The organism is Rathayibacter sp. YIM 133350, from assembly GCF_037404875.1.
Classification (GTDB): domain Bacteria; phylum Actinomycetota; class Actinomycetes; order Actinomycetales; family Microbacteriaceae; genus Orlajensenia.
Genome location: NZ_JBBELO010000024.1, coordinates 1 through 57,006 on the forward strand (window position 1 = coordinate 1; position 57,006 = coordinate 57,006).

Here is a 57,006-nt window from a genome sequence, read left to right on the forward strand (position 1 = left end):
TCAGACCGACCCGCCAGCTCTTACACAGAGAATCTGACACCCTCGAGCCGGCACCCCCTACCAGGTGCGCACCGAAGTGTTCGTCACCGTCCCCGTCCTCCGACTCATCGGCACCGACGAAGGTGCTGGTGAGGCCGGGGCGGAGGCTGCCCGGCAGATCGCCGCCGCGGACGCGGCCACGCTGGAGGGGTACGGCATCATCGATGATGACACCGCCCGGGCCCTGTTCGCCCAGGCCCCCAGTTTCCGGCGGATCGCCACCGACCCCTTCACCGGCATCAAGCTGGCGTTGGGTCGCACCCGGTACCGGCCGACACGTGAGATGCGGGACTGGCTGCGACTGAAATACCGCACCTGCGCGGAACCCGGCTGCAACCGGCCCGCCAAGGAATGCGACATCGACCACTCCCACGACTGGCAATACGGCGGCACCACCGACGAGACCAACCTCGCCAACCTCTGCGAACCCGGCCACACCGTCAAACACGAAACCCGGTTCCAATACGAACGAAACCGAGCCGGCACCCTCACCATCACCACCCCCACCGGGTACAGCAAAGACACCGACGAACCACCCTTCTGACCTGGCCACCGGTGCTCGGCCTCCGCCTAGATGCCGGCGGCGGCATACACCGGGTATACCGTTGAAGGATGGTCGACGAGAGCCCGGCGCCGAGCGCTGCCGTTCCCCGGCCCGGCTTTCTCTACGCGTTCTGCAAGGCATTGCTGTGGCCTCTCGTGATGCTCTACTTCCGGCCGCGCATCCTGGGTCGACGCAACGTTCCCCGCAGCGGACCGGTCATCTTCGCGAGCAACCACCTCTCGTTCATCGACAGCATCGCCATTCCGATCGGAGCTCCCCGACGACTCCAGTTCATGGCCAAGTCCGTGTACTTCGAGGGGACCGGGGTCAAGGGGTCCGTCATCCGCTGGTTCTTCCGCTCCATCGGGGTCGTACCCGTCGAGCGAGGTGCCGGCGCGGCCGGCCAGGAGTCGCTCGAGATCGGCACCCGCATCCTCGCCTCCGGAGGCGCGTTCGCCCTCTATCCCGAGGGAACCCGGTCGCTGGACGGCCGGCTGTACAAGGGTCGTACCGGGGTGGCCTTCCTCGCGCTGTCGACTGGGGCCACAGTCGTGCCCGTCGGCCTGCGCGGAACCGAGCGCATCCAGCCCGTCGGCACCAACGTGCCGCGGCCGCGCCGCTTCACCGTCGCCTTCGGCGAGCCGCTCGACCTGAGCGTGCACGGGCCGGCGACGTCGGGTCGGGCCCGTCGGCATGCGACCGACGACATCATGGCGGCCATCCACGCCCTCAGCGGCCAGGAGCTCGCCGACGCGTACAACGAGGTTCCGCCCTCGGGCGTTGCCCGCCTCGTGGATCGGGTGCTGCCCCGCGAGCGACGCTGAGTCCCGCGTTGCTCCCAGCCGCCGCCGGTAGGGTGTGCGCCGTGGGGAACAGCAGGCTGCCGCGGATGCGCGGCATCATCGCAGTGATCGCGACGGCGCTCACGCTCGCCGTTCTCACGGTGGCGGCTCCCGCCCCCTCCGCGGTGGCGCAGGGCAGCCACACGGACGCCGGAATCCGGCAGCATCCGCTCGTCGCCGTCGACGGGGGCAGGCTGCCACGCGACGCCGACGACTTCGACCCCGGCTTCATCGTCAGCGACTACAACTTCTTCAATGCGGACGCGATGACCTCGCGACAGGTACAGGAGTTCCTCGAGAGCATCGCCTGCCGTCCCAAGGACGACTCCCCCTGCCTGGCCGATTACACCGAGACCACGACGAGCAAGCCGGCACAGGAGCCGGGACACTGCAGCGCCTACCGGGGAGCCGCCGACGAGTCGGCCGCGCGCATCATCACCCGGGTGGCGAAGGCGTGCGGCATCAGTCCGCGCACGCTGCTCGTGCTGCTGCAGAAGGAGCAGTCGCTGCTCACCCGCCCCGACGCACGCGGCTACCTGCGCGCGACCGGGTACGCGTGCCCCGACACCGCCGACTGCGACGCCGACTACTTCGGCTTCTTCAACCAGGTCTACAGCGCCGCCTGGCAGTTCCGTCAGTACACCCAGCATCCCGCGAGGGCTTACCACGTCGGCTCGGTTCCGGTGAGCTTCGACCCGGATGCCGCCTGCGGCGCCGCAGAGGTGGGCATCCGCAACCAGGCGACCGCCAACCTGTACAACTACACGCCGTACCAGCCCAACGATGCCGCCCTCGCTGACCTCGGCGGGGAGGGAGACGCCTGTTCGTCGCACGGCAACCTGAACTTCTGGATGCTCTACACGAAGTGGTTCGGAGACCCGACCGCCCAGCCCTACCCCACGATCTTCGGACCGTGCGCGAACATCGTCGGCGGGCAGCCGTGCAGACCGCCGCGCTGGATCGGGGACGGCGCCTGACTCCCCGGCAGACGAACCCGCGCGCGGCTTCGCCCTACGGCCGTCGCTCCCGGTAGCTGCGCGCCTTCGCACGATTGCCGCAGAGCCCCATGTCGCACCACGCGCGCGATCCGTTGCGGGAGCGGTCGTAGAACGCGTAAGCGCAGTCCTCGGCACGGCAGAGCCTGATGCGTCCCAGGCGGCCCTCAATGCTCAGCGTGAAGGCGCTCGCGAGCACCGCCTCGCAGACGGTGCTCGCCTGGGCCTGCACCGTACCGCCGGTGAGTCGGATCGGAACGCTCGCCGCGGGGGACTCGACCGGCTCGCCGCTCGCCAGGGAGCGCAGCGCCCCCCGCAGCTCTCGGACCTGGCCGAGGTCACCACCCGTGAGGCCCCGCGCCCGCGCCCAAGCCTCGAGCTCGGTCGGCGTGGTGATCTCGTCGGTGCCCTCCTCGATATCCACCGAGTTCAGGAACGCGATCATGAGCTCCTGCGCGCGCTCCGACGGGCCGTTCGCGCCACGCTCCGGCACGTTTCCGCCATCCGTCATGAAACCACTGTACAGCCGTTGATGGTTACGTTAGCCTGTAACCGGTGAATAGATATAGCCGGTGACGGGTATCGCCGCCGGCGCGAGGCGACGGAGCACGACATGAACCCGCTCATCTTCTGGGCCATCCGTGACACCCGGGTGCTCGACCACAGCAGCGATGACGAGCATCTGGCCCACCAGCGGCTCGAGCACGGAGACGAACTCGCCGCCCTCGACCGCGACGGGCGCTGGGTGGCGGCCATCCGGCGTTGGTCCCAGCAGGATGCCGAGGCTGCGACGCTCGATGGCCGCGACCAGGCGCACGAGAGCATCCGTGCCGCACACGGCCGCCCGATCGCACCGCACACCCCGCCCGCTGTCCCCGGCTACTGATCCGCTGGCTGGGGGCGCATCCGGGCGCCGATCCGACCTCGCTCGTACGCCCGAGCGGAGCGGCGAACGGTAGGCTTGGGGCACCATGACTGAGCCCACCGCCACCCTCGAAACCCCGGTCTACAGCGTTCCCCAGGAGCGTCGCATCATCACAGAGGTTCCGGGGCCGCGGTCCCGCGCCATCCACGAGCGCCGTTCGGCCGTCGTCTCCAGCGGCGTCTCCTCCACCCTTCCCGTCTACATCGAGAAGGCGAACGGCGCGGTGCTCGTCGACGTCGACGGCAACCAGTTCGTCGACTTCGGAGCCGGCATCGGCGTGACGACCGTCGGCCACACCGAGGCCGGGGTGGTCCAGGCCGCCGCGTCGCAGTTGCAGGACGTCATCCACACCCTGTTCACCATCACTCCGTACGAGGAGTACGTGCGCGTCGCCGAGCTGCTCGCCGAGCACACCCCTGGCGACTGGGCGAAGAAGAGCGTGCTGGTCAACTCGGGTGCCGAGGCCGTCGAGAACGGTGTGAAGATCGCACGCAAGTACACCGGCCGCCGAGCCGTCGCCGTGCTCGATCACGCGTACCACGGCCGCACCAACCTGACGATGGCGATGAACTACAAGGCGATGCCGTACGCGACCGGCTTCGGTCCCCTCGCCGGTGACGTCTACCACGCCCCCAGCTCCTACCCCTACCGCGACGGACTCTCGGGCGCGGATGCCGCGGCCCGCACGATCGGGTGGCTCGAGAAGGTCATCGGCGCATCCGACCTGGCCTGCCTCGTCGTCGAACCCATCCAGGGTGAGGGCGGCTTCATGGTTCCGGCCGACGGCTACCTGCCCGCCCTGCAGGAGTGGTGCACCGCGAACGGCGTCGTCTTCATCGCCGACGAGATCCAGAGCGGCATGGCCCGCACCGGCCGCTACTACGCGAGCGAGCACTTCGGGCTCGAGCCCGATCTCGTGCTCACCGCGAAGGGCATCGCCGGCGGACTCCCGCTCGCCGCGGTCACGGGCCGCGCCCAGATCATGGATGCCGCACAGCCCGGCGGACTCGGGGGCACGTTCGGCGGCAACCCGGTCGCGTGCGCCGCGGCCGTCGCCGTCTTCGAGGCCATCGAGGCGGGCGACCTGCTCGCCCAGGCCGAGCGCATCGAGCGCACCTTGACGGCCGGCCTGCAAGAGCTCGCCGAACGGTACGACATCATCGGCGAGATCCGCGGTCGCGGAGCCATGGTCGCCATCGAACTCGTGCAGCCCGGAACGGCGAAGACCACGAAGGCCCCCTACCCCGAGGCCGTGAGCCGCATCACCACGTTCGCGGCGCAGCAGGGCGTGCTGTTCCTCAGCGCGGGCACCTACGGGAACGTGCTGCGGTTCCTCCCGAGCCTCGCGGTCACCGACGAGCTCATCACCGATGCGCTCGGCGTGCTCGCCGACGCCCTGGCCGACCTCGCCTGACGTGTCGGAGACCTTCGCCGTCGAAGCCGCCGTCGAACTCGCCGTCGTGGAACGCAGCGGTTTCATCGAGTCGCGTCACGCCGGCTCCGCCATCGTGCTCTCGCCGACGGGCGAGGTGATCCGCACCCTCGGCGACGTCTCGGCGCCCGTGTTCTCGCGATCGTGCCTCAAGCCCTTCCAGGCGGTCGCCGTGATGTCGAGCGGAGTCAACCTGCGCGGTGAGGATGCCGCCATCGCCACCGCGAGCCACTCGGGAACCGCTCGGCACGTCGATCTCGTACGCGGCGTGCTCGCGCGGGCAGGCGTTCCGGAGTCGGCGCTCGGCTGCCCGCCCGCGCTCCCCCAGGACTCCGCAGCGCGTGACGCGATCGTGCGCAGCGGCGGCGCCCCCGCGCCCGTCTACATGAACTGCTCGGGCAAGCACGCGGCCATGCTCGCGGCGTGCGTGCGCAGCGGGTGGGACCTCGCGGGCTACCTCGAGCCCGAGCACCCGCTGCAGAAGCGCATCCTCGACATCCTCGAACGTCTCACGGGGGAACGCCCGTCGGCGAGCGGCGTCGACGGCTGCGGTGCACCGGTGCACGCGATCTCGCTCGCGGCGCTCGCCCACGGCATCCAGCGCATCGCCACCTCGACGCCGTCCTCTCCGTTCGCGCTCTACCGCGAGGCGGGCGCGCTCACGGAGGCGGTGCGCGAGCACCCCTGGGTGATCGCCGGCCCCGGACTCGGCGACTCGATCATCATCGAGCGTCTCGGCGTGTTCTCGAAGTACGGCGCAGAGGGATCCGTCATGGTGGTCGCCCCCGACGGCACGACGGTCGCGCTCAAGGTGCTCGACGGCAACACGCGTGCCGTGCACGCGGTGGCGCTGCGCCTGCTCGTGCAGGCCGGCGCTCTCGACGCAGCGGCGGTCGAGCCCGTGCTGCAGGAGCTGGATCTCTGGGTGCTCGGCGGCACGCGTCGGGTGGGCAGCATCCGCGCCACCGTCTGAGCCGCGCGACGCGGAGGGGTCAGCCCCGCGCGAGCCGCCGCCGGCGCAGCGCCTGCGACACCTGCGCCACGAGCACGAGCACGATCGCGAACAGGAACACCGCCGAGGCGATCACGTTGGCCTCGGCCGGGATGCCGCGTGAGGCCGAGATGTAGATGTACTTCGGGAAGGTCATCACCGACCCCGAGTTGAAGTTCGTGATGATGAAGTCGTCGAAGCTCAGCGCGAACGACAGCAGGGCCGCCGCGATGATGCCGGGCAGCAGCAGGGGGAACGTGATGCGCCAGAACACCTGGGTGGGTGATCCGTAGAGGTCGCGGCCGGCCTCCTCGAGCGCCGGGTCCAGGCTCGCCACGCGCGCCTTGACGGTGACGACGACGAAGCTGATGCAGAACATGATGTGGGCGATGATGATCGTCAGCATGCCCTTCTGCACGCCGAGCGTGAGGAACTGCGCCGCCAGGCCGGCACCGAGCACGACCTCGGGGGTGGCCATCGGCAGGAAGAGCAGCAGGCTGATCGCCGAGCGGGCCCGGAAGCGGTAGCGCACCAGGGCGATCGCGATGGCCGTGCCGAGGATGGTCGCGACCACGGTGGAGACGACGCCGATGACGACGCTGTTGCCGAACGACTCGCAGACGGCTCCGTTCTGCACGGCGCAGACGTTGAGCCACTTGTCGAGGGTGAACCCGCGCCAGGAGATGTTCGACTTGAGAGAGTCGTTGAACGAGAAGACGAACGTGTAGGCGATCGGGATGAGCAGGAAGATGAACGCGAGCACGGCGTAGAGCGGCAGCAGCCACGAGCCGACCCCGAAGCGCGTGCCCCTCGGGCGCGCGGGCGACGTGCGACCGGGAGCCGCCTCGAGCTCCTCCGTGCCGACCATTCCGGCGACGACCGTTCCGGCCTGCATCTCCCCGCTCACAGCAGCTCCTCCGTTCCACTGCGACGCACGTAGACGCCGACGAAGACCAGGATGACCGCCATGAGGATGATCGAGAGCGCCGCGGCCGCCGGATAGTTCAGCAGGACGAGGAAGTTCGCCTCGATCACGTTGCCCATCATCTGCGTGTCCGAGCCGCCGAGGAAGTCCCGGCTCGCGTTCACGTAGTCCCCCGCCGCGGGAATGAACGTCAGCAGGGTTCCCGCCACGACGCCGGGCATCGAGAGCGGCAACGTGACCGTGCGGAAGATGTGGAAGGGGCTCGCGTAGAGGTCGCTTCCCGCCTCGAGGTAGCGGGTGTCGAGGCGCTCGAGCGTGGTGAACAGTGGCAGCGTCATGAACGGGATGAAGTTGTACGTCAGGCCGAAGATCACCGCTGCCGGCGTGCCGGTGAAGTGGGCATCCGGCGCCATGAGGGAGAGCGCCTTGAGTGAGGTGATCACGATGGACTCGTCGGAGAGCAGCTGCTTCCAGGCGAGGGTGCGCAACAGGAAGCTGATGAAGAACGGGGCGATCACGAGCACGAGCATGAGGCTCTGCAGCAACGGCCACCGACGGGCCTTGACTCCGATGAAGTACGCCAGCGGGTAGCTGAACAGCAGGGCGAGCACGGTCGCAGCCAGGGCGTAGCCGAACGAGCGCACGATGTGCGGCCAGTAGGTGCCGACGACGTCGACGTAGTTCTGCCAGTTGAAGGCGAAGTCGTACTCGCCGATGTCGCCGAATTCCCGCGGAGCCTGCAGCGAGGTGAGCAGCAGCGAGACGAGCGGTGCCAGGAAGAACAGCACGAGGTAGAGGATGCCCGGTAGCAGCAGCACGAGGGCGATGCGGCCGGTGCGGCGCGGCGCGGGTTCCGCGCTCGCCGTCGGCGTCGAGAATGCGGCGAAGGCCATCGCGGGGCTACTCGTCCAGTTCGGCGAGCAGGGCCTCGCGACGTTGCGCGGCGATGCTCGTCGTGTCGGTGTCTGCCACGAATCGCGGGGCCTCGGGAGCCTCGTCGGCGAGCCCGAACGAGTGCGCGACGTTCCAGCTGATCCAGACCTCCTCGCCCACATGGCTCAGCGGTCCGAAGTCGCGGTTCTGCGCGAACACGATCACGGTGCCCGCACCGGGAAGCGCGACCAGGTACTGCGTGCTCACGCCGGAGAACGAGACGTCGATGACCCGGCCGGGCCCGAGTACGTTGCGGCCCGCCTCCGCATCGACGGGGCCGGAGTGCAGCGTGAGCTTCTCGGGGCGCACGCCCACCGTCACGGTTCCGGCGTGGCGCACCGCACGGCTCGTGGGCACGGCGACCCGTCCGCCCGCCGCCGCGACGGCGATGTGATCGCCGGTGGCTTCGACGACGCTCCCCGTGAAGAGGTTGGACTGGCCGAGGAAATTGGCCACGAAGGCCGTGCGCGGCAGCTCGTAGAGCGCCTCTGGCGCGCCGAGTTGCTCGATGCGGCCCTTGTTCATGACGGCGACCGTGTCGGCCATGGTCATGGCCTCCTCCTGGTCGTGCGTCACATGCAGGAAGGTCAGCCCGACCTCCTCCTGGATGCTCTTCAGTTCCAGTTGCATCTGGCGCCGGAGCTTGAGGTCGAGGGCGCCGAGCGGCTCGTCGAGCAGCAGGAGCGCGGGACGATTCACGATGGCCCGGGCGAGCGCCACGCGCTGCTGCTGGCCGCCCGAGAGCTGCTGCGGCCGGCGATCGGCGAGGTGGTCGAGTTCGACCAGGCGCAGGGCCTCATGGGCGCGCGTGCCGGCATCCGCCACCCGGCGACGACGCAGGCCGAAGGCGACGTTCTCGAGCACGCTCATGTGCGGGAACAGCGCATAGCTCTGAAAGACGGTGTTGACGGGGCGATGATGCGGCTTGGTCGCGGTGACATCGGTTCCCCCGATGAGGATGCGACCCTGCGTCGGCTCCTCCAGCCCGGCCACGAGGCGCAGGGTGGTGGTCTTGCCGCAGCCGGATGGTCCGAGCAGGGCGAAGAACGAGCCGGCCGGGATCTCGAGGTTCAGGTCCTCGATGGCCGTGAAGCCGGGGAAGCGCTTCTGGATGCCATCGAGGCTCAGGTCGGCGCCGCGATCGGCGAATTCGGTCGCTGCCACTCTCACGCTCCCAACAGGACGCTCTGGAACTCGGCCTGGTACTTCTGCTCCTCGGCCCCGCTCAGGGTGCGGAACACCTGCGTCTGGGCGAGCGTCTCGGCGGAGGGGAAGATGAGCTGGTTCTCGGCGAGCTCGGGGTCGATGGCCTGCGCCGCCTCCTTGGCTCCCACGACGGGCGTGATGAAGTTGACCCAGGCGGCGACCTGGGCGGCGACCTCGGGCTGGTAGTAGTAGTCGATGAGCTTCTCGGCGTTGGCCTTGCGGCTGGAGCCGATCGGCACGAGGAAGTTGTCGTTCCACAGCGTGCCCCCGTCGCTCGGGATCGCGAACTGCCACTTGCCACCGGCCTCGTTGTTGAGCACGGTGATGTCTCCCGACCAGCAGATGGCGGCCAGGGTGTCTTCGCTCTTCAGGTCTTCGAGGTAGGAATTGCCCTTGATGTTGCGCACCTGGCCGTCGGAGACCTGCTTCTTCAGTTCGTCGTTGGCCGCGCTGAACTCGTCGTCGCCCCAGTCTGCGCCGATGTCGACGCCCTGGCTCTGCATGATCAGTCCCACCGTGTCGCGCATCTCGCTGAGCACGCCGACACGGCCCTTCAGGGAGGAGTCCCAGAGGTCCTTCACCGACGCGATCCCGCCCGGCACCTTCTCGGTGTTCCAGCAGACGCCGGCGAATCCGCCCTGCCACGGCACGCTCATCGTGCGGCCCTTGTCGAAGTCCACGTTCTGCAGGGTGGGGGTGAGGTTGGCCAGGTTCGGCATCTTCGAGTGGTCGAGCTTCTGCGTGTAGCCGAAGCGGATCCAGCGGGCGACCATCCAGTCGGTGAGGCAGACGGCGTCGGCGCCGATGTCCTGGCCGAGCGCGAGCTGGTCCTTCACCTTGCCGTAGTAGGTGTTGTTATCGTCGACGGCCACGTCGTAGTTGACCTTGATGCCGGTCTGCTTCGTGAACGCCTCGAGAGTCGGGTAGTTGCCCGCCTCGTCCTCGTCGATGTACGCCGCCCAGTTCGCCCAGTTCAGCTTCTTGTCCGACGCCGATCTGTCGGCCGCGGGGGTCGGCTTGGCACTGCCTCCGGTCGAGCATGCGGCCAGCGCCAGTGCCGTGATGCCCGCCCCGGCTCCGGAGAGCAGTGCGCGCCGTCCGAGCTGCGCCCGACGGGCCTGCGCGATGAGTGAGCGGATCATGGGGTCTTCGGGCATCTGGGGCGTCATCACGCGGTGGAACTCCTTCGGCGGTGGCACGAATCCGGGCAACCCGGGGTGCGACGATATTCGCACACCGCGCCGCCATACGCACCGATTAGTGACAGATTCGTTGCATTCCGCGATGCTTGTGTGCGGAATCAGCAGCATTCACGCCTGATGAGGAACGATCTCGAATGAGACGGCACGGCGTGAAGCTAGGCTGGCGGTGGCGACGCCGCCGTCGCTCGAGGCACGAGGAGCCACATGAGGATCGCAGTTCCGACCGAGATCAAGAACAACGAGTTCCGGGTCGCCATCACACCGGCCGGCGTGCACGACCTCGTCGCGAACGGGCACGATGTCATCGTGCAGTCGGGCGCGGGGCGCGGGTCCTCCATTCCCGATGCCGCCTACGAGCGCGCGGGAGCGGAGATCGCCCCCGACGCCGAGTCGGTGTGGGGCCGGGCCGACGTTCTGCTGAAGGTGAAGGAGCCGATCGCCTCGGAGTACCGCTTCTTCCGCGATGACCTGGTGCTGTTCGCCTACCTGCACCTGGCCGCCGAGCCGGAACTGACCCGGGCGCTGCTCACCTCGGGCATCACGGCGATCGCCTACGAGACCGTGCAGCTGCCCAGTCGTGCCCTCCCCCTGCTCGCGCCGATGAGCGAGGTCGCCGGTCGGTTGGCTCCTCTCGTCGGCGCCAACGCCATGCTGAAGCCCAACGGCGGCCCGGGGCTGCTCGTTCCCGGCGTCCCCGGCACCTCATCGGCCAGGGTCACCATCCTCGGCGGCGGCGTGGCCGGAACGAACGCCCTGCAGATCGCCGTTGGCCTCGGCGCAGAGGTGACGGTGATCGACACGAACCTCTTCCGGCTGCGCGAACTGGACGCCCTCTTCGGCGGCCGCATCCGCACGATCGCCTCGAACCGCTTCGAGGTCGACAAGGCAGTCGTCGAGAGCGACCTCGTCATCGGCTCGGTGCTCGTACCGGGAGCGAAGGCGCCCAAGCTCGTGACCAACGAGATGGTGGCCAGGATGCGACCCGGCAGCGTTCTCGTCGACATCGCGGTCGACCAGGGCGGCTGCTTCGAGGACTCCCGGCCGACCACGCACGATGACCCCACCTTCGTCGTGCACGAGTCGCTGTTCTACTGCGTGGCCAACATGCCGGGCGCCGTGCCCCACACCTCGACGTTCGCGCTCACGAACGCGACGCTGCCCTACGTGCGGGCGATCGCCGGTTCCGGCTGGCGCGACGCCCTGCGCGCCGACCCCGCGCTGGCCCTCGGGCTCAATGTTCACGGGGGTGCCGTCTACAACGCCGGCGTCGCCGCCGCCAACGGCGTCGACGCCCTCGAGCCGGCCGCCGCCCTGGCCTAGCCGTACGTCCCGCCCGGAAGCCGGGTGCGCACGGTGACGCCCTCGACGTCGCGCAGCCACGCGAGGCCGCTGTCGCCGGTGAGCAGCGGAGGCAGTTCCCGCGTCCGCGCCAGGAGACGGTAATCCGCCAGGGAGCAGCCGTGGAAGAGCACGGCGCACTCGCGGCGCAGTGCCGTGAACGCCGAGAACTCGGCCTGCCACGCATCCGGATCGCCGACGATGGCCGTTCCTGCACCGGATGCGGCGACGTCCAGTCCGCGGCCTCCGCTCAGTAGCATGACGGCGCGGCCTGCTGCCCGCAGGGCGGCGGCGGTCACCGCCGGCCGGGAGGAGACGACGACGAGGGTACGATCGGCGGGCGGAAGCGGCGAGCTCGTCGATGGGGAGCTCGGCGTCGGGAGACCGGAGGGCGCGCGCAGCGCCTGGAACGCGAGCCCCTTCCAGGTGCCGGAGCCCACGGCTGAGCGCGGATCCCAGAGCACCCCCGGGGCGCCGAGAGCCACGTGGTCGGTGCGCTCGGTCAGCCGCAGTACCAGTCGCTGGTCGAACAGCCCGACGAGGCCGCCCAGCTGGGCGGGTCGACGGGTGGCGACCGCGACCGGGCGCCCCGACCGGATCTGCGCCGCGAGCGCGGGAAGCGCCGCCTGTCGATATTCCAGGTCCATCCGCTCCAGCAGCACGTCGAAGTCGTCGATCAGGAGCGGTGCTGCGGCGGCGCCGCCGGGCGGTCCCGCGAGCGCATCCCACAGCGCAGCCTCATCACGCACGAGCGGATGTCCTCCACCGCCGGCGATCAGCTCCAGCACGTTCGAGCACCCCGCCTTGGCACTGCCGACCACGAGGAGCGCACCGGCATGCATCGACCAGGAGGCCGTTCGACGGCGCTGGGACGCCGGATCGTCGCAGAGGCCGAGCAGCACGGCTCCGGATGGCACCGGATCCCACCGGACGGTCTCCTCGACGATGGGCGCGTCGCTGCGGATCTCCGCGGGAAGCGGCGCCAGCCACGCCCGTCGTGGCCTCGGTCCTGCGTGGCTGCGGGAGGCGACGGAGGCGAGACTCACCGGGGCGACGACGGCGAGCTGGCACTCGATCGGCCCTGCGGGGCTCCCCAAAAATGCCCGACCCGGCATCGAGCGCTCGATCCCGGCCGCCTGCGGGGTTCCGATCATGGCGGTGCTGTCGGTGGGCACCGTCACTCGCAGGCAGATCCGCAACCCGCAGTTGGCGAGCAGCGACTCCCGGGCGACGCCGGCCGGCCGCTGCCCGCAGAGGATCAGGTGTACGCCGAGGGAGCGCCCGCGGGCCGCGATGTCGGCGAGCAGCTCGTGGGCGGCCGGCGCCGCCGACAGGAGCGCCGCGAGCTCGTCGACGACCACCACCAGGCGCGGCAGTGTTCCCCCGCGCAGCCGCGCGATGTCGGGAACGCCGTTGTTGGCGAGGATGCGTTCGCGTTCCCGGAGCTCCGCGGCGAGGCTGAGGAGCATCCGCTCGGCCAGCGCACCGTCGAGATCGGTGACGACGCCGATGCAGTGCGGGAGGGCCTGCACCGCGCTCGCCGTGGCACCGCCCTTGAAGTCCACGAGCAGGAAGGCGAACTCATCCGGGGAACGGCCGACGGCCATGCCGACGATCCAGGTGATGAGCAGTTCGCTCTTGCCGCTGCCGGTGGTGCCGCCGACGAGCGCGTGCGGACCCTCACACACGAGGTCGATCACGAGCGGCCCGTCAGGGCTCACGCCGAGCGTCGCTGCGAGTCCCTCTCGGGGCGCCGCTGGAAGGCTCTCCCACGCCGCCTCGGCGGGCAGATCCGGCTGGGCGAGCCGGGCGGCGGATGCTCGAAGCGATCTCGCGTGCGCATCGGCCTGCTGTTCGCTGACGAGTTCGGGTACGAAGCTCCGTCCGGCTCCGTCCCCGGTGAGCACCTCCGCCTCGGCCGGACCGCGCACCGCGACGACCGTACGGCAGCCCTCGGGCAGCGCGGCGAGGGAGGACCCGAGCGCGATGGTGAGGGCGTCGGCGGGCGCGGCACCCCGTTCCGAACGCAGCAGCACGGTGACGGCTCCGGATGCCGGCGCGGCGCCGACCCGGTGCGGCAGCGACCGGAGCCAGGGCTCCTCCAGATCGCAGCGCACCCCGAGCCGCGCCGGTGAGAGCTCCGTGCAGAGCTGCAGTACGATTCCGCGCGCCAGTGCGCGGCCGAGCCGCTGCACCCCGATGATCCCGATGCCGCCGGCGACCGAGACGACGAGGGGCATGCCGGCCGCGACAGCCGCACGATCGAGGACAGCCACCCGGGGATCGCCGGCATCGCGGGGATCACCGGGCTCGTGAGGCTCGCCGTCGTGCTCGACGCGGATGCCGCTGGGCAGCTCTGCCGTGCCGAGGACCACGGACGTGGGCTCGCTCGCCTTCCACCGCCGCACGTCGCTCTCACCCCTCAGCAGGCTCGTCGCCGCGCTCGGGTGCGCCTCCCACGCGGCGCGTCGCTCGCGTTCGTGCGCGTCGTCGATACGCCGGCAGAGCTCATCGAGCGCCTCGCTCTCGGCCCGGCCGGCCCGCCGGGCGGCGAGGCGGCGGGTGCGTGCGGCATCCAGCAGCGCGGCGACCGCGGCGACCGGTCCGAAGACGGCGAACAGCAGCGCGAACGGCGAACGGGTGATGGCGAACAGCGCACCGGCCACCAGCATGGGCGCGATGCTCGCGAGCAGCGGGAAGGCGGGTCGTGGCGGCGGCGTCTCGCGCGGCGGCAGCCGGAGCACCCGCTCTGATGGCAGGCCCGTGCTCACGACTCCAGCCGAGCACGGCCGACCCTCCCCTGTCGTCGGAGGTTCTCGGGCCGTGAGGATCGACGCGCATCGGCGCCGGTGTGCAGGATCAGCGCACCGTGAAGAACAACTCCGCGATGTCGACCCTGCTCCCACGGGGAACGAGGTAGCGCCGGCCCGCCTCGCACCGCAGCACCGTCCCATCGGGCCGGCGGATGAGCGTGCCGTTGCCTGAGTAGCGATCGCTCACCCACAGCTCCCCGTCGTGGGTGCCGAACTCGAGATGGGTCTTGGAGACGGACCGTTCGGCATCCTCGACCGGCACCAGCTGGTCGAACGCCTCACCCGGCTGCGGGAGGGGTCGACGGCCGATGAGCCCGGTTCCGCTCACGATGGCGACGGCACCCGTGCTGAAGGCCAGCGTGAAGGACGGGGCCGTGCGCCGTGGCGGCGCCAGCTCCTGCGTCCACACCGCCTCGGCGGCGGGCTCGGCGGGCGGCGCCTCCACGTGCGGCGCCTCCACGTGCGGCGACTCGGCGTGCGGATCGCCGCCGGACAGGTGCGGCGGCAACGGTTCGATGCGGCTGGTGTCCTGCGGGCGCGGATCCGGCCGTGAGCGGGTGAGCGGCGTCGCGGTCGTCGAGCTGCCGCATTCGCCGCAGAACATCGCACCCTCTGGCAGGGCGGCCCCGCAGATCCGGCAGTTCACGAGCCCTCCTTCCCGGTTCCAATGTAACGGCGGAAGGAGCGCAGGGAGACGGCCGCACGTATCCGCTGCCATCGGGTCAGCCGCTCGTCCAGGTCGGCACGCAGAACGTCCACGTCCCGCCAGACGGCCTCGACGTCATCCGTCGTGGGCGGCTCCGGTGCGAACACGGCCCGGTCGACGCTGGCCGCGAGCACGAGCGGGCGGATGCCGCCGACGACGGCGGCCGCTTCGGAGCGCGTGGCCGACGCGCTCAGGCCGAAACCACGGTCCAGGGCGGAGTCGGTGAACTCCCGCCACCCTCCCTCGATCCGGGCCGTCGGGGTCGGGCCAGAGCGGCGCAGGCGGCGCCGGCGCAGCTTGGCGGCGACGATGGCGACGAACGGGCTGAGCAGGATCGCCCCCACGAGCACGACCCATCCGAGAACCTGCGCGACCACGAGGAGCACAGCCAGGAACGGGTCGAGAGCGGCGTCCTCCTCCCCCGGATTGCGCTGGGGGTCGGCGTTGGCCGGACTCTGCGGAGGTTCCGCAGGCGGCGGCGGAACCACGACCTGGGGCCGGGAGACGACATTCGGCTGGTCGGGTTCCGGGGCGGGGATCGGGCGAGGCTCGGGGTTCGGGTCGATGCCGACCCACGAGCCCTGCTCGTCCTGCACCTCGATCCAGGCCGAGACGTCGCTGCCCTTGATCGCCACGGACCCCGAATCGGCGGCCACCGTCGGCGCGAAGCCCATGACCACGCGTGCGGGGAAGCCGATCATCCTGGCCATGAGGGCGGCCAGCACCGAATACTGCTCGCCGTCGCCCACCATCGGCCGCTCCTGAACGAGCTGGGCGATGCGGTCGGCGGCATGACCGGAGCGACTGACGGGCTCATCGTCGCGCAGGCCGTGGCTGACGTAGCCCTCGCGCTTGATGCCGGCGACCATCGCCGCCAGCTGGTTGCCGGGCGTCTCATCGGGATCCACCCAGGATGCGAGCTTCTCGGCGACGCCGTCGGGCTCGGCAGGCAGTGGCGGCAGCACGGCCGTACCGGGGCGAAGGGCGGCCAGTTGGTCGGCCGCTGCGGGTACGACAGCCGAACTCTGGTAGCTGTCGCCTCGCGAGAGTCCGCCGATCACCGCGCCGGTGCCGGCGTTGTCGTTGTAGAAGAAGGCGTCCGCGCGTTCGGGGTCGTCGAAATGGATCGACTCCAGCCGCCCGGCGCCGGGTACCCAGACGCCCTCGTACGATCCGATGCTCACTCCGATGCTCACCGGCCGGCCGCGGACGGCGCTCTGGTCGAGCCGGTACGGGAGCCTCGTGAACGAGCCGGATGCGCTGGCCGTCTGCGCACTTCCGACCGAGTAGACGACCCCGTCGTAGGTGTCGAGCGCGGCCAGGCGCACCCGGCCGCCGGCCGGCAGGCCCGACACGGTCATCATGGTCGCATCAGCCCGGTCGGCCTGCAGGTAGCTGCGGAACGCCGAGAGCGGGCTCGGGTAGTCGCGGGGGTCGAAGGGTGCGACGGTGTGTCGGCGCAGCACCTCCCGAGCGTCGTTCACCGGGTACGCCGCCGACCCGGCTGCACCACCGGCGACGGCGATCGCGACGACGACGAGCGCGCCGGCGAGCGTGCGCGTGGCCTGGATGCTGCGCCGGGCCGTGCTCTCGCGCACGGCGGTGCCGCGACGCGCCATGAGCGCGATCGCCCGTGCCCGGCGACGGCGGTGGATCCACATAGACCACAGCACGAGCACCACGCCGAGCCCGAGGGCTCCGAGCACGGGGGCCTGGGCGCTCGTGGGACCGAAGGCGATGGCCGCGACGTAGAGGACGAGCGGGCAGAGCGCGGCCAGCTCGGGCCTGCGGGCGCGCAGCGCGACACTCATGCCCACGGATGCCGTCACGAGCACGAGGATCACCACGGGCACCAGCAGCGCCTGGTAGGAGCCGACCGGTGTCACGATGGTCAGCAACTGCTTCCAGCTCTCTGCCGTCGCCACGAGCAGAGACGTGATCCCCTGCGGCGTGGGCAGGATGCCGAATGTCGCGAGCGACGGGATGCCGAGGGGAACCCCGATGAGCAGGTAGCAGCCGATGACCGCGAACAGCACGATCAGCGCCGACCAGCGGTAGCGGGCGCCGAGGACCGCGATCGCCATTCCGGCCAGGGCGCTGCCGAGAACGGCCCAGACGAAGGCGGGCGACTCGTACACCGGCCAGAGCGTCAGCACGGCCAGCCCGATGGCAGCGGTGAGCGCCACGGCGTTGCCGAGAACGGTCGTGCCGGAGAGCCGGACCCGGGTCACCATCAGAGTGCCGCCGTCCGGGCGAGCGACTTCTGCAAGTCGTCGAGGAAGCCGATGCTGACCACGGTCAGCTCCGCGATGCGCTTGAGCGCGGGCACCACGCCGGGCTCGCACAGCACGGCGATCACCTCGACACCGGGCGGAAGGGCTGCCGCAGCCTGTCGCAGCGCCGCGATCGGCGTCATGGACCCGCACAGCAGGAAGGCCACGGAAGCGCCCGAGGTGCGCCGGCCGATCGAACGGGCCACATCGACCAGTCGCGCCGCTGCTGCGTCGCGGGACACGACGGTCAGGTCGTCGAGCAGCCGCGTGCGGCTGTCGGTGCGCAGCTCGCGCAGCCGGGGCATCCGAGTACGCGTGCGCTCACCGACCACCACCGAGACCGTGCGTCCGTCCCGGATGGCGTAGACGCCGAGGGAGCCGGCCGCGCTGACGGCAAGTTCGAACTCCTCCTCGCTCGCGTAGTCGGCGGCCTGCGTGCTCAGGGCGACGAGGATATGGCTGCGCCGGGTCTGCTCGAACTGGCGCACCATGTAGGTGCCCGTCTTGGCGGAGCTGCGCCAGTGGATGAAACGCCGGTCGTCTCCGGGCATGTACTCGCGCAGGGCATGGAAGGAGACGTCGCTGTCGGTGATGTCGCGGGTCGGCGCGCCCTCCAGGTCGCGCAGGATTCCCGTTGACAGGCTCGGGATCGCGGCGGTACGCGGGTGCACGAACAGCTCGACGCGATCGCTCCAGGTCAGTTCCCGCCGCAGCAGGCCGACCGGGTCGCCGCGGATGGTGCGCACCGGTCCCACCGAGATCACTCCCCGCCGTTCGGTCGGCACGAGGAAGACCTCGCTCTCGGACTGGCCGCTCGCCACCCCGGCGACATGGAATTCCGCCAGGCCCTCTCCGACCGGAACCTCGACCCAGAGCGATCCGAGCCTGCGCCGGCGGGGGTTCTCGAGGATGACCTCACCGGGCGCGCGCTCACCCGCGACGACCCGGTCGAGGGGCAGCGACAGCCGGATGCGATAGGTGTCACGTCCGACGAGGTAGAGGGCGCTGATGCACAGCAGCACGAGCGCGCCCCATCCGATGGCGACGAACTCACTCCAGCCGAGCCAGTAGCCGACGGCGAAGCCGACGACGACGCTCGCCACGATGCACCAGCCGAAGGCGGTGACGGTGCCCCCGACGAATCGGCCGGCCGCTCTGAGGGACCGGCCCACGGCGCCCGACGCGCGCACGAGCTGTTCGATCGCCACGGCGAGTGCGCCCTCCCGCGGCACGTCGAGGCGATCGAGCGCAGTCGCCTCTGCGGAGGTCTGCGTCACACGGTGAGCCTGTCGCTCGGCGGCGGCGTCTCGATGAGCAGCTGCGAGATCACGCTGCTCGGGCTGACGCCGTCGAACTCCGCCTCGGCGTCGAGGATGAGCCGGTGGGCCAGCACCGGCTCGGCCATCGTCTTGACGTCGTCGGGGATGACGTAGTGGCGCCCATTGGCCGCAGCCAGCGTCTTGGCAGTTCGGACGAGGGCGAGTGCGCCCCGCACGCTCACGCCGAGGCGCACCTCCTGGGCATGCCGGGTGGCCTGCACGAGACGGGAGACGTAGTCGTTGATGCTCGCATCCACGTGCACCGTGCGGGCGACGGCGGCCATCTGCACGACCGTGGCAGCGGGCACGATCGCCGGAACGACGACCTCGTGGGCGCGCCGGTCCGCGCCCTCGAGGATGCGCAGGGTCGAGGCATGGTCGGGGTATCCGATGGAGGCGCGCATGATGAACCGGTCGAGCTGGGCCTCGGGCAGCCGGTACGTGCCCGCCTGCTCGACGGGGTTCTGGGTCGCGATGACCATGAAGGGCAGGTCGAGGCGGTGCGTCACGCCGTCGATGGTGATCTGCCCCTCCTCCATGACCTCGAGCAGCGCGGACTGCGTCTTCGGACTGGCGCGGTTGATCTCATCCGCGAGCACGATGTTGGCGAAGACCGGACCGCGGTGGAACTCGAATCGGGTGGAGCGCTGGTCGTAGATGGAGACGCCGGTGATGTCGCCGGGAAGCAGGTCGGGCGTGAACTGCACGCGATTGCTCGTGCCGCCCACGCTCTCGGCCACCGCCCGGGCGAGCGAGGTCTTGCCCGTTCCCGGCACGTCCTCGAGCAGCAGGTGACCTTCGCTGAGCAGCGCCGTGAAGGCGAGGCGGATGACGTGCGTCTTGCCGAGCAGAACGTGCTCGACTCCCGCGACGAGCTTGTCGAACACGCCGGCGAACCAGGCGGCCTCGTCGGGGGTCATGATGTTCGCCGGAACTCCGGTCATCGTCACTGTTCGTACCGCCTCGTCAGGGAATTGATCGTGATCTCCAACCATACGTGCGCGTCCGGCGTCGCACCGGCAACCGCGCAGCTGTTCGCGCTCTGCGCGTCGCTGCCGTCGCTGCCCTCCAGGCCGCACCGGAAGCTCGCCGGAAAGGCGGTGCCGTTGCCGGGCGCGTTCGTCCACGACCAGACGCCGGTCGCCGGGTCGTAGGACTGGCCCTCGGCGTGCCAGGTCAGCGACGGCTCCGGGTTGGCCGGCGCGGTGTCCGACCAGTCGCCGCAGGTTCCCCACGACGTGCACCCACGCAGTTGGACGCGCAGGGTCTCACCCCAGGGACGGGAGAACAGCGTCCTGGGCGTGGCCGGAAGGCTGACGTCCTCGACCACGGCGCCCCCCACTGGGTTGCCTCCCGCGTCGACCAGTCGCAGGTCGAAGCGCTTCGCGTTTCCGGTCGAACGTGCCGAGCGCACGAGAAGGTCCTGGCTCTCCTGGCCGTCGACGACGGAGGCATCGACGGTCGTGGTTCCCGGCGCCTCGCGTACGACGGCGCCCGTCACCTCAGTGGGCGTGCAGCCCGAACGGTTGTACCCCCACACCACGAAGTTGTAGCTCTTGTCGTCGTCCGTCAGCCCGTCGAACCGCGCGGAGCCGGCACCCGCATCCACCGCCTGCACGATGCCGCTCGGTCCAGAGACGGTACCGGGGGCGGGTGAGGAGACCGAGCAGGCCCCCGGCGGCGCCGGCGGAAGCGGATCGCCGGGAGCGCTCGAGGCCAGGCGCTGCACGAAGTAACCGAGCACGGGGTCGCCGTTGCCGTTGAATGCATCCCAGCTCACGATGACCGCCCCGGCGCCGGCGTCGACGTCGGCCCGGATGCCGCCGGCCTGGGGCGGCCCGAACGGAACGCCTGTGGCCGACGAGGAGTTCCACGAGGCCAGGGCCGGGTAGGCGCCGTTGCGGGCGCTCACGCTGAAGGGCACCGTGCTGCCATTGGCGAGCCCGCCCGCATCGAGCGAGCAGCGCCCCGCCGCGCAGATCTCCCCTGCACCGCGCTCGCCGAGCACCACGCCGCCGACCGTGACGACATAGGAGCCGACGGGGGTGGCGCCGGCCGGAGACGAGACGGCATCCCAGCTCAGGCGAAGGCCGCCGTCGAGGGGAGCCGCAGAGAGTGCGCCCGGGGCGCCGGGCACGACATCGGACCAGGCGGGAGCGGCGGAGGTCGCCGCATCCGAATCGCCGATGCCGTTGGTGGCCACCACCCGCACGAGCACGGCATTGCCCTCGCCGTTGCCCGGCGTCGGAACCGTGCACGTGGTCGCCGCGCAGAGGGTGCTACCGAGCACCTGGCCCGTCGCTGCGCTGATGAGGGAGACGGTGTAGCCGGTGATCGGAGAGTTGTTGAAGCCGGCGGCGTCGAAGGCCACGGTCAGGCTGCGATCGCCGAACCCGGTGACCCGCACGCCCGTCACGGGGTCGGGCCGGTCCTGCACCGAGATGCGCACCGACCCCCAGGCGAAGCGATCCGGATCCCCCGTTGCGTCGGCGACCTGATACTGCAGGTTGGTGTCGATCGGCTCCGCGGATCGGGCCACCGTCACGCGCAGGGTGCTGCGGTCCTCGCTCGGCGTGATGCTCACTCCTGCGGGGAGGGTGCCGCTGTCCACTCCGCGCACGTCGATGACCCGCAGCGGCGTGGAGGGGAACGGATTGGTCGCGGAGTCGTTGCCGAGGACGTCGATGCTCGTGGTCCCCCCACGGGCCACGACCGCGTAGTCGGGGGCCGGAACGGCGATGGGGCGCGTGGAGGGCACCACGCGCAGCAGGATGCGCCCCGAGGCTCCGACGTTCGCGTCGTCACGCACGCCGATCAGCACCGTGCCCTGGGTGCCCTTCGGCGCGCTGCTGTCCGCCTTCACCGTCAGCGTGCTGGCGTTGAGTGTCGCCGTGAACCCCTGCGGCTTGGGATCCAGGATCGAGTAGGCCAGCTCGTCGAGGTCGTCGGGGTAGGGGTAGGTGGTGAGCTTCCGCAGGTCGATGCTCTTCTGCTGCTCCGGCTCGAAGTCGATCACGGCGCCCGCGAACGCCGGCGGCTGGTTCTCGCGCGCGGTCACCATGATCGGAAGCACGATCGTGGCGACGTGCCCGTCCGGGTCGTCCGCCGAGGTGCCGTCGGTCACCTCGAACGAGATCGAGGCCGGACCGAAGTACTTCTCGGCACTGCGGAAGCGAAGGGTCTGGGCATCGGCGACGAGGTCAGCGCCGTCGGCGTGGGTCGCGCGCACCGTTCCCGAGTCCGTCAGACGGACCTTGCGCCCTCCGACGGCCACGACGTACTTGTTGATGTCGATGCTGAGCGCACCCTCGCTCACCACCGTCAGCGCCGGAGCCGATCGCCGCACCTGGGGAAGGGCGTCGTTGTAGCCCGGCACCCAGATGAAGGCATTCGCCACGATCGAGGGGTCCTTGGGATGCGCCACCTGGAACGGGATGATCTGGCTCTCATCGCGCACGCGCACGCGCACCGTTCCCGAGGCAGTGACCGTCGCGCTCGACGAGTACGCCGGCAGCACCGTCAGCTTCAGGGAGGAGACCGGTCCGTCGGCGAAGAAGACGTTGGCGAGCACGGCGACGTCGACGGTGTCGCGGTCGAGCACGTCGGAGAGGGTGAGCACCGTGTCGCGGGCGTCGGGGCGCGAGAGCGGGGCATCGGTGCGCGCCTGCACGGTCAGGAAGTTCGAGCTGGAGCCTCCGCGTCCGTTCTCGATCGTGTAGATGAACCCGTAGTCGCCCTCGGTCGCCGGCACGGTCACCTTGACGAGCTCGCCGTCGACCTTCGCCGTCGGACCGGCGGTCGTCGGCTGGATCGAGCTGATGCTCAACCGCGCGCCGTCGGGGTCGGAGTCGTTGTCGAGCACTCGCACGAGCACGGTGGCGCCGGGACGCGTGAGCACGAGGTCCGGCACGGCGACCGGATTGCGGGCACCGTCGGCACGCGGGCCCACTCCGATGCGCACGGTTCCGCTGGCTCGCTGCCCGAGCGCGTCGATGACCGCGTAGTCGAAGCTGTCCGTGCCCGTGGAGTACTCCCCCGCCTGGTAGTCGAACCAGTCGCTGCCGCTGTCGAGCACCGATCCCTTCTGCGGATTCGTCTCCTGGCCGATCAGCTGCACCGAGTCGCCGTCGGGGTCGATCCCCGTCAGGGGAACGGTGATGCGCACGGTCTCGCCGGCGAGCACCCGCGCCGTGATGGCCCGCGGCACCGGTGGATTGTTCGATGCCGCGTCGGCCTCGCGCACGGAGATGTTCACCTGGGCGGAGGCGAACAGTCCGCCGGGCGAGTCGACGCGGTAGACGGCGGTGTAGTTGCCCGGCCGCTCCGGGGCGAGGTAGCGCAGCACGTTCCCCGAGACGAACAGCAGCCCGCTGCCCTCGGGGCGATCCGGGAGCACCGGGTCGAGGGTGAGCGGCTCGCCGTCGGGCTGCTCGTCGTTGTCGAGCACCGGGATGTCGACGACGTCGCCCACTCGGACGGATGCGGTGTCGTCGTTGGCGATCGGCGCCTGGCGCACCGCGGGCGGCGGCACCTCGATGACGGTGACGGTGCCCTGCGCCTCGGCGAGTCCGTTGCTCACCGTGTAATGGAAGCTCGTGGAACCCTCCTCGAGCGGCCTCGTCAGTGTGACCCGAAGGCGGCTCTGCTCGAGGTTCTCCACGCGCAGGCCGGTCTGGGCCGCCACATCGTCGACAGCGGTGATGAGCAGCACGCCGCCGGTCGGATCGATGTCGGTGGCGAGCACGTCGACGGTCGTCGCCCGCTCGGTGCGCACGAAGGCGGTGTGCGGAACGGTGATGGGCGTCGTGGGGCCGTCGGAGGGCGGGATGACATCGACCCGCACGGTGCCCGTCGCGTTGCTCACTCCGTCGGTGACACCGTATTCGACGTAGTGGGTGCCGACGACGGTGCTCGAGAAACGGAAGGTGCCTCCGTCGAAGTCGGGTGTCAGCTCCACGTCGGGCTTCGCCGGCACGCTCGAGAGGCGGTAGCGCCCGTTGCCGCCGCGCACGTGGGTGAGAGGGGCGATCGTGATCTCCTCACCGGCCGTCGCGAGGGCGGGGAACGGCTCGGTCGTGATCTCGAGGTCGCCGGCCGTTCCGACCTTCACGCTGAGGCTGCCGACGCCCTCGTCGCGCCCATCGGAGACCGTCAGGCTCACCGACACCGGCGGCCCGCTGCCGGTGCCGTCGGTGAACACCACGGTGCCGTCGGGCTTGAAGGCCACCGTGTCGGTGGGGGGTCCGGCAGCGCCGGCCAGGAACATCGCATCGCCGTCGGGGTCGACCCAGTCGCCGAGCACCTGCGTGCTGACGCGACCGCCCTCCTCGAGCTCCGCGTGCGTCTCGCGCACCTGGCGCGGCGGCGAGTTCTCGGAATCGGTCCGGATGCCCACGCTGACGGATGCGGAGGCCGTCATGCCGCGGCCGTCGCTGATCGTGTAGCCGAACTGCACCGACCCCGTCGCCGTCGTCGGCAGGGTCAGCTGCAACTGCTGGTTGTTGCTGACACGGTCGATGCGGCCCTGCTGCGGCTGCGTGAGGTCGGTGATCACGAGCACGTCGCCGTTGGGGTCGAAGTCGTTGATGAGCACGGGCAGGATCGTCGAGCGGCCGGGACGCGCCCCGAGGTCGTCGTCGACGGCGACAGGCGGCTGCTCGGCCTTCTCGAGTTCCGGATCATCCTCCGTGTTGTTCTGCTCGATGACGTTGTCGGTGTGCTTCTGCTGGATCAGCTCGTCCCAGTTGTCGATGAGCCGGTTCTCCGACTGCACCGCCCAGGTCGCACCCGTGGTCGCGTCGTTCAGCACGACCGTCTCGCCGTTGGTGCGGAACGCCAGCTGCAGCCGACCGGTCGCCCGATCCAGCGGTGAACTCGTGCCGTCGCCCGACCCGCAGCGTTTCCAGCTGATGCCGTCGCCCCACGCCGCGTACACGCATGCACCCGCCGCGAGGGGCGCCGCGGGAAGGCCCGACCGGCCGCCCACGACCGTTCTGGCCTCGCCTCCTCCGAGCGGCACGGACACCAGTCCGGTGCGGTGCGCGATGAGCACGGTGTCCCCATCGCCGCCCGGTCGCTGGAGCCGGATGTCTGCGGGGTCGGGCACGAGGTCGGCGATCGGGGTGGCCCCGGCCGACGTGTGGAGCGTGAGGGTCGTGGCATCCAGGAGCGCCCAGTGGCCGGCGACGCTGGTGAGCTGGAAGTCGTCCGTCTGCTCCAACCCCGTGACCTCGGTGGTCGCGAGGACGTCGCCGCCATCGACGTCCACGCTCGTCACCGTGCCGGTAGCAGGGGTGAACGCGAACATGACGCCGTCCGCAGCGATACTCGTGAGGGAACCCGGTCCGAGGCGCAGTTCCGGTGCGGAGGAGGAGTCGAACTCCGCCAGGTCGGCAACGGGAGTGCTCCACAGGTCGCCGCCGGCCGTGATGATGGCTTCGTCACCGACGATGCTCACCGTCGGATCCTTCGGCGGAAGCGGCACGGACTTGTCGATCTCGCTCGTGGCGGCGTTCACGATGTCGAGCGCGCTCTTCGTACGGTCGGTGACCAGTACGTTCGAGCCCGACTGGGCGATCTCGGAACCGGCGGCCCCGGAGTCCACGATGGTGTTCAGCTCGAAGACCTGGGTGTTGGCCCGGCCGATCAGCTGCTTGGACTCGTTGAGCACCCACACCGACCCGTCCCCCAGGTCCAGGTGCTGGGCGGTGTAGCCGCCGCTGAGAATGCCGATCGTCGTGACGACGGCCACGATGACACTGCCGCTGAGTGCGGCGGCCAGGCCCGAGCGGTGCGCCGCCAGCCAGGCGCGCATCATGGCGATGCGCCCCCGGCCGCCTCGACGCACTTCTCGCTGCTCGGCGAGCCCGTGCGTCCGTCGCGGCTCACCGAGACCGTGATGCAGATCTGGTCGGCGTCACCGACCTGGAGCTGGAAGCTCGTCGCGCGCTGCACGCTCGAGGATCCGTCGCGCACAGCGACGACGTAGGTGTCGCCGGCGGCGAGGCCAGGGTCATCCCACGAGAATCGCACCGTTGAGCCGTCGAGCTGGCCGGCGACATTGGAGACCGTCGGGATGTCGCCGGAGCTCTGTCGCACGATCGCGACCGTGGCCACGACGGCGAGGCCGAGAACGAGAACCGAGACGGCGAGCATGGCCCACACCAGGCGGCGGCTGCGCCGTTCCGCATCGCTGAGCCCCCCGGATGCCGTCGTGGAATTCGAGCGGCCCATCCCCGTCGGCCCGGCCGAGACGGCCGACCGTGCTCCGGGTGCGCGCCGCGGCCGCCGGGTGGGCTGCACGACGTTGACCCCGCTGATGCGGGTGCGCTCATCGGGGTCGACGGCTGTGGCGATGGCCCAGTCGTCCATGGCGACCTCGAGCGGGGTCTGGACGAGGTCGAGCTCCGCCTCGACCGCCTGCAGTTCACGGATGAGTTCCAGGGCGCCGCGCTGGCGCGCCTCCGGACGGCGGGAGAGGGAGCGTTGCAGCACCGCCTCCAGGGACGCGGGCACATCGGCACGGCCGATGGGCTGGTAGCGGGCCTTCGCGATGCGCGCCATCAGTTCGGCGGAGGTGTTCTCCCGTCCGGGCACCTCGAAGGGGGAATGGCCGGCGAGCAGCGAGTACAGCGTGGCGCCGAGCGAGAACACCTCGCTCGCGACCGTGCCGGAGACCTCGTCGTGCAGTACCTCGGGGGCCGACCACGGAATCGACAGACCGACGGCGTCGGGCGTCTCCGACTCGCCGAGCGTCGCAGCGATCCCGAAGTCCGAGAGCACGGGATGGCCGTACGCGGTCATGAGGATGTTCGACGGCTTGATGTCGCGGTGCAGCACTCCGGCCCGATGGGCGGTCTCGACGGCGCTCGCGATCTTGATGCCGATGCGCAGCACCTCGGCGACGGGCAGTGGCTCCGACCGGTAGCGGGCGGTGAGCGTGGACGAGCAGTACTCCATGACCAGGTAGGGACGGCCGTCGCTCGACACGCTCGCCTGGTACACGGTGAGGATCGAGGGGTGCGAGCTCAGCTGCGCCATGAGGTTGGCCTCGGCCTGGAACATCTGTCGCACGCGGTCGTTGACGACCTCCGAGAGCAGCACCTTGACGGCCACCTGCCGGCGTGGCATGTTCTGCTCGTAGAGGAACACGTCGGCGAAGCCGCCGGAGCCGAGCACGTGCACGTACGAGAAGCCCGGCAGGTTCGGAGGGTTCGAGGGAAGACGACGCGTCATGCCTGTCCCCTCGTCATTTCATGGGCCGACTCGTCAGCGGAGACGGCTCCGCTGCACCCCTTCGAGCCTGGTGCCCTCAATTGTAGGCAAGCGGCAGCGAGCGAAGACCCCCCGTGAGGGGGCCTCATTCGCGGCACCACGTCAGTGCTGATGGGGCTCGGGAGCAGCCCCCGTGACACCCAGGACGTCGACGACGATCGCGGTGACGTTGTCACGACCGCCGTTGCCGAGGGCGGCGTCGACGAGTTGACGCGTCGCATCCTCTGCCGTCTCCGTCGACATGAGGAAGTGCCGGATGCCGTAGGGCGTCAGTTCCTTCGTGAGCCCGTCGGAGCAGATGAGCAGCCGCGTGCCCTCCTCGACCGCGATGAGGCGGTAGTCGGGAATCGGCACCTCGTGGAAGCCGACGGCGCGCGTGATGACGTTGGAGTGAGGATGCGTCTCGGCCTCCTCGCGTGAGATGTGACCGGCGTCGACGAGTTCCTGCACGATCGAGTGGTCGGTCGTGAGCTGCTCCAGCACGCCGTGGGAGAGCAGGTACACCCGCGAGTCGCCGATGTTGAACACGAGCCAGGCAACGCCCTCCCGCGTGCGCGTGAGCGCGACGCCGGTGACGGTGGTGCCGGTCCCGGCATCCGTCACACCTCCGCCGCGGCCCATGTCGTCGACGGCGAGCCGCAACGACTGCTCGAGTCCAGCCGGGTCGACCCACTCGCGCGTGCCGTGCTCTGCCAGCCTCGTGACGACGGCCGCGCTCGCGAAGTCCCCGGCCGAGTGTCCGCCCATGCCGTCTGCGACGGCGAAGATGGGCGACTGCGCCATGTACGAGTCTTCGTTCGCCTCACGCCGATGGCCCGTGTCGGTCAATGCCGACCAGGCCAGCGTGACGCTCGCCTCGCTCTCGCCGGTCAGCACGGTGGTGTGCTGGGCATTGCCTTGACCGATCTGGGTCACGTCGTCGGCCTTCTCGTCACGGGGAAATGATCCGGCGGCTCGCCGGCCGCCGATATGGTCACGATTGTATCCTCCCCGATGAGCACCTTCGTTCCCGGCATGACCACCAGGGACTCGCCGGGTCGCAGGCGCCGACGGCGCCCGGTGGGCGGCTGCACGAGCGTGCCGTTCGTGGAATGCAGATCGGTGACCACCACCGTGCGGCCCTCCGCCCGCAATTCGAGGTGGGTTCCCGAGACCTCGGAGGTGGGCGAGGCGACCTTCACGAGCCGGGCACCGGCATCCGTCAGCCGGCGCGGACTCGGCGAGCGCCCGATGAGGTGCACGCCGTCGAGGGCGAGTTCCTGCCCGTCGCCCACACGGAAGGTGTAGCGCGGCACCGGTGCGCCCGCATCGGCTCCTGGGAGCGTCGTCGCAGGATCGGCCGGGCGTGCGGAGCGCCCGAGCGGACGCACGACGGTGTCATCGGGAGCCGAGGTGCGAATGACGGTGTCATCGGAGCCGGGCAGGCGGATGATCGTCTGCTCCGCCGGCGTTCCCACGACCGTGTCGTCGAGCACGGCTGCCGAGATCACCGTGTCCTCCGTCGAGGGCCGCAGTACCGTGTCATCGAGATCGTCGATGCTCGGCGCTTCCCGGGGCACGGCGGCCGGCGCGTACGTGAGCGGCGCGAGATCGCCCTCGGCGGCCAGGAGCCAGTCCAGCCGGTCTGCGGCGACGATCGACGTGCGTACCGCAGAGCCGAGGCCGACGCCCGCGGCCGAGGCCACCTCTGCGCCGACCGCGTGTGCGATGACCGCCGTGACGTCGCGGAAGTCGGCCAGCAGCCACGGTCGCGCGCCGCCGTCGCTGAACCGGCGGGAACCGCCGATGGAATAGACATCGAGCGCGAGCCCGCCCCTGATCACGGCGGTGACGGAGGCGCCCTCAGCACGCGCATCGCTGAGCATCACGGCGGCGAACGAGTCCACGGCATCCGCCCCCCTGAGCGGGATGAGTGCGACGAGGGACTCGATCGAGGTGCGCGTGAGCACCGCGAGCCGTTCAGCGATGCCCGGGTCCGAGTCCGCGGGCAACGCGACGAGGAATCCGTCACCGACGACGAACCGGAACGCGGTGCCGGGACCGCTCGCGGTGATCCTCGCACCCGCGCCCGCCGCGCCTGCGGGCCGTGGGGTGTCCGCGTGCGCCATGGCCACATGATATCCGGGACGCGGGCTCCGGCACCGCCGACGCGATTCCCGCGTCGATGCCATGGATTCCGTGGCGAAAATGTGCTGAAACAACGGAATCACTTGCCGGATGCGGTTCTCGCTGTCAGAATCCATTCATGAGCAGCCAGAGTCGTGCGCCCTCGCGGAATGCCCACCAGCTCGACGCCGTCTCGAAGGCCATCATCGAGCAACTGCAGGATGACGGCCGGCGCTCGTACGCCGACATCGGCAAGGCGGTGGGCCTCAGCGAGGCAGCCGTGCGCCAGCGGGTGCAGAAGCTCACGGAATCCGGGGTCATGCAGATCGTCGCCGTGACCGACCCGCTGCAGCTGGGCTTCTTCCGCCAGGCCATGGTGGGCATCCGGGCGACGGGAGACACCCGCGCGATCGCCGACGAACTGGCGGCGCTCCCGGAGGTCGACTACGTCGTACTCACGGCCGGGAGCTTCGACATCCTCGTCGAGGTCGTCTGCGAGAGCGATGACGAGTTGCTCAGCCTGCTCAACACGCGGATCCGCTCCTTCGACGGGGTACTCAGCACAGAGACCTTCGTCTACCTGAAATTGCACAAGCAGCTCTACAACTGGGGAACACGATGACCATGATGACCTCGGGCGGACTCTCCGCCACCGATCACTCCGACCTTCAGCAGAAGGCGAAGGATCACCTCTGGATGCACTTCGCCCGCCAGTCGACCATGGAGAGTGACGGCGTGCCCATCATCACCCGGGGCGAGGGTCACCACATCTGGGACTCGAGCGGCAAGCGCTACATCGACGCTCTCTCGGGCCTCTTCGTCGTCAATGCCGGCCACGGCCGCAAGCGCCTCGCGGAGGTCGCCGCCCGGCAGGCGGAGGAACTCGCCTTCTTCCCACTGTGGTCGTACGCGCATCCGTCGGCGATCGAGCTGGCCGATCGGCTCGCCGATTACGCGCCGGGCGATCTGAACCGGGTGTTCTTCTCCACCGGCGGCGGCGAGGCGGTCGAGACCGCCTTCAAGCTCGCCAAGTACTACTGGAAGCTGCAGGGCAAGCCGACCAAGCACAAGGTGATCTCGCGGGCCGTGGCCTATCACGGCACGCCACAGGGCGCCTTGGCGATCACCGGCATTCCCGCCATGAAGGCGATGTTCGAGCCCGTGACGCCGGGTGGCTTCCGGGTGCCGAACACGAACTTCTACCGTGCCGCAGAAGTGGGCGCGCCGGCCGATGACCTCGAGGCCTTCGGAGTGTGGGCGGCGAACCGCATCGAGGAGATGATCCAGTTCGAGGGGCCGGACACGGTCGCCGCGGTGTTCCTGGAGCCCGTGCAGAACTCGGGCGGCTGCTTCCCGCCTCCCCCCGGCTACTTCCAGCGGGTGCGCGAGATCTGCGACAGGTACGACGTGCTGCTCGTCAGCGACGAGGTGATCTGCGCGTTCGGGCGCATCGGCCACATGTTCGCGTGCGACGAGTACGGCTACGTTCCCGACATGATCACGTGCGCGAAGGGAATGACGAGCGGCTACTCCCCCATCGGCGCGACGATCGTGAGCGACCGCATCTACGAGCCCTTCCGGCACGGCGACACGTCGTTCTACCACGGCTACACGTTCGGCGGACATCCCGTCTCGGCCGCCGTCGCCCTGGAGAACCTCGACATCTTCGAGGAGGAGAAGCTCAACGAACGGGTGCGCGAGAACTCGCCGCTCTTCCGCGCGCAACTCGAGACGCTGCTCGACCTGCCGATCGTCGGCGACGTGCGGGGCGAGGGGTACTTCTTCGGCATCGAGCTCGTGAAGGACAAGGCCACCAAGGAGACCTTCGACGACGACGAGGCCGAGCGGCTGCTGCGCGGGTTCCTCTCCAAGGCGCTCTTCGACGCGGGACTGTACTGCCGGGCCGACGATCGCGGCGACCCCGTCGTGCAGCTCGCCCCACCGCTGACCACGGGGCCGGCGGAGTTCGCCGAGATCACCGAGATCCTTCGCGGCGTGCTGAGCGAAGCCTGGACGCGACTCTGAGCGGCGACTACCGCGCGCTCAGTTTCTGGCTCGAGTCGCTCGCCGATGAACAGGGCGAGAACCTCACGCCCCGGCCGGGCCTGAAGCGCGACCGACGCGTCGATGTCTGCATCGTCGGCGGCGGGCTCACCGGACTCTGGACGGCCTACTACCTCGCCAAGGCCGACCCGAGCCTGTCGATTCTCGTGCTCGAGAAGGAGATCGCGGGCTTCGGCGCCTCCGGTCGCAACGGCGGCTGGTGCTCGGCCCTGTTCCCCCGCTCGGCGGGAGCACTCGAGCGCGCGTACGGCGCCGACGCTGCCGCCGCCGTGCGGCGCGCGATGGTGGCGACGGTCGACGAGGTGGGTCGCGTGGTGCGCGAGGAGGACATCGCGTGCGATTTCGCGAAGGGCGGAACGCTCAGCTTCGCCCGCGACGCGGTACAGCTGGAGGCGGCACGGGCGGAGGTCGCCGCTGCCGAGCGACTGGGCGTCGACCGCCTGCAGCTGATCGAGGATGCGACCGCCCTCGCCCGCTACGGGGTCGGCGGTGGTGCCGTCGCCGCCGTGCTCGATCCGGCCTGCGCCCGGGTGCAACCGGCGACGCTCGTGCGCGGCCTGGCGCGCGTGGTGGAGAGTCTCGGGGTCCAGATCTACGAGGGCACACAGGTGACGGCGTGGGGAGCGCACCGGGCCCGCTTCGTCTCCGGACGCGATGGCGAGAGCGTCGAGGGCGTCGTCGCCGCGGCGAACGTCGTGATCGCGGTCGAGGGCTTCGGAGCCGACCTTCCCGGGGTCGGCCGCCACATCATGCCGCTGTACTCCCTCATGATCGCGACCGAACCGCTGCCCAGCGAGACATGGGAGCGCATCGGCATTCGCCAGGGACAGACCTTCGGCGACTACCGTCACCTGCTCGTCTACGGCCAGCGCACTGCCGATGACCGCATCGCCTTCGGTGGGCGCGGCGCCCGCTATCACTGGGGCTCGCGCATCCGGCCGGAGTACGACACGTCGGAACGGGTGCTCGAGCACCTGCGGCGCGCGCTCGTCGACCTGTTCCCCGCCGTGGAGGGTGCCGAGGTGACCCACCATTGGGGCGGACCGCTCGGGGTCCCCCGCGACTGGCACCCGTCGGCGAGCTACAATCCGCGCACCGGTGTCGCCTTCGCCGGTGGTTACGTCGGCGATGGCCTCTCGACCACCAATCTCGCGGGCCGCACGCTTCGCGACCTGCTGCTCGGCATCCGGAGCGAGCTCACCGCCCTGCCGTGGGTGAACCACCGCAGCCCCAAGTGGGAGCCGGAACCGTTGCGCTTCCTCGGCGCGAACCTGGGGCTCGCGGGCATGGGCATCGCCGACGTCGAGGAGCGCATGCTGGCGCGACCCTCGCTGGCCGCCCGCCTGATCGCGCCGCTGACGGGGCACTGAGAAGGCGGAGCGGTTCTGCCGGTCGGGCGGTCGGGCACGTGTCCGGGCTCCGGGCGGGCAGGGGCGGCCAGGGTCCCGCCCAAAGATGCCCACCGACCCCCGGACCCTGGCCGCCCCTGCCCGCCCTCGCGGGTGAGTCCTGCATCCGCTCCTCGGCTTCATCGTGTCGGTGCGATCGCGGGTACGTCACGTCGCTTCGACAGGCTCAGCGAGCGGGGCGTGAGACGTCCGCGGAAGCCCGGTCCCTGAGCCTGTCGAAGGGCCGGCGCTCACCTCGACGGCACGTCGGCGTAGCGCACCTGCGCCTCGTCGATCTCGGGCGGCTCGAACGCCCACTCCGGCAGCCGGCCGCCGGCGACCATCGCTCCCACGAGCTGCGCCAGGCCGTACTCCGGATCGATGGCCAGCGCGTTCTCGACGAACACCGCCGCTCGCGAGCTCTGTCCCAGCGCCCAGCTGAGCCAGGCCAGCATCGCGAACACGGGCGGTCGCGCCGAGACCGGCGCGTGCGCCCCGAGGGTACGCAGCAGCACGATGGCGGCATCGATCCGCTCGGCATCCGGCCTCGGACCGATGCCGGCGAGCAGCAGTCCGTCCGGCGTCTCGACGAGTTCGTGCGTCGACGCGTACTCGACGGCCTCGCGCTCCACACGTCGGCCGGTCTCCAGTCCGAACGCCCAACCGAGCAGTGCGATATCGCGCAGCGGCGGCGCCTGCACGAGTCGCAGGGCGAATGCCGCCAGGTCGACCGAGAGGGCCTCGACGTCGGCGCGAAGCACCCCCTCGAACAGCGCAGCCATGTCGTCGCCCTCCGCTTCGTCGCAGAGCTCGTCGGCGGAGCGAACCAGGTCGGGGCCGAGTTCCTGCATCCGCCGTGCGACCCGCTCGGTCTTCACGAGGCCGACGTGCGGCAGATCGGTGCCGGCGGTCACGTCGTCGGCCACCTCGCGATCGCCCAGTTCCGCCACGGATGCCACCGGCGACTCGGCGATCAGCCGCAAGGGGCGTCCGCCGGGCGGAACGGCCTCATCGAAGAGCGAACCCCACCCGTCCGCTGCCACGCAGAGCGCATCCCGCACATGGAGTCCGGCCAACTCGGCGCGGTGGACGAGCGCGTCGAGGAAGCTCCCCTGCAGGCCGTCACCGCTTTCGAAGCGGGCATCCGTGTAGACGAGCGGAACGAGGGCATCCACGTCGCGGATCTTGCACAGCATGCCGATCATCGACGTCGCGTGCCGTTTCAGCACCTTCAGCGCACCGGGCGCAGGAAGGTCGAAGCGCAGTGCTCCGCAGGTGCGATTGCCGCGGAACGCGATGAGCACGGCACTGCGACGGGGTCGGTAGCCGAGAAGGTGCGGGACGAGGGCCAGGAAGTCCTGACCGGACTGGGCCTTGATGACGGTGGGCATGGTGCCACCCTCGGCCACGTCAGCCGGCCGCCGGCGGCGACAGCGCCCGCTGTGCAGAACGCGGACGGCTGACCTCACGGTTCAGGACTGGAACGGCCCGACCTGCCGCGCACCGAGCGCGGCAGGTCGGACAGCTCTCAGTCGGTCGTGTCGCGCAGCCCGTCGAGGTAGGCCATGTCCTCGGGCGAGAGCTCGAAGTCCAGCTGCGCGTTCTCGCGGATGCGCGAGGGCGTCGTGGACTTCGGCAGCGGCAGGACATCCTTCTGCAGCACGTACCGGATGCTGACCTGCGCGACCGAGGTGCCGTACTTCTCGGCGATGCGGCGCACGTCGGCGTTCTCGAGGATGCCGCCGGTCGCAAGCGGCGAGTAGCCCTCGACGAGAATGCCGTTCTGCCGGCAGTACTCGGCGGTCTCCACCTGGGTGTGGCCGATGAAGAACCGGATCTGGTTCGCGTGCGGCCGGACGCGTGAGGTGCGTGCGAGCTTCTCCAGGTCGGACACGACGAAGTTCGAGACGCCGATCGACCGCGACCGCCCCGACTCGTAGATCTCCTCCATCGCCCGCCAGGCCTCGGCGTTGCCTGCGGCGTAGTCCGCCCCCTGCTCGCTCCAGGGCCACGGCGCGTGGATGAGGTAGAGGTCCACGTGGTCCATGCCGAGGGCGTCGATGCTCTTCTCGAAGCTCGCCTTGGCTCCTTCGTAGTCCTTCACTTCGGCCGGCAGCTTCGTGGTCAGGAAGATCTCATCGCGGGCGATGCCGCTGTCGGCGATCGCCTTGCCGACCGACGCCTCGTTGCCGTAGGCGCGCGCGGTGTCGATGTGCCGGTATCCCGCTTCCAGGGCCGTCCTCACCGAGTCGTAGGCGGGTTCCCCTTTCGGTATCTGCCAGGTGCCGAATCCGATCGCCGGAATCTCGACTCCGTTCTCAAGGGTGAACTTCTGCGTGAGCACGTTCATGTCTCTCCTTCTCTTGCGGCGGCCGGCAGCGTCGCAGCCGGTCGTGGGTCGGCTCAGTACTCGAGGGCATCCGGGCTGAACAGTCGCGAGATCTCTTCCGCCTCCTCGGCCGACGGATGCCAGTGGCTCGCCGCTTCGGCGTTCTGCACGATCTGCTCGGGCCGGGTCGCGCCGGCGATGACGCTCGTGAGGGCGGGCTGGGCGAGCAGCCATCCGAAGGTCGCCTGCAGCATCGTGATGTCGCGGGCGTCGCAGAAGGCCTGATAGCGCTCCATCGTTCCCCATGGGGCGTCGTCGGCGAGGTGCTTGCGCGCGTTCATGATGCGGCTGTCGTCTGGGCCGCCCGACCGCGAGAACTTGCCGGTCAGCAGGCCGTTGTACAGCGGGAACCACGGGAGGAATCCCAGGCCGAAGTGCTGTACTGCGGGGAGGACCTCCGCCTCGGCCTCGCGCTGCAGCAGGCTGTACTCGTTCTGGCTGGAGATGAAATGAGTGCGGCCGCGCAGCTCGGCCACGAGTTCGGCTTCCGCGATCTGCCAGCCGGCGAGGTTCGATGAACCGATGTAGCGCACCTTGCCCTCCTGCACGAGTTCGTCGAGAGCGGCCAGGGTCTCCTCGATGGGCGTGCGGGGGTCCGGACGGTGCAGTTGGTAGAGGTCGATCCACTCGGTCTGCAGGCGGCGCAGGCTCGACTCGACGGCGAGGCGGATGTATCGCCGCGAGCCGCGCGCATCCCAGTCCGGTCCGTTGAGGCCGCCCATGTCCATGCCGAACTTGGTGGCGAGCACCACGCGGTCGCGTCGACCCGCGAGGGCGACGCCCATCAGGCTCTCGCTGAGCCCGCGCTCGGCACCGTAGATGTCGGCCGTGTCGAAGAACGTCACACCGGCTTCGATGGCCGCGTCGATGACGGCGGTCGTTCCCTCCTGGCTCTGCGTCGCCGTTGCGGTGCGACCGAAGTTGTTGCACCCGAGCCCCACGGTCGAGACGACCAGCCCGGAGCGTCCCAGCGTGCGGTATTCGATGTTCGCCATGCGACCAGCCTAAGGAGGCCACTCCGATCGGTCGCCGGGGTTGACGGGAGGCCTCGACCACGGGGCGTCATCCGGAGAGCTGGGAGTACCCCCGTACGACCGCGGCCTCGACGATCTCGAGCGGCAATGCCGTGCGCTGCGAGGCGCGCTCAGCGACGTACTCGAGCGGCTCATGATGCTCGAAGCCGTCGCGGATGGTGTCGGCGACGATGCCGAGGGTCCCGGCCTGCGACCGGATGAAGGCAGCGTCCACGACGGCGCCGTGCCCCGGAACGACGACTGCCGCGTCGGCCAGGCGGAGTGCGAGGGAGTCGAGCACGGCGGGCCAGCTGAGCGGATAGGCGCCCGAGCCGTACATCGGCGGACCCGACTCCTCGACCACGTCTCCGACGAACCAGACGCCGGCGTCGGGCACGTGCACGGCCAGGTCGGTGTCGGTGTGGCCCGGCGGCAGCGGGACGAGTTCGATGCTCCGACCGCCGAGGTCGATGCCCTGCTCCGCGTCCACCAGCTCCGTCGGCGCCGTGAGCACGACGTCGGTCCAGTCGTACTGTGGCGCACCCGACGGGTTCGCCGTCCATGCCTGCAACCGCGGGCGCTCGAACTGGTCGAAGTGGGCGGGGATGTTGGCGTGACCGTGGATTCTCGCCGTGGACGCGAACACCTGGTTGCCGAATGCGTGGTCGTAGTGAGCGTGCGTGTTGACGACATCCGTGACCGTCACCGAGAAGACGTCGGCGATCTCGGCCGCCAGTTCCCTTGCCTCACGCGGATTGCACCGGGTGTCGACGAGCAGCGCCCGACCCTCACCGCCCAGCACCAGGCCGATGGAGATGTCCAAGGGCTGGTAGCGCGCGACGAACACGCCTTCCGCGAGCTGCGTCCACTGTGCCATGGCTTCGATCCTAGGCTCACCCCTCCTCCCCCGATGGTGCGGATGGGCACCGTGCACCCATGTCCGTTTTCCGCGAGCCATCGTCGCCGGCCGGGGTTAGATTCGACCTATGAGAACCCCCGCCACCCTGACGACGGTGCCCCTGCACCTGCAACGCATGGAGAGCCCGATCGGGCGCATCGAGCTCACGAGCAACGGCGAGCACATCACGTCGTTGAGCATGGAACGCGCCGGCGTGCTCCCGCACGACGGCGAGCCGGTGCAGTCCGACGCCGTGCTCGAGAAGGCGATCACACAGCTCTCCGAGTACTTCGCCGGGGAACGCACCGAGTTCGACCTTCCCGTGCTGCTCGAGGGCACCGCGTTCCAGCGCGCCGTGTGGGAGCAGATCGCCGCGCTCTCCTGGGGTCAGTACACCTCGTACGGCGAGCTCGGCCTCGCCGTCGGCCGGCCGCACGCCGGACGCGCGATCGGCCGTGCCGTCGGAGCCAACCCGGTTCCCCTCATCGTGGGTTGTCATCGGGTGCTCTCCTCCAGTGGCCACATCACCGGCTACAGCGGTGGCGAGGGCATCCCGACGAAGGTCTGGCTGCTCGAGCACGAGTCGATCGCCCACAAGGGCGCCGCTCCGGCTCTGTTCGACCTCGACGCGGTGGCACTGCCGTGAGCTTCGGCGCCTCTCCCGTGCCTGTCGTGCCGCCTGCGCTCGTGACGGGAGACGACGGCCGTGCCCGCTGCGCGTGGAGCGCCGGTGACGCCGAGTACCGCCGCTACCACGACGAGGAGTGGGGAACACCCCTTCACGACGAGCGCCGCCTGTTCGAGAAGCTCTGCCTCGAAGGCTTCCAGGCCGGCCTGTCGTGGATCACCATCCTCCGCAAGCGGCCGGCCTTCCGGCAGGCCTTTCACGACTTCGATCCCGTCTCCGTCGCGGCGATGACGGATGCCGATGTCGAACGGCTGCTCGAGAACGCGGCGATCATCCGCCACCGTGGCAAGATCACCGCGACCATCTCGAATGCCCGGGCGATGCTCGACCTCGACGTCTCGCTCGATGCACTGCTGTGGGGCTTCGCGCCGAGCGCTGTGGAGCATCCGCGACCGCGGGAGTGGGCCGACATCCCGGCCGTCACGCCGGAGTCCACGGCGATGAGCAAGGAACTGCGGCGACGGGGGTTCCGGTTCGTCGGACCGACGACGCTCTACGCTCTCATGCAGTCAACGGGAATGGTCGATGATCACCTCGCCGGCTGCTTCCGCGCCCAGCCCGACGACGCCGCCCGCGCCTGAGGCCCAGACGGCCTGAGACTCAGACGGCCTGAGACTCAGACGATGAGGGCCAGCTCCTCCGGCACCCCGGCGATCCTTTCCAGCCGCCAGCCCGAGAGCGCGGCCCAGTCGAGCAGTTCGTCGACGGATGCGACGTCGTGCTGCTCACGCACCAGGGCGCGGGTGAAGCGCCCCTTCGCCGCCTTGTTGAAGTGATTCAGGGCACGACGGCGGCCATCCTCCCCCTCCGTCAGCACGCGCAGCCAGACCGAGTGCTCGCGCACCGGCGCCGGGCCGAGGTCGCGGTAGCCCTCGGAACGCAGGTCGAGGACGAGTCCCTCTTCCCGGTTCAGTTCGCGCGAGATCGCCGGAGACCAGTGCTTCTTGAGCGAGATGCCGGGGAGCCGGGAATCGTGGGAGAGCCGGTAGGCCGGGATGGGATCCAGTGCGGCCACGGGTCCGAACAGGGCGGAGTGCACGAGGAGGTGCTGGTGGGCGAATGCGCGTTCCGGCTCGGTGAGGCTCGCGGAGTCGAGGCCGTCGAAGAGCACGCCGGTGAACCGCTCGATCGCCGGCATCGTCGGCGAGAGGGTGAGCCGGCGATTCGCCTCGATCTCGCCGCGCTGGGTTGCGCCGAGCTTCAGCGCTACGGCGCTCGCCTCGGCATCGCGGGCGAGCCCGCGCAGTTCCCGAACGAGGGCGCGTCGCTGCGGCGCCAGCGCGGGAAACGCGAGCGCCTTCACATCGAGGCGGTCACCTTCGCCCCCGGCCCGCTTGGTCTCGGAGGGCGGAAGAAGAATCCTCACCCGGCGATGAAGGCGATCGCGGCATCGACGTTGACGCCGAGCGATTCCACGGAGTCCACGGTCACGCGCGGCATCGCGGCGCTGTGGCCGATCCAGGGCTCGTAGCCCTCGAGGCTCTGCTCGACCGCACGCCAAGTGACCTCGTCGACGTGCGGAAGGTTGCGCACCCGCTTGGCGAGCCGCAGCTTGTGCACCTCTTCGTCGCTGCAGACCACTTCGACGACCCGCAGCACGGCGCCCGCGCGGCCCGAGAGCTCGCGCCACTGCATCCGCGCCGGCTCGACGGCGTTCACGGCGTCGATGACGACCGACCGACCGGCGGCGAGAACGCTCTCGGCCATCTTCTCGGCCACGAGGTAGGCGGCGAGCCCCGTCGGCTGGTCGGCGTCGATGCCCGCAGAGAGGATCGCCGACTCGATCGGATCGACCGAGACGACGGTGGCTCCGATGCGGGCGGCGATGATCTCGGCGATGGTGGACTTGCCGGCTCCGGGAAGTCCGGCCATGACGACGAGGTAGGCGACGCTCAGGTCGCCGAACTGACGGTCCGACACCGTTCCCCCTGGTACGCGTTCGGGCCGCCTGAGCCGGGCTCAGGCGGCCGGACTGGAATCAGGCCAGCGCGGCCTGGCGTGCGACGACCTGCACGGTGTTGTTCTCGACCGAGAGGAAGCCCTCGGCCGCGTCCGCGGTGATCTTCTCGCCGCCGGGCAGGGTGATGCGCACCTCGCCGCTGGCCAGGATCGCCAGGAGCGGCTCGTGCCCGGGCAGGATGCCGATCTCGCCTTCGACGGTGCGGGCGACGACCATGCTGGCCTCGCCCGACCACACCTGCTCGTCGGCCGAGACGACACTCACGGTGAGAGAGGCCATGTTCAGCCGTTCTCCTTCTGGATCTGGGCCCACTTCTCTTCGACGTCGGTGATGGGACCGACGTTGAAGAAGGCCTGCTCGGCCACGTGGTCGAACTCGCCCTTTGCGATCGCGTCGAAGGACTCGATGGTGTCCTTCAGCGGAACGGTGGAACCCTCGACGCCCGTGAACTTCTTGGCCATGTAGGTGTTCTGCGAGAGGAACTGCTGGATGCGGCGCGCACGCGACACCGTGATCTTGTCCTCCTCGGAGAGCTCGTCGACACCGAGGATCGCGATGATCTCCTGCAGTTCCTTGTTCTTCTGCAGGATCTGCTTGACCGTCGTGGCCACGCGGTAGTGGTCCTCGCCCAAGTAGCGGGGGTCCAGGATGCGCGAGGTAGAGGTCAGCGGGTCGACGGCCGGGTAGAGGCCCTTTGACGCGATCTCGCGGGAGAGCTCCGTCGTGGCGTCGAGGTGCGCGAACGTCGTCGCCGGCGCCGGGTCGGTGTAGTCGTCGGCGGGGACGTAGATCGCCTGGAGCGAGGTGATCGAGTGACCGCGCGTCGAGGTGATGCGCTCCTGCAGAACGCCCATCTCGTCGGCGAGGTTGGGCTGGTAGCCCACAGCGGACGGCATGCGGCCGAGCAGCGTCGAGACCTCGGAGCCGGCCTGCGTGAAGCGGAAGATGTTGTCGATGAAGAGCAGCACGTCCTGCTTCTGCACATCGCGGAAGTACTCCGCCATGGTCAGGGCCGACAGGGCGACGCGCAGGCGCGTTCCCGGCGGCTCGTCCATCTGGCCGAAGACGAGGGCGGTCTTGTCGAAGACGCCCGCCTCCTCCATCTCGTGGATGAGGTCGTTGCCCTCACGGGTGCGCTCGCCCACACCGGCGAACACCGACACACCACCGTGGTCCTGCGCGACGCGCTGGATCATCTCCTGGATGAGCACGGTCTTGCCCACGCCGGCACCGCCGAACAGGCCGATCTTTCCACCCTGCACGTACGGGGTGAGCAGGTCGATCACCTTGATGCCGGTCTCGAAGAGCTGGGTCTTCGACTCCAGCTGGTCGAAGCGCGGGGGCTTGCGGTGGATTGGCCACCGCTCGGTGATCTCGATGGTCTCGCCCGGCTCGCCGTTCAGGACCTCGCCGATGACGTTGAAGACCTTGCCCTTGGTCACGTCGCCGACGGGCACCGAGATGGGGGCGCCCGTGTCGGTGACCTCCTGGCCGCGAACCAGGCCGTCGGTCGGCTTCAGCGCGATGGCGCGCACGAGGTCGTCACCGAGGTGCTGGGCGACCTCGAGCGTGATCTCGGCGGCCTCGTCGCCGATCGTGATCGTCGTCTTGAGGGCGTTGTAGATCTCGGGGATGGAGTCGTGCGGGAACTCGATGTCGACGACGGGACCGGTGACGCGTGCAACGCGCCCGACGCCCGTGGGCGCCTCGTTCTGGACTGGCGCGATGGCGGTGTCAGTCATGTGTCTCTTCCTTCTGGGTACGAATCTGTGACTAGGAGGCGGAGGCGAGCGCGTCGGCTCCACCCACGATCTCGGAGATCTGCTGCGTGATCTCGGACTGGCGGGCCTCGTTGGCCAACCGCGTGTAATCCGTGATGAGTTTGTCGGCGTTGTCGGTGGCCGCCTTCATCGCCTTCTGCGTCGCCGCGTGCTTGGCGGCAGCGGACTGCAGCATCGCGTTGAAGATGCGGCTCTCGATGTAGACGGGCAGGAGGGCGTCGAGCACGGTCGCGACGTCGGGCTCGAACTCGTAGAGCGGCAGCACGACGTTGCCCTCGGGCTCTTCCACGCCTTCGACGACCTCGAGGGGAAGCAGTCGCACGACCTGGGGCACCTGGCTGATCATCGAGACGAAGCGGTTGTAGATTACGTGGATCTCATCGACCCCGCCGTCCTCCGCGTCGCGAAGGAAGGCCTCGAGCAGGGCGTCGCCGATCTCCTTCGCCGTGTCGATGTCGGGATTGTCGGTCCCGCCGATCCACTGGCGCTCCGACGCGCGGCGCCGGAACGAGAAGTAGCCGACGGCCTTGCGCCCGACGAGGAAGTAGACGACCTCCTTGCCCTGGCTGCGCAGCAGCTCGGCGAGCTGCTCGGCCTCGCGCAGCACCTGGGAGTTGAACGCGCCCGCGAGTCCGCGGTCGGAGGTGAAGATGAGAACGGCTGCCCGCTCGATCTTCTCGGGCTCGGTGGTCAGCACGTGCTCGACGTTCGAGTACGTGGCCACCGCCGAGACGGCGCGGGTGATCGCCCGTGAATACGGCGTCGACGCGGCGACGCGTGCCTGCGCCTTCTGGATGCGTGATGCGCTGATCAGCTCCATGGCACGGGTGATCTTCTTGGTCGTCTGGGCAGAGCGGATCTTCTGCCGGTAGACCCGAAGCTGGGCTCCCATGTCTCTCCTGTGTTCTCGAGGCCGTCGATGTCGAGGCGCGCCTAGCGGCGCGTCTTGACGATCTGCTCCTGGTTGACGTCGTCTTCGGCGATGGCCTCGAACTTCTCGCTGCCCACGGATGCGAGCGGCTTGCCCTCGCCCGTCTGGAACTCGAGCTTGAAGGCATCCACCGAGCGCTCGAGCTCGGCGACGACCTCATCGCTGAGCACGTTGGTGTCACGGAGCGTCGTGAGCACCTCGGTGTTGCGGCCGAGGTAGTCCAGCAGCTCGCGCTCGAAGCGCAGGATGTCCTCCACAGGAACCTCGTCGAGCTTGCCGTTGGTGCCTGCCCAGATCGAGACGACCTGCTCCTCGACCGGGAACGGCGAGTACTGCGGCTGCTTGAGCAGCTCGGTGAGGCGGGCGCCGCGAGCGAGCTGACGACGGCTGGCCGCGTCGAGGTCGGAGGCGAACATGGCGAACGCCTCGAGCGAGCGGTACTGGGCGAGCTCGAGCTTGAGCGTTCCCGAGACCTTCTTGATCGACTTGACCTGGGCGTCGCCACCCACGCGCGAGACCGAGATTCCCACGTCGACGGCGGGGCGCTGGTTGGCGTTGAACAGGTCGGACTGCAGGAAGATCTGGCCGTCGGTGATCGAGATCACGTTGGTCGGGATGTAGGCCGACACGTCGTTGGCCTTGGTCTCGATGATGGGCAGGCCCGTCATCGAACCGGCACCGAGCTCGTCGGAGAGCTTGGCGCAACGCTCGAGCAGACGCGAGTGCAGGTAGAACACGTCGCCGGGGTATGCCTCGCGGCCCGGCGGGCGGCGCAGCAGCAGCGAAACGGCTCGGTAGGCCTCTGCCTGCTTGGAGAGGTCGTCGAAGATGATCAGGACGTGCTTGCCGCTGTACATCCAGTGCTGTCCGATGGCCGAGCCGGTGTACGGGGCGAGGTACTTGAAGCCGGCGGGGTCGGATGCCGGCGCCGCGACGATGGTGGTGTACTCCATCGCCCCGGCGTCCTCGAGCGCACCCTTGACGGAGGCGATCGTCGAGCCCTTCTGGCCGATCGCCACGTAGATGCAGCGCACCTGCTTGTTGACGTCGCCGGAGTCCCAGTTCGCCTTCTGGTTGATGATCGTGTCGATCGCGATGGCGGTCTTGCCCGTCTGGCGGTCGCCGATGATCAGCTGACGCTGGCCGCGGCCGATCGGGATCATGGCGTCGATGGCCTTGATGCCGGTCTGGAGCGGCTCGTGCACGCTCTTGCGCTGCATCACGCCGGGCGCCTGCAGTTCGAGGGCACGACGCGCCTCGCTCGCGACGTCGCCGAGTCCGTCGATCGGGTTGCCGAGCGGGTCGACCACGCGGCCGAGGTAGCCGTCGCCGACGGGCACCGAGAGCACCTCGCCCGTGCGGGTGACCTCCATGCCCTCCTCGATGCCGGCGAACTCGCCGAGCACGACGACACCGATCTGGTCCTCCTCGAGGTTCAGCGCGAGGCCCAGGGTTCCGTCCGCGAAGCGGATGAGCTCGTTCGCCATGACGGAGGGCAGGCCCTCGACGTGCGCGATGCCGTCGCCGGCGTTGGTCACGTGGCCCACTTCCGTCGCCGTGGCGGCGCCGGGCTCGTAGTCCCTGACGAAGTCCTTCAGCGCATCCCGAATCTCATCGGGGCTGATGGTGAGTTCTGCCATGATCTTCCCTTTTCTGTACGGGCTGTACAGGGTTGCTTTATCGATTCTGCCCGGCGTCAGCCGGCGAGCTGGAGGCGAAGGTCGCCGAGGCGCTTCGCGATGCTGCCGTCGATCACGTCATCGCCGACCTGCACGCGCAGGCCTCCGATGAGGGTGGGGTCGACGACCTGGTTGATGCGGATATTGCGACGATACTTCGCCGTGAGGCTGCTGGCGAGACGTTGCACCTGGGCCTCGGGAAGAGGCACAGCCGACGTGACGACCGCGACACCGTAGCCGGCCTCGTCGGCGACGACGGATGCGGCGTGACGCAGCAGTTCGCCCATGCGGCGCCCGCGAGGCTGCTGCACGAGGTGAGCGAGGATCGCCAGGGTCTGCTCGGAGGCCCGGCCGCCGAGCAGCTTCTGCAGCAACGTGACCTTGCCCGCGTTGTCACCGAGCTTCGAGGAGAGCGCGAGCTCGAGTTCGGAGTTCTCGGAAACCGTGCGTGCGATCGAGAACAGCTCGTCGTCGACCGAGACCTCGGCCGGCGCCGAAGCGGCGATGACCCGGAGGCCGATCTCCTCGATGCCCACGAGCACGTCGGCGGCACGCGACCAGCGCTGCCGGCCGATCTCCTGGAGCAACGCGAGCGCCGCCGGCGTGACGGTCGAGGAGAAGACCGCCGTGATCAGGCTCGCCTTGGTCTCGGGGTCCGCACCGGGATCGGCGATCGCGTGCGCGAGCTGCTGGGAGCCCCCGACGACGCGGCCGGCCCCGAGCAGTGCCTGGCCACTCGCCAGGTCGCTCACGCCCTGCGCGAGCAGTGCTGAACGCACCGTCGCGAGGGCCTGGCTGGTCGCTGAACCCATTGCGGCTACTTCTTTCCGCTCGAGGTGGTCTCGCCGGCCTCGAGTTCTGCGAGGAAGCGGTCCACGATGGCGGTGGCACGCTTGTCGTCGCTGAGGCTCTCGCCGATGACGCCGGAGGCCAGGTCGATGGCCAGCGTGCCGACCTCGCCGCGCAGCGACACGGCGGCCGCCTGGCGCTCGGCCTCGATCTGCGACTGAGCCGCCGCGGCGATACGAGCGGACTCGACGGTGGCGGCATCCTTCGCCTCTGCGACGATGCGCTTGCCGTCCTCACGAGCGGACTCGCGAATCTGGCCGGCCTCCGCGCGTGCGTCGGCGAGCTGAGCGGTGTACTCCTCGAGCGCGGCCTCGGCCTTTCGCTGGGCCTCGTCGGCCTTCGCGATGTTGCCCTCGATCGCCTCGCCACGCTCATCGAGCATCTTCTGCAGGCGCGGCAGTGCGTAGCGCCAGAAGAAGATCAGGATGATGACGAAGCACACGAACGACCAGAACAGGTCGTACACCTCGGGGAGCAGCGGGCTCGGAGCCTCTTCGGACTCGGCCGCGGCACTCAGCAGTGCGTGAAGCACGTTGCCTCCTTGAATGGCGGGTTGCGCGGCTTAGAAGCCGAAGATGAAGCCGGTTGCGATGCCGACGAAGGCGAGCGCCTCGGTGAATGCGATGCCGATCCACATCAGCACCTGCAGGCGGCCGGCGAGCTCGGGCTGGCGAGCCACACCCTCGATCGTCTTGCCGACGACGATGCCGACGCCGATGGCGGGGCCGATGGCGGCGAGGCCGTAGCCGACCGTCGCGATCGATCCGCTGATGTCCGCGAGAACGGTGGTTGCGTCCACGTTGTTACCTTTCCTTGGGTGGTGTCCGGGCGGTGTGCCCGAGTCAGGGGGTTTTAGTGCTCTTCGGCCACGGCCAGCTGAATGTAGACAGCGGTGAGCAGGGCGAAGACGTAGGCCTGGAGCACGGCGACGAGGATCTCGAAGAGCGTGAAGGCGAATCCGAAGGCGAAGCTTCCCACCGACAGCACTGACCAGAAGCCGCCTGCGGTGAAGAGGAAGAACGAGGTCGCCGAGAAGAACAGCACGAGCAGCAGGTGGCCGACGATCATGTTCATGAGCAGTCGGAGCGTGAGCGTGACCGGCCGGATGATGAAGGTCGAGATGAACTCGATCGGAGTGACGATGAAGTACACCGGCCACGGCACGCCGGCCGGGAAGAGCGAGTTCTTGAAGAACTTGGCGGGGCTCTTCTTGATTCCGGCGTAGATGAACGTGATGTACGAGACGGCTGCCAGCACGAGCGGAACGCCGATGACGCTGGTTCCGGCGATGTTCAGGCCGGGAATGATGCCGGTGATGTTCATGAACAGCACCATGAAGAAGATCGTCGTGAGGATCGGCAGGAAGCGGCGGGCGTCCTTGCGGCCGAGCAGGTCTTCGGCGATGTTCACGCGGACGAGGTCCAGGCCCATCTCGACGAGGCTCTGGAAACGACCGGGAACGACCTTCATGCGGCGGGTGCCGAGCCAGAAGATGAGCAGCAGGGCGATCACGGCGACGAAGCGCACCAGCATGATGCGGTTGATCGCGAACGGGGTGCCCTCGAAGAGCACGATATCCGGGAAGAACTCCAGGATCGAAGGAGCGTGGAAGCCGCCATCGTCGGTTGAGGTTTGAACCAGCAGGTTCACAGCGTTAGCTAGCAGCGCTATCTCCTGTTCGGGGCGTGGAGCATGCTCTCACGGCGACGAGCGAAACGGGATTCGGACCGATGCGTGCCGACACTGCGCGCGGACGATCCGGGGAAACTTCGACAACTCTAGCAAGAGAACGCACGCCAACCGAATCAGAGGGCGCCGATACCTTATTCCTCGGTGTCAGTACGCGATCCGCCGGCACGGGAGCCGGGAAGCACAGCGTCGCTCGCGTACGGCATCCGGGAAGTCGTGACGACGATGACGTCGACGGCGAGGGATCCGATGACGCCTGCCACGACGCTGAGGAAGAGCACCATCGGCTGAATCCAGGGCGCGCCCCGCAGCACGAGCACGAGCACGACGAAGAGCACGAGCTTCAGCAGCCAGCCGCCCATCACGATGCCGAAGAACGCGCCGACGAACATATCCGATCCCGCGAAGCGGTTGGCCAGCAGGATGCTGCCTGCCGTGATGCCCATGAAGATGACCGCCATGGCCGTACCCGCGAGGGCGCTGGCCACCCCGGACCACCCGGCCACGAGGAAACCGACGACGCCCCCGACGACCATGATCACGAGCGCGAGAAGTGCGCTCCAGATGAGTGCGCGGCGCAGCAACGGATTCGAGGTCGGCGTCGGCGAGGCGGGGGCGGTGCTCATGAGGGTCTCCTGGTGTCGAGGCGCGCTGCCACGTCGTAGTCGTCGGGGATGCCGTCGTCGTCGAGGTCGATGACGCCCTCGGATGCCTCATCGAGCGGGTCGAGCACGGCCGAGTCGGTCGCGCCGGGAGCATCCGGCTCGGTGGACTGGCTGACCGCCTCGATGGCCTTGCGCCGGCTCAGCGGCGCGAGGGTGAGAGCGGTGCAGACGAAGAAACCGACGACGAGGAAGATGGTCGCCCACCACGTCATGACGTTGAAGTAGAGCGGCAGCACGAAGTAGAGCAGGCAGCCGATGGAGACCACCGCCGTCCAGCCGTAGAACAGCAGCACCGCGTGCAGGTGCGAGTGGCCCATGTCGAGCAGGCGGTGATGCAGGTGCTGGCGGTCGGCGCTGAAGGGCGACTTCCCCGCGCGCAGGCGGCGCACGACGGCCAGCCCGAAATCCAGCAGCGGGATCACGAGCACCCCGAAGGGCAGCAGGATCGGCAGGAAGGCGGGAAGCAGCTGGGAGTTGCTGATGGACTGCGGGTCGATCTGTCCGGTCACCGCGATGGCGGAGGTGGCCATGAGCAGGCCGACGAGCAGTGCGCCGGCATCCCCCATGAACAACCGTGCCGGATGCCAGTTCAGGGGCAGGAAGCCGGCGCAGGCACCCACGACGAGCGCGGCGATGAGCGAGGCCAGGTTGAAGTAGTTCGTCGGGGAGGTCTGCTGAACGAGCAGGTAGGTGTAGAGGAAGAAGACGCCGTTCGCGATGAGGGCGACGCCCGCGACGAGGCCGTCCAGCCCGTCGATGAAGTTGATGGCGTTCATGACGAGCACGATCGCGAGCACGGTGATGATCACGCTCATCCATGAGGATCCCACGGTCGTGAATCCCCCGACGGGCAGCGAGTAGATCTGAACGCCCTTCCAGGCGACGAGCCCCGCCGCGATGAACTGGCCCGCGAGCTTGGTCATCCAGTCGAGGTCCCAGATGTCGTCGGCGACGCCGATGAGCACGATGAGCAGGGCGGCTCCGAGGATGGCGAAGATCTGCTGCGGATCGTTGAAGATGATCCGCAGCAGCGGGAACTGCGCCGAGAACGCCCATGCGGTGCAGAGGGCGACGAGGATGCCGATGAACATCGCGATGCCGCCGAGGCGCGGAGTCGGAGTGGTGTGCACGTCGCGTTCCCGGATCTTGGGGTAGAGGCGATAGCGCAGGCTGAGCTTGTGGACGACGATCGAGAGCCCGAAGGTGACGATCGCGGCGATGAACGCGAGCACGACGAAGAGGGTCACGGCGATGGCACCCCCGAACCGGCGGGCGCGAGCAGGTCGCCGGCGACCCGGTGGATCTCGTCGCGCCCGATCACGCCCTGGCGCACGATGCGCAGCAGGCCCTCCGCCCCGTGCAGGTCGGTCGCGTCGACGATGGTCGAGCCGGCTGCGGCCGTCGGCACGCCGCTCGTGCCATAGCCCTGCCCTGCCGCTCCCCCGTCGAGGTAGACCGAGACGCTCTCGCCGAGCATCGCCACGGCATCCGCCGCCGTGAGCGCCGACGGATGCCCGGTGAGGTTGGCGGAGGACACCGCGAGCGGCCCCGTCTCGCTCAGCAGCTCGAGGGCGAACCTGTCGGCCGGCATGCGCAGCGCGACGGTGCCCCGCGTCTCGCCGAGGTCCCACTGAAGCGAGGGCTGGGAACGCACGATGACCGTGAGCCCGCCCGGCCAGAAGGCCTCGACGAGATCGCGCACCAGCGCAGGCACGTCGCTGGCGAGTGCGTCGAGCGTCGGGATGCCCGGGATCAGCACCGGGGGCGGCGAGGTTCGGCCGCGCCCTTTCGCGTCGAGCAGCCGCTGCACGGCCGCGGGCGTGAAGGCGTCGGCTGCGACACCGTAGACGGTGTCGGTCGGCAGAACGACGAGCTCGCCCCGGCCGATCGCGGCGCGTGCGAGCCTCATCCCGGTGAGCAGGTCGGATTCGACCGAGAGATCGAAGGTGCGTGCAGGCATCGGCCCCAATTCTAGGTCGCCCACCCTGAAGGCTCCTGACACGCCGCTCGGCGCAGGCGGGATACTGGGGTGATGAGCCGACGCGTCTTCTTCTTCGACTGTGACAAGACGCTGTACGACTACGACTTCCGCAAACGGCTTCCGCGGCTCTCGGAGCTCACCGGCGTCAGCCAGTACCACCTCGCCGACACCTGGTGGGCGGGCGGCTACGAGCGCTCGGCCGAGGCCGGCGAGATCGCGACGACCGAGGAGTACCTCGCCGCGTTCAACGACGTGACCGGAGCATCGCTGAGCTTCGAGCAGTGGTGCGAGGCCCGCAGCGCCGCCATGACGCGCATCGACGGGGCGGTCGCGGCGCTCGCCCTCGCATCGCGGCTCGGCACCGCTTCGCTGCTCTCGAACAACCCGATCATCTTCAAGGATGCGCTCCCGACCCTCGCCCCCGACGTCGCAGAGCTCGTGGGGACCAACGACCTGATCTCGGCCGTGCTCGGCGCGCGGAAGCCCGAGCGCCGCATCTACACCCGGGCCATGGGTCGATTCGGCGTGCGCCCGGAGGACGCCTTCTTCGTCGACGATTCGGCCGCCAACATCCGGGGGGCGGGCGAAGCGGGGATGCGCACCTTCCATCTGGTGCGCACCCCCGACGGCGGCTTCAATACCGATGAGCTCGTTCGGGCCGTACAGTCCTTCGCCGACGACGAGGACTGAACCCGGCCGTTCTCAGCGCGAGCCCGCTCGCCTGCCGAACAGCCAGACGCCCCACACATAGGCGGCCACGATGATGAGCAGGGACCAGCCGATCGCCCAGAACGGGCTGGCCCCGGTGTCCGTGCCCGTGAGCAGGCCCCGGATCGTCTCGATGATGGGAGTGATGGGCTGGTTTTCCGCGATCCAGCGCAGCCAGGTGGGCATCGTGTCCGTCGGCACGAAGGCGCTCGAGAGGTAGGGCAGGAACAGCAGGGCGAAGCCGTAGCCGCTCGCCGCCTCCACGGTGCGGGCGGCGAGGCCGATCGCGGCGTAGAGCCAGGTGATGGCGAGGATGAACAGGGCGATCACGCCGAGCGCTCCGAGCCAGGCCACGACATCCGCGCGGGGGCGGAAGCCGAGGGCGAGCGCCACGGCGATGACGACCGCGGTGGCGCCGAGGTTGCGCACGAGGCTCGCCACCACGTGCCCGGTCAGCACGCTCATGGCCCGCAGCGGCATGGTGCGGAAGCGCTCGATGATGCCGTTCGTCATGTCCTCCGCCACGTCGACGGCGGTCGAGGACGCGCCGAAACCCGCGCAGAGCAGGATGATGCCGGGAACCACGTAGTTCACGTAGTTTCCGCCGGGCTCGATGGCGTTGCCGAACACGAAGGTGAACAGCAGCATGAGCATCGTGGGCAGCACGATCGCCATGACGAGGGCGTCGACGTTGCGAACGGTGTGGCGCAGGCTGCGCGTGATCATGACGGCTGTCGTGGTCAGTCGGGCGGGGCGCCGGCTCGCGCGCCGGATGGCGCCGACCGGCAGGGCGAGAGTTGTCGTGCTCATGCTGCGATCTCCTCTTCGGTGGTGGAGTGCCCAGTCAGGGCGAGGAAGACGTCGTCCATGCTCGGCTTGCGCACGACGACGGAGGTGCCGACGGGAACCCCTTCGGCGCTGAGCGCGTCGAGCACGACGCGCAGGCCCGCGAGCGTTCCGTCGGTCGGCGCCTCGCGGATGACGGTGTCGTCGGCGGAGCGCAGCTCCACGACGTCGCCGCCGACACGTGACTTCAGCTGTGCGGGGGTGCCCTCCGCGACGATGCGCCCGTTGTCGAGCACGGCGATGCGCTCGGCGAGCGCGTCGGCCTCCTCGAGGTACTGGGTCGTGAGCAGCACGGTGGTCCCGGCAGCCGCCAGGTCGAGGATCATGGCCCACAGCGCCTGACGGCTGCGGGTGTCCAGGCCCGTCGTGGGTTCGTCGAGGAAGATGACGGGGGGCCAGGCCACGAGTCCCAGCGCGATGTCGAGCCGGCGCTGCATGCCGCCTGAGTAGTCCTTCACCCGCTTGCCCGCCGCGTCGCCCAGGTCGAACGCGGCCAGAAGTTCCCGTGCGCGCTCGGCAGCGGCGGCGGCTCCGAACCCCGAGAGGCGCGCGAGCATCCGCAGGTTCTCCTCCCCGGTGAGGACCGCGTCGACGGCCGCGTACTGGCCGGTGACGCAGATGGCCTCGCGCACGCCGTCGGGATCGGCCGAGACGTCGCATCCCGCGACGAAGGCCTCTCCCCCGTCGAGCCGGGTGAGGGTCGAGAGGATGTTGATGAGAGTCGTCTTGCCGGCCCCGTTGGGTCCGAGCAGCGCGAAGACGCTGCCGCGGCGAACGCGCAGGTCGACTCCGTCGAGCACCACGGAGTCGCCATAGCTCTTGCGCACCCCGCGAACGTCGATGGCGAATTCCGTCATGTCGATCGTCCTTCCTGTGTATGGTGGTCAAAGTTCGTGTACGACGTACATTCTGTGTATGACGTATACGGTGTTTAAGTGATACACAGTTTCGGCGTCCGTGTCAAGAACGCCGTCAGCCATCTGGAGGACAGCCATGGCGGAACCGGAGGACCTCCTCCCCCGCGGCGTGAGCATTGCCTGGGGAATCGCCGAGAACCCGCAGCGGGGACCCAAGCGCGAACTCACGATCGAACGCATCGTCGAGGTCGCCATCGAGATCGCCGACGCGGAAGGCCTCGCCGCGGTGTCGATGGCGCGCGTGGCCGGCGCGCTCGGGTACACGACGATGTCGCTCTACCGCTACGTGACGAGCAAGGACGACCTGCTCGTGCTCATGCAGGATGCCGCATCGGAGGTCCCGGTGCCGGCGGAGGGTTCATCGACCGGGTGGCGCGAGGGCGTGACGCGCTGGGCGCTCGCCGCCCGGCAGGTGTACCGCGCGCATCCCTGGCTCAACGACATCCCGACCTCGGGGGTTCCGATGACTCCCAACACGCTGCTCATGGCGGATTGGATGCTGGGCGAACTCGAGGCGCTGCCGCTGAGTGCGAACGAGAAGATCTCGACCCTCCTGCTGCTGTCGAGTTACATCCGTGCCATGTCGGGCATCGAGCGCGACATGAGCCGCACCCGCCCCAGCGGCGGCGAGGTCGACTTCGCCGCACAGTCGGCCGCACTGGCCGCGTTGGTGACGCCCGAGCGTTTCCCGCACCTCAGCCCCATCGTGTCGGGTGGCGCCTACACCGGCGACCCGAACGACGGGCACGACGACTTCGCCTTCGGACTGGGCCGCATCCTGGACGGTGTCGCGTTCCATGTCGCGCAACGGGATGCCGGCAGGGCCGGCGCCGATCCGTCGCCCTCCGAACCGGCCGACCTCGAGATTCCGCGCGACAAGGCGGTGCGCGAGGCGGCCAAGGCACGACGCGAGGTCGAGGGGCGACTGCGCGAGGCGCTCAAGCGCGAGCGCGAGGCGATCAAGAAGGTGCGCGAGCGTGAACGGGAGGCGGCCAAGCGCGAGGCGGAAGCGGCCAAGCGGGAAGCGGAGAAGCAGGCCGCGGGCAAGGGCTGACTCAGCGCACGGCGCTCGTGGCGCGGTCGCGACCGGTCAGATCGGCGTGGTGGGCGATCGCGTGCCAGCCGCGGGCCCGCAGCAGGTCGGCGAGAGGCCCGGACTGGTGTTCCGCGTGCTCGATCACGAGCAGTCCACCGGCGCGCAGCAGCCGCCAGGCCGTGTCGGCGAGGGCGGTGATCACGTCGAGTCCGCTCGGACCGCCGTACAACGCGAGGGCGGGATCGTGGCGGGCGACCTCCGGGTCCTCGGGGACCGCGTCCGCAGGCACGTAGGGCGGATTGGACGCCACGACGCTCACCGTGCCGTCGAGCTCCGGAAACGCCTCGCCGAGGTCGCCCAGGACGAGAGTGGTGTTCCCGCCCCCGAACTCGGCGACATTGCGTGCGGCCCATGCGTGAGCCTCCGGCGAGAGTTCGACGGCGAAGACCCGGGCGTGCGGCACCTCGGTCGCGAGCGCGAGGGCGATCGCACCGCTGCCGGTGCCGAGGTCGACCGCGATCGGCTCCGGCTTACCGTCGGCGCGCAGCGCGTCGATGGCCAGCTGCGCGAGAAGCTCCGTCTCGGGGCGCGGCACGAAGACGCCGGGACCGACGTGCAACTCGAGGCCGCGGAAGGGGGCGCGGCCGGTGATGTGCTGCAGCGGCTCGCGGGCCGCCCGTCGATCGACGAGCGCGAGGATGCCCTCCGCCTGTTCGGCCGACGCGACGGCGCCCATGACGATGCGCGCCTGCACTGCTCCCCTGCTGAGTCCGAGCACGTGGCCGATGAGCAACTCCGCGTCGACGTCGGCCGAGGCGATGCCGGCCGCGGCGAGCCGAGCGACGGCATCCGTTCTCACGAGCGAGAGGGGCGTTTCACCCTGCGGCATATTCACGTGAGGGAATGTAACGTACTCGCCTGTGAGAGCGGGCGTTCCCGGGCCCTCGGCCCTAGGCTGATCGCTGTCCGAGACTCTCCCCGACGCTCGCCTCTCGAAGGGCCTTCCCATGCCGCAGATCTACGCCAGCATCACCGACGTCGTCGGTCGTACTCCCCTCGTGCGCCTGAACCGGGTCACCGACGGCGCCGGCGCCACCGTGCTGGCGAAGCTCGAGTTCTACAATCCGTCGGCGAGCGTGAAGGACCGACTGGGTGTGGCGATCGTGGATGCTGCCGAGGCATCCGGTGAGCTGAAGCCCGGCGGAACGATCGTCGAGGGAACCAGCGGCAACACCGGGATCGCGCTGGCCATGGTGGGGGCGGCGCGCGGATACCGCGTCGTGCTCGCGATGCCCGAGACCATGAGCACCGAGCGACGCGCACTGCTGCGGGCGTACGGGGCCGAGCTCGTGCTCACGCCGGGCTCGGAGGGCATGCGCGGCGCCGTTCAGCGGGCCGAGCAGATCGTGGCCGAGACGCCGGGCGCCGTGCTCGCGCGCCAGTTCGAGAACGCCGCGAACCCCGAGATCCACCGCCGCACGACCGCCGTGGAGGTCTGGGAGGACACCGACGGCGACGTCGACATCTTCGTCTCGGGCATCGGCACCGGCGGAACGCTGACCGGCACCGGTCAGGTGCTCAGGCAGCGCAAGCCCGAAGTGCTCATTGTGGGCGTCGAACCGGCGGAATCGCCGATCCTGAACGGCGGCGCCCCCGGGCCGCACAAGATCCAGGGCATCGGGGCCAACTTCGTGCCCGCGATCCTGGACCGCGAGGTCTACGACGAGATCATCGACGTGAACATCGACCAGTCGGTCGCGATGGCCCGCCGCCTGGCGCAAGAGGAGGGCATCCTCGCCGGCATCAGTTCCGGCGCGACGGTGACGGCCGCCGTCGAGCTCGCTCAGCGGCCCGAGAACGCGGGGAAGACCATCGTGGTCATCGTCGCGAGCTACGGCGAGCGCTACCTCTCCACCGTGCTCTTCGAGGGGCTGCTCGACTGAGGGATGCGGCGTGGCGCCCGCATCCGTGCGCGGCTCGTAGGCTGGGGCCATGAGCTTCTTCGTCGCGCTGCGTGAAGACATCGCGACGGCGAGATCGCACGACCCGGCGGCGCGGTCGGCGGTGGAGGTCGCACTGGCCTACTCCGGCGTGCACGCGGTGTGGGGGTACCGTCTCGCCCACCGGCTGTGGGTCGGCGGCTGGCACCTGCCCGCGCGCCTGCTCTCGCAGCTGCTCCGCTTCCTCACGGGGGTCGAGATCCACCCGGGCGCCCGGATCGGGCGGCGGCTGTTCATCGACCACGGCATAGGCGTCGTCATCGGCGAGACCGCCGTGCTCGGCGACGACGTGATGCTGTACCACGGCGTCACGCTCGGTGGGAAGAGCCACACCCACCGCCGGGGCGAGAAGCGGCATCCGACGCTCGAAGACGGCGTGACCGTCGGCGCCGGCGCGAAGGTGCTCGGCGACATCACACTGGGCGCCTGGTCGACGGTCGGCGCCAATGCCGTGGTGACGAAGGGCTGCGCGCCGCACTCGCTGCTGCTCGGCGTTCCGGCCATCACGCAGCGGGCGACCGACGACGTGACGGAGACGGCGCGCAACGTCGTGCACGAGGACTGAGCGCCGCGGACCGACCGGGAGGGCTCAGCCCTGGTCGCCGATGTCGGCCAGGCGGGCCTCTTCGTCGGCCTGGATCGCCGAGTCGATGATGGGCTCGAGCGCTCCGTTCATGACCTGGTCGAGGTTGTACGCCTTGTAGCCGGTGCGGTGATCGGCGATGCGGTTCTCGGGGAAGTTGTAGGTGCGGATGCGCTCCGAGCGGTCCATCGTGCGGATCTGGCTCTTGCGGGCATCCGAGGCCACGGCAGCGGCCTCCTCCTGCTGGCGCGCGAGCAGCCGGGCGCGCAGCACGCGCATGCCGGCCTCACGGTTCTGCAGCTGGCTCTTCTCGTTCTGCATCGAGACGACGATGCCGGTCGGAAGGTGGGTGATGCGCACGGCCGAGTCGGTCGTGTTCACCGACTGGCCGCCGGGGCCGGAGGAGCGGAAGACATCGATCTTGAGGTCGTTCGGGTTGATGTCGACCTCTTCGGGCTCGTCGACCTCGGGGAAGACGAGGACGCCGGTCGTCGAGGTGTGGATGCGTCCCTGCGACTCGGTTGCCGGCACCCGCTGCACGCGGTGCACGCCGCCCTCGTACTTCAGGTGCGCCCACACGCCCTGCGCCGGATCGGTCGCGTTGGACTTGATGGCCACCTGAACGTCCTTGTAGCCGCCGAGGTCGCTCTCGGTGCGCTCGAGCAACTCCGTCTTCCAGCCCTTGGACTCCGCGTAGTGCAGGTACATGCGCAGCAGGTCTGCGGCGAAGAGCGCACTCTCCGCCCCGCCTTCGCCGCCCTTGATCTCCATGATCACGTCGCGGCCGTCATCCGGGTCGCGCGGGATGAGCAGGCGCCGCAGCTTCTCCTGGGTGGAGGCGAGCTGCTCCTCGAGCGCCGGCACCTCTTCGGCGAAGGCCTCGTCCTCCTTGGCGAGCTCGCGCGCGGCGGCGAGGTCGTCGCCGGCCTGCTGCCAGGCGGTGTTCGCCGCGACGATGCGCGAGAGCTCCGCGTAGCGCCGGTTGATCTTCTTCGCCCGGGCGGCATCCGCGTGCACAGCGGGGTCCGCGAGCTGCTCCTGCAGTGCTGCGTGCTCGTCGAGAAGCACCTTGACCGACTCGAACATGGTGAGAACTCCTGTGGCTAGCGTACTGGCGGCGTGCGGCTGTGCGGGCCGGGTCGCGGCATCAGCCCGCGGCGGCATCCGCTCTGCGCCACTTCGCGGCCCGTTGCGCCAGTTGAACTGGCGCAACGGCCGCCGAAGTGGCGCAAGGCAGCGGAGGCGGGCCGTCGCGACCCGACCCGACGGAACGGGCGCTAGCGCTCGCTGTGGCCGTTGCCGACCTGCGGCATCGACTTGCCGACCTGCATGAGGAACTCGACGTTGGACTGCGTCTCCTTGAGGCGACCGAGCACCACGTCGAGGGCCTGCTGCTGGTCGAGACCCGCGAGGGCGCGGCGCAGCTTCCAGGTGATCTTGACCTCGTCGGCGCTCATGAGCATCTCTTCGCGGCGGGTGCCGGAGGCGTTCACGTCGACGGCGGGGAAGATGCGCTTGTCGGCGAGCTGGCGCGAGAGGCGCAGCTCGGAGTTGCCGGTGCCCTTGAACTCCTCGAAGATGACCTCGTCCATCTTGGAACCGGTCTCGATGAGCGCGGTCGCGAGGATGGTGAGCGAGCCGCCGTTCTCGATGTTGCGCGCGGCACCGAAGAAGCGCTTCGGCGGGTAGAGCGCCGACGCGTCGACGCCGCCAGAGAGGATGCGACCGGATGCCGGAGCAGCCAGGTTGTACGCACGGCCGAGGCGCGTGATCGAGTCGAGCAGCACGACGACGTCGTGGCCGAGCTCGACGAGGCGCTTGGCCCGCTCGATGGCGAGTTCCGCGACGGTCGTGTGGTCTTCGGCCGGCCGGTCGAAGGTCGAGGCGATGACCTCGCCCTTCACCGTGCGCTGCATGTCGGTGACCTCTTCGGGGCGCTCATCGACCAGCACGACCATGAGGTGGACCTCGGGGTTGTTGATGGCGATGGCGTTGGCGATCTGCTGCAGCACGATGGTCTTGCCCGCCTTGGGCGGGGCGACGATGAGGCCGCGCTGGCCCTTGCCGATCGGCGAGAC

General features: G+C 69.6%; 52 protein-coding genes (1 of these 52 only partly in view). 16 read left to right on the plus strand and 36 right to left on the minus strand.

What is annotated here, in order from left to right:
• Positions 1 to 64 precede the first annotated feature (64 nt).
• The 3 genes from WDJ51_RS07255 (at position 65) to WDJ51_RS07265 (ending at position 2,402) form a co-directional block, all read left to right on the plus strand.
• Positions 65 to 583, plus strand: a complete 519-nt coding sequence (locus WDJ51_RS07255) for an HNH endonuclease signature motif containing protein (protein ID WP_337851770.1) — start codon at positions 65 to 67, stop codon at positions 581 to 583.
• Between the two features lie 68 nt (positions 584 to 651).
• Positions 652 to 1,407 (plus strand): lysophospholipid acyltransferase family protein, encoded by a 756-nt coding sequence (locus tag WDJ51_RS07260; RefSeq protein WP_337851771.1) that lies wholly within the window; start codon positions 652 to 654, stop codon positions 1,405 to 1,407.
• Between the two features lie 41 nt (positions 1,408 to 1,448).
• A complete protein-coding gene (locus WDJ51_RS07265; RefSeq protein ID WP_337851772.1) occupies positions 1,449 to 2,402 on the plus strand; it encodes a hypothetical protein in 954 nt (317 codons plus the stop codon).
• Positions 2,403 to 2,436: 34 nt separating this feature from the next.
• Here WDJ51_RS07265 and WDJ51_RS07270 read toward each other — a convergent pair whose 3' ends face one another.
• A complete protein-coding gene (locus tag WDJ51_RS07270; protein WP_337851773.1) occupies positions 2,437 to 2,931 on the minus strand; it encodes a CGNR zinc finger domain-containing protein in 495 nt (164 codons plus the stop codon).
• 102 nt (positions 2,932 to 3,033) lie between these two features.
• On the opposite strand from WDJ51_RS07270, the gene WDJ51_RS07275 reads away from it, so the two are divergent.
• From WDJ51_RS07275 to WDJ51_RS07285, 3 genes are all read left to right on the plus strand, one after another.
• Positions 3,034 to 3,306, plus strand: a complete 273-nt coding sequence (locus WDJ51_RS07275) for a hypothetical protein (RefSeq protein ID WP_337851774.1) — start codon at positions 3,034 to 3,036, stop codon at positions 3,304 to 3,306.
• A gap of 85 nt (positions 3,307 to 3,391) precedes the next feature.
• A complete protein-coding gene (gabT, locus tag WDJ51_RS07280; protein WP_337851775.1) occupies positions 3,392 to 4,759 on the plus strand; it encodes a 4-aminobutyrate--2-oxoglutarate transaminase in 1,368 nt (455 codons plus the stop codon).
• Position 4,760: 1 nt separating this feature from the next.
• On the plus strand, positions 4,761 to 5,750 hold the full coding sequence (locus tag WDJ51_RS07285) for an asparaginase (protein ID WP_337851776.1): 990 nt from the start codon (positions 4,761 to 4,763) through the stop codon (positions 5,748 to 5,750).
• Positions 5,751 to 5,769: 19 nt separating this feature from the next.
• On the opposite strand, the gene WDJ51_RS07290 is transcribed toward WDJ51_RS07285, so the two are convergent.
• The 4 genes from WDJ51_RS07290 to WDJ51_RS07305 are packed head-to-tail and all read right to left on the minus strand — an operon-like array spanning position 5,770 to position 10,001.
• Positions 5,770 to 6,675, minus strand: coding sequence for an ABC transporter permease (locus WDJ51_RS07290; RefSeq protein ID WP_337851777.1), 906 nt, complete (start codon positions 6,673 to 6,675; stop codon positions 5,770 to 5,772).
• Entirely contained in the window at positions 6,672 to 7,586 is a 915-nt protein-coding gene (locus WDJ51_RS07295; RefSeq protein ID WP_337851778.1) for an ABC transporter permease, read from the minus strand. Before WDJ51_RS07295 ends, WDJ51_RS07290 begins: the two co-directional genes overlap by 4 nt.
• A gap of 7 nt (positions 7,587 to 7,593) precedes the next feature.
• Complete coding sequence (locus WDJ51_RS07300; RefSeq protein WP_337851779.1) at positions 7,594 to 8,790, minus strand: ABC transporter ATP-binding protein; 1,197 nt, start codon at positions 8,788 to 8,790, stop codon at positions 7,594 to 7,596.
• A 2-nt stretch (positions 8,791 to 8,792) separates the two neighbouring features.
• Positions 8,793 to 10,001: an ABC transporter substrate-binding protein gene (locus WDJ51_RS07305; RefSeq protein WP_337851829.1), complete on the minus strand. Its 1,209-nt coding sequence runs from the start codon at positions 9,999 to 10,001 to the stop codon at positions 8,793 to 8,795.
• 237 nt (positions 10,002 to 10,238) lie between these two features.
• On the opposite strand from WDJ51_RS07305, the gene ald reads away from it, so the two are divergent.
• Positions 10,239 to 11,354 carry an alanine dehydrogenase gene (gene ald, locus WDJ51_RS07310; protein WP_337851780.1) on the plus strand — a complete coding sequence of 372 codons (1,116 nt, stop codon included), beginning with the start codon at positions 10,239 to 10,241 and terminating at the stop codon, positions 11,352 to 11,354.
• Here the strand turns inward: ald and WDJ51_RS07315 are convergent.
• The 9 genes from WDJ51_RS07315 to WDJ51_RS07355 all read right to left on the minus strand — a co-directional run bounded on the left by WDJ51_RS07315 (position 11,351) and on the right by WDJ51_RS07355 (position 28,865).
• On the minus strand, positions 11,351 to 14,143 hold the full coding sequence (locus tag WDJ51_RS07315) for an FtsK/SpoIIIE domain-containing protein (RefSeq protein ID WP_337851781.1): 2,793 nt from the start codon (positions 14,141 to 14,143) through the stop codon (positions 11,351 to 11,353). The genes ald and WDJ51_RS07315 overlap by 4 nt on opposite strands.
• Before the next feature lie 88 nt (positions 14,144 to 14,231).
• Entirely contained in the window at positions 14,232 to 14,831 is a 600-nt protein-coding gene (locus WDJ51_RS07320; RefSeq protein ID WP_337851782.1) for a hypothetical protein, read from the minus strand.
• Positions 14,828 to 17,125 (minus strand): transglutaminase-like domain-containing protein, encoded by a 2,298-nt coding sequence (locus WDJ51_RS07325; RefSeq protein ID WP_337851783.1) that lies wholly within the window; start codon positions 17,123 to 17,125, stop codon positions 14,828 to 14,830. Before WDJ51_RS07325 ends, WDJ51_RS07320 begins: the two co-directional genes overlap by 4 nt.
• Positions 17,125 to 18,441, minus strand: coding sequence for a DUF58 domain-containing protein (locus tag WDJ51_RS07330; RefSeq protein WP_337851784.1), 1,317 nt, complete (start codon positions 18,439 to 18,441; stop codon positions 17,125 to 17,127). Before WDJ51_RS07330 ends, WDJ51_RS07325 begins: the two co-directional genes overlap by 1 nt.
• On the minus strand, positions 18,438 to 19,427 hold the full coding sequence (locus WDJ51_RS07335) for an AAA family ATPase (protein WP_443218467.1): 990 nt from the start codon (positions 19,425 to 19,427) through the stop codon (positions 18,438 to 18,440). Before WDJ51_RS07335 ends, WDJ51_RS07330 begins: the two co-directional genes overlap by 4 nt.
• Before the next feature lie 2 nt (positions 19,428 to 19,429).
• Positions 19,430 to 25,330, minus strand: a complete 5,901-nt coding sequence (locus WDJ51_RS07340; protein WP_337851785.1) for an Ig-like domain-containing protein — start codon at positions 25,328 to 25,330, stop codon at positions 19,430 to 19,432.
• Complete coding sequence (locus tag WDJ51_RS07345) at positions 25,297 to 26,718, minus strand: serine/threonine-protein kinase (protein ID WP_337851786.1); 1,422 nt, start codon at positions 26,716 to 26,718, stop codon at positions 25,297 to 25,299. The genes WDJ51_RS07340 and WDJ51_RS07345 overlap by 34 nt, the downstream gene beginning before the upstream one ends.
• A gap of 141 nt (positions 26,719 to 26,859) precedes the next feature.
• Entirely contained in the window at positions 26,860 to 27,672 is an 813-nt protein-coding gene (locus tag WDJ51_RS07350; RefSeq protein WP_337851787.1) for a PP2C family protein-serine/threonine phosphatase, read from the minus strand.
• Complete coding sequence (locus WDJ51_RS07355; protein ID WP_337851788.1) at positions 27,669 to 28,865, minus strand: FHA domain-containing protein; 1,197 nt, start codon at positions 28,863 to 28,865, stop codon at positions 27,669 to 27,671. The genes WDJ51_RS07350 and WDJ51_RS07355 overlap by 4 nt, the downstream gene beginning before the upstream one ends.
• 137 nt (positions 28,866 to 29,002) lie before the next feature.
• On the opposite strand from WDJ51_RS07355, the gene WDJ51_RS07360 reads away from it, so the two are divergent.
• Genes WDJ51_RS07360 through WDJ51_RS07370 form a run of 3 tightly spaced genes read left to right on the plus strand, consistent with a single transcriptional unit; the run spans position 29,003 to position 32,297 of the window.
• On the plus strand, positions 29,003 to 29,485 hold the full coding sequence (locus WDJ51_RS07360) for an Lrp/AsnC family transcriptional regulator (RefSeq protein WP_337851789.1): 483 nt from the start codon (positions 29,003 to 29,005) through the stop codon (positions 29,483 to 29,485).
• Entirely contained in the window at positions 29,482 to 30,888 is a 1,407-nt protein-coding gene (locus WDJ51_RS07365) for an aspartate aminotransferase family protein (protein WP_443218468.1), read from the plus strand. The genes WDJ51_RS07360 and WDJ51_RS07365 overlap by 4 nt, the downstream gene beginning before the upstream one ends.
• Positions 30,885 to 32,297: an NAD(P)/FAD-dependent oxidoreductase gene (locus WDJ51_RS07370; protein ID WP_337851832.1), complete on the plus strand. Its 1,413-nt coding sequence runs from the start codon at positions 30,885 to 30,887 to the stop codon at positions 32,295 to 32,297. The genes WDJ51_RS07365 and WDJ51_RS07370 overlap by 4 nt, the downstream gene beginning before the upstream one ends.
• Positions 32,298 to 32,566: 269 nt before the next feature.
• On the opposite strand, the gene WDJ51_RS07375 is transcribed toward WDJ51_RS07370, so the two are convergent.
• The 4 genes from WDJ51_RS07375 to WDJ51_RS07390 form a co-directional block, all read right to left on the minus strand.
• The gene (locus tag WDJ51_RS07375; protein WP_337851790.1) at positions 32,567 to 33,706 is read right to left on the minus strand and encodes a DUF4192 domain-containing protein; all 1,140 of its coding nucleotides are present in this window, start codon (positions 33,704 to 33,706) and stop codon (positions 32,567 to 32,569) included.
• A 137-nt stretch (positions 33,707 to 33,843) separates the two neighbouring features.
• Positions 33,844 to 34,665 carry an aldo/keto reductase gene (locus WDJ51_RS07380; RefSeq protein WP_337851791.1) on the minus strand — a complete coding sequence of 274 codons (822 nt, stop codon included), beginning with the start codon at positions 34,663 to 34,665 and terminating at the stop codon, positions 33,844 to 33,846.
• 53 nt (positions 34,666 to 34,718) lie between these two features.
• Positions 34,719 to 35,699, minus strand: coding sequence for an aldo/keto reductase (locus WDJ51_RS07385; protein ID WP_337851792.1), 981 nt, complete (start codon positions 35,697 to 35,699; stop codon positions 34,719 to 34,721).
• Between the two features lie 67 nt (positions 35,700 to 35,766).
• Positions 35,767 to 36,594 carry an MBL fold metallo-hydrolase gene (locus WDJ51_RS07390; RefSeq protein WP_337851793.1) on the minus strand — a complete coding sequence of 276 codons (828 nt, stop codon included), beginning with the start codon at positions 36,592 to 36,594 and terminating at the stop codon, positions 35,767 to 35,769.
• Between the two features lie 109 nt (positions 36,595 to 36,703).
• Here WDJ51_RS07390 and WDJ51_RS07395 point away from each other — a divergent pair, with 109 nt between their 5' ends.
• A complete protein-coding gene (locus tag WDJ51_RS07395; protein ID WP_337851794.1) occupies positions 36,704 to 37,261 on the plus strand; it encodes a methylated-DNA--[protein]-cysteine S-methyltransferase in 558 nt (185 codons plus the stop codon).
• Between the two features lie 41 nt (positions 37,262 to 37,302).
• Positions 37,303 to 37,884 carry a DNA-3-methyladenine glycosylase I gene (locus WDJ51_RS07400; protein ID WP_337851795.1) on the plus strand — a complete coding sequence of 194 codons (582 nt, stop codon included), beginning with the start codon at positions 37,303 to 37,305 and terminating at the stop codon, positions 37,882 to 37,884.
• 35 nt (positions 37,885 to 37,919) lie between these two features.
• On the opposite strand, the gene WDJ51_RS07405 is transcribed toward WDJ51_RS07400, so the two are convergent.
• The 13 genes from WDJ51_RS07405 to WDJ51_RS07465 all read right to left on the minus strand — a co-directional run bounded on the left by WDJ51_RS07405 (position 37,920) and on the right by WDJ51_RS07465 (position 48,817).
• Entirely contained in the window at positions 37,920 to 38,669 is a 750-nt protein-coding gene (locus tag WDJ51_RS07405; RefSeq protein ID WP_337851796.1) for a YaaA family protein, read from the minus strand.
• Positions 38,666 to 39,223: an AAA family ATPase gene (locus tag WDJ51_RS07410; RefSeq protein WP_337851797.1), complete on the minus strand. Its 558-nt coding sequence runs from the start codon at positions 39,221 to 39,223 to the stop codon at positions 38,666 to 38,668. Before WDJ51_RS07410 ends, WDJ51_RS07405 begins: the two co-directional genes overlap by 4 nt.
• 58 nt (positions 39,224 to 39,281) lie before the next feature.
• Complete coding sequence (locus tag WDJ51_RS07415) at positions 39,282 to 39,542, minus strand: F0F1 ATP synthase subunit epsilon (RefSeq protein ID WP_337851798.1); 261 nt, start codon at positions 39,540 to 39,542, stop codon at positions 39,282 to 39,284.
• 2 nt (positions 39,543 to 39,544) lie between these two features.
• Positions 39,545 to 41,005, minus strand: coding sequence for a F0F1 ATP synthase subunit beta (gene atpD / locus WDJ51_RS07420; protein WP_337851799.1), 1,461 nt, complete (start codon positions 41,003 to 41,005; stop codon positions 39,545 to 39,547).
• A gap of 31 nt (positions 41,006 to 41,036) precedes the next feature.
• Positions 41,037 to 41,936 carry a F0F1 ATP synthase subunit gamma gene (locus tag WDJ51_RS07425; RefSeq protein WP_337851800.1) on the minus strand — a complete coding sequence of 300 codons (900 nt, stop codon included), beginning with the start codon at positions 41,934 to 41,936 and terminating at the stop codon, positions 41,037 to 41,039.
• 41 nt (positions 41,937 to 41,977) lie between these two features.
• Positions 41,978 to 43,615, minus strand: coding sequence for a F0F1 ATP synthase subunit alpha (gene atpA, locus WDJ51_RS07430; RefSeq protein ID WP_337851801.1), 1,638 nt, complete (start codon positions 43,613 to 43,615; stop codon positions 41,978 to 41,980).
• A gap of 56 nt (positions 43,616 to 43,671) precedes the next feature.
• Positions 43,672 to 44,466, minus strand: a complete 795-nt coding sequence (locus WDJ51_RS07435; RefSeq protein WP_337851802.1) for a F0F1 ATP synthase subunit delta — start codon at positions 44,464 to 44,466, stop codon at positions 43,672 to 43,674.
• 5 nt (positions 44,467 to 44,471) lie between these two features.
• Positions 44,472 to 45,035, minus strand: a complete 564-nt coding sequence (locus WDJ51_RS07440; RefSeq protein WP_337851803.1) for a F0F1 ATP synthase subunit B — start codon at positions 45,033 to 45,035, stop codon at positions 44,472 to 44,474.
• Between the two features lie 30 nt (positions 45,036 to 45,065).
• Entirely contained in the window at positions 45,066 to 45,302 is a 237-nt protein-coding gene (atpE, locus tag WDJ51_RS07445) for an ATP synthase F0 subunit C (RefSeq protein WP_210899496.1), read from the minus strand.
• Between the two features lie 53 nt (positions 45,303 to 45,355).
• Positions 45,356 to 46,153: a F0F1 ATP synthase subunit A gene (gene atpB / locus WDJ51_RS07450; RefSeq protein ID WP_337851804.1), complete on the minus strand. Its 798-nt coding sequence runs from the start codon at positions 46,151 to 46,153 to the stop codon at positions 45,356 to 45,358.
• A gap of 173 nt (positions 46,154 to 46,326) precedes the next feature.
• Positions 46,327 to 46,818, minus strand: coding sequence for a hypothetical protein (locus WDJ51_RS07455; RefSeq protein ID WP_337851805.1), 492 nt, complete (start codon positions 46,816 to 46,818; stop codon positions 46,327 to 46,329).
• On the minus strand, positions 46,815 to 48,104 hold the full coding sequence (locus tag WDJ51_RS07460; protein ID WP_337851806.1) for an MraY family glycosyltransferase: 1,290 nt from the start codon (positions 48,102 to 48,104) through the stop codon (positions 46,815 to 46,817). Before WDJ51_RS07460 ends, WDJ51_RS07455 begins: the two co-directional genes overlap by 4 nt.
• A complete protein-coding gene (locus WDJ51_RS07465; RefSeq protein ID WP_337851807.1) occupies positions 48,101 to 48,817 on the minus strand; it encodes an L-threonylcarbamoyladenylate synthase in 717 nt (238 codons plus the stop codon). Before WDJ51_RS07465 ends, WDJ51_RS07460 begins: the two co-directional genes overlap by 4 nt.
• Before the next feature lie 72 nt (positions 48,818 to 48,889).
• Between WDJ51_RS07465 and WDJ51_RS07470 the strand changes: the two genes are divergently transcribed.
• Positions 48,890 to 49,528: an HAD family hydrolase gene (locus tag WDJ51_RS07470; RefSeq protein ID WP_337851808.1), complete on the plus strand. Its 639-nt coding sequence runs from the start codon at positions 48,890 to 48,892 to the stop codon at positions 49,526 to 49,528.
• Positions 49,529 to 49,540: 12 nt separating this feature from the next.
• Here WDJ51_RS07470 and WDJ51_RS07475 read toward each other — a convergent pair whose 3' ends face one another.
• The gene (locus tag WDJ51_RS07475; RefSeq protein ID WP_337851809.1) at positions 49,541 to 50,356 is read right to left on the minus strand and encodes an ABC transporter permease; all 816 of its coding nucleotides are present in this window, start codon (positions 50,354 to 50,356) and stop codon (positions 49,541 to 49,543) included.
• Complete coding sequence (locus tag WDJ51_RS07480; RefSeq protein WP_337851810.1) at positions 50,353 to 51,249, minus strand: ATP-binding cassette domain-containing protein; 897 nt, start codon at positions 51,247 to 51,249, stop codon at positions 50,353 to 50,355. Before WDJ51_RS07480 ends, WDJ51_RS07475 begins: the two co-directional genes overlap by 4 nt.
• Positions 51,250 to 51,385: 136 nt before the next feature.
• On the opposite strand from WDJ51_RS07480, the gene WDJ51_RS07485 reads away from it, so the two are divergent.
• Positions 51,386 to 52,363: a TetR/AcrR family transcriptional regulator gene (locus tag WDJ51_RS07485; protein WP_337851811.1), complete on the plus strand. Its 978-nt coding sequence runs from the start codon at positions 51,386 to 51,388 to the stop codon at positions 52,361 to 52,363.
• A gap of 1 nt (position 52,364) precedes the next feature.
• On the opposite strand, the gene prmC is transcribed toward WDJ51_RS07485, so the two are convergent.
• Positions 52,365 to 53,234: a peptide chain release factor N(5)-glutamine methyltransferase gene (gene prmC, locus WDJ51_RS07490; RefSeq protein ID WP_337851833.1), complete on the minus strand. Its 870-nt coding sequence runs from the start codon at positions 53,232 to 53,234 to the stop codon at positions 52,365 to 52,367.
• Positions 53,235 to 53,352: 118 nt separating this feature from the next.
• Between prmC and cysK the strand changes: the two genes are divergently transcribed.
• Together cysK and epsC are read left to right on the plus strand one after the other, a co-directional pair.
• Entirely contained in the window at positions 53,353 to 54,288 is a 936-nt protein-coding gene (cysK, locus tag WDJ51_RS07495) for a cysteine synthase A (RefSeq protein WP_337851812.1), read from the plus strand.
• A 49-nt stretch (positions 54,289 to 54,337) separates the two neighbouring features.
• Positions 54,338 to 54,910: a serine O-acetyltransferase EpsC gene (gene epsC, locus WDJ51_RS07500; protein WP_337851813.1), complete on the plus strand. Its 573-nt coding sequence runs from the start codon at positions 54,338 to 54,340 to the stop codon at positions 54,908 to 54,910.
• 24 nt (positions 54,911 to 54,934) lie between these two features.
• On the opposite strand, the gene prfA is transcribed toward epsC, so the two are convergent.
• Both prfA and rho read right to left on the minus strand, forming a co-directional pair.
• Entirely contained in the window at positions 54,935 to 56,014 is a 1,080-nt protein-coding gene (prfA, locus tag WDJ51_RS07505; protein ID WP_337851814.1) for a peptide chain release factor 1, read from the minus strand.
• Between the two features lie 191 nt (positions 56,015 to 56,205).
• Positions 56,206 to 57,006, minus strand: partial view of a transcription termination factor Rho gene (rho, locus tag WDJ51_RS07510; RefSeq protein ID WP_337851815.1) — the final stretch only. Its footprint extends 1,383 nt past the window's final position; 801 of the gene's 2,184 nt are visible here — the last part of the coding sequence; its start codon lies off the right edge, out of view; the stop codon is at positions 56,206 to 56,208.

Coding starts and splice junctions, on each gene's coding strand:
- WDJ51_RS07260 (WP_337851771.1), top strand. CDS start 652: ATGGTCGACGAGAGCCCGGCGCCGAGCGCTGCCGTTCCCCGGCCCGGC.
- WDJ51_RS07270 (WP_337851773.1), bottom strand. CDS start 2,931: ATGACGGATGGCGGAAACGTGCCGGAGCGTGGCGCGAACGGCCCGTCG.
- WDJ51_RS07275 (WP_337851774.1), top strand. CDS start 3,034: ATGAACCCGCTCATCTTCTGGGCCATCCGTGACACCCGGGTGCTCGAC.
- gabT (WP_337851775.1), top strand. CDS start 3,392: ATGACTGAGCCCACCGCCACCCTCGAAACCCCGGTCTACAGCGTTCCC.
- WDJ51_RS07295 (WP_337851778.1), bottom strand. CDS start 7,586: ATGGCCTTCGCCGCATTCTCGACGCCGACGGCGAGCGCGGAACCCGCG.
- WDJ51_RS07305 (WP_337851829.1), bottom strand. CDS start 10,001: ATGACGCCCCAGATGCCCGAAGACCCCATGATCCGCTCACTCATCGCG.
- ald (WP_337851780.1), top strand. CDS start 10,239: ATGAGGATCGCAGTTCCGACCGAGATCAAGAACAACGAGTTCCGGGTC.
- WDJ51_RS07325 (WP_337851783.1), bottom strand. CDS start 17,125: ATGGTGACCCGGGTCCGGCTCTCCGGCACGACCGTTCTCGGCAACGCC.
- WDJ51_RS07335 (WP_443218467.1), bottom strand. CDS start 19,427: ATGACCGGAGTTCCGGCGAACATCATGACCCCCGACGAGGCCGCCTGG.
- WDJ51_RS07345 (WP_337851786.1), bottom strand. CDS start 26,718: ATGACGCGTCGTCTTCCCTCGAACCCTCCGAACCTGCCGGGCTTCTCG.
- WDJ51_RS07355 (WP_337851788.1), bottom strand. CDS start 28,865: ATGGCGCACGCGGACACCCCACGGCCCGCAGGCGCGGCGGGCGCGGGT.
- WDJ51_RS07360 (WP_337851789.1), top strand. CDS start 29,003: ATGAGCAGCCAGAGTCGTGCGCCCTCGCGGAATGCCCACCAGCTCGAC.
- WDJ51_RS07365 (WP_443218468.1), top strand. CDS start 29,482: ATGACCATGATGACCTCGGGCGGACTCTCCGCCACCGATCACTCCGAC.
- WDJ51_RS07375 (WP_337851790.1), bottom strand. CDS start 33,706: ATGCCCACCGTCATCAAGGCCCAGTCCGGTCAGGACTTCCTGGCCCTC.
- WDJ51_RS07380 (WP_337851791.1), bottom strand. CDS start 34,665: ATGAACGTGCTCACGCAGAAGTTCACCCTTGAGAACGGAGTCGAGATT.
- WDJ51_RS07385 (WP_337851792.1), bottom strand. CDS start 35,699: ATGGCGAACATCGAATACCGCACGCTGGGACGCTCCGGGCTGGTCGTC.
- WDJ51_RS07390 (WP_337851793.1), bottom strand. CDS start 36,594: ATGGCACAGTGGACGCAGCTCGCGGAAGGCGTGTTCGTCGCGCGCTAC.
- WDJ51_RS07395 (WP_337851794.1), top strand. CDS start 36,704: ATGAGAACCCCCGCCACCCTGACGACGGTGCCCCTGCACCTGCAACGC.
- WDJ51_RS07415 (WP_337851798.1), bottom strand. CDS start 39,542: ATGGCCTCTCTCACCGTGAGTGTCGTCTCGGCCGACGAGCAGGTGTGG.
- atpD (WP_337851799.1), bottom strand. CDS start 41,005: ATGACTGACACCGCCATCGCGCCAGTCCAGAACGAGGCGCCCACGGGC.
- WDJ51_RS07425 (WP_337851800.1), bottom strand. CDS start 41,936: ATGGGAGCCCAGCTTCGGGTCTACCGGCAGAAGATCCGCTCTGCCCAG.
- atpA (WP_337851801.1), bottom strand. CDS start 43,615: ATGGCAGAACTCACCATCAGCCCCGATGAGATTCGGGATGCGCTGAAG.
- WDJ51_RS07435 (WP_337851802.1), bottom strand. CDS start 44,466: ATGGGTTCAGCGACCAGCCAGGCCCTCGCGACGGTGCGTTCAGCACTG.
- WDJ51_RS07455 (WP_337851805.1), bottom strand. CDS start 46,818: ATGAGCACCGCCCCCGCCTCGCCGACGCCGACCTCGAATCCGTTGCTG.
- WDJ51_RS07465 (WP_337851807.1), bottom strand. CDS start 48,817: ATGCCTGCACGCACCTTCGATCTCTCGGTCGAATCCGACCTGCTCACC.
- WDJ51_RS07470 (WP_337851808.1), top strand. CDS start 48,890: ATGAGCCGACGCGTCTTCTTCTTCGACTGTGACAAGACGCTGTACGAC.
- WDJ51_RS07475 (WP_337851809.1), bottom strand. CDS start 50,356: ATGAGCACGACAACTCTCGCCCTGCCGGTCGGCGCCATCCGGCGCGCG.
- WDJ51_RS07480 (WP_337851810.1), bottom strand. CDS start 51,249: ATGACGGAATTCGCCATCGACGTTCGCGGGGTGCGCAAGAGCTATGGC.
- WDJ51_RS07485 (WP_337851811.1), top strand. CDS start 51,386: ATGGCGGAACCGGAGGACCTCCTCCCCCGCGGCGTGAGCATTGCCTGG.
- prmC (WP_337851833.1), bottom strand. CDS start 53,234: ATGCCGCAGGGTGAAACGCCCCTCTCGCTCGTGAGAACGGATGCCGTC.
- cysK (WP_337851812.1), top strand. CDS start 53,353: ATGCCGCAGATCTACGCCAGCATCACCGACGTCGTCGGTCGTACTCCC.
- epsC (WP_337851813.1), top strand. CDS start 54,338: ATGAGCTTCTTCGTCGCGCTGCGTGAAGACATCGCGACGGCGAGATCG.
- prfA (WP_337851814.1), bottom strand. CDS start 56,014: ATGTTCGAGTCGGTCAAGGTGCTTCTCGACGAGCACGCAGCACTGCAG.